General features: G+C 52.7%; 47 protein-coding genes and 1 pseudogene (2 of these 48 cut by a window edge). 25 read left to right on the forward strand and 23 right to left on the reverse strand.

Annotated features, from left to right (window positions below):
• From OGV75_RS05185 to hrpB, 5 genes are all read right to left on the reverse strand, one after another.
• A protein-coding gene (locus tag OGV75_RS05185; protein ID WP_131405610.1) for a fimbria/pilus outer membrane usher protein crosses the window boundary here: on the reverse strand, nucleotides 1–1,759 show its 5' portion. The gene continues 728 nt to the left of window position 1, outside the view; only the first 1,759 of its 2,487 coding nucleotides appear in the window; it begins with the start codon at nucleotides 1,757–1,759; its stop codon lies beyond the left edge, outside the window.
• Between the two features lie 31 nt (nucleotides 1,760–1,790).
• Nucleotides 1,791–2,504 (reverse strand): fimbrial biogenesis chaperone, encoded by a 714-nt coding sequence (locus OGV75_RS05190; protein WP_047358498.1) that lies wholly within the window; start codon nucleotides 2,502–2,504, stop codon nucleotides 1,791–1,793.
• A 51-nt stretch (nucleotides 2,505–2,555) separates the two neighbouring features.
• Nucleotides 2,556–3,098, reverse strand: a complete 543-nt coding sequence (locus tag OGV75_RS05195; RefSeq protein ID WP_047358497.1) for a fimbrial protein — start codon at nucleotides 3,096–3,098, stop codon at nucleotides 2,556–2,558.
• 633 nt (nucleotides 3,099–3,731) lie between these two features.
• Nucleotides 3,732–6,272, reverse strand: coding sequence for a bifunctional glycosyl transferase/transpeptidase (mrcB, locus tag OGV75_RS05200; protein ID WP_016151745.1), 2,541 nt, complete (start codon nucleotides 6,270–6,272; stop codon nucleotides 3,732–3,734).
• Between the two features lie 135 nt (nucleotides 6,273–6,407).
• On the reverse strand, nucleotides 6,408–8,837 hold the full coding sequence (gene hrpB / locus OGV75_RS05205) for an ATP-dependent helicase HrpB (RefSeq protein WP_286480411.1): 2,430 nt from the start codon (nucleotides 8,835–8,837) through the stop codon (nucleotides 6,408–6,410).
• A gap of 73 nt (nucleotides 8,838–8,910) precedes the next feature.
• On the opposite strand from hrpB, the gene thpR reads away from it, so the two are divergent.
• The 9 genes from thpR to panD all read left to right on the forward strand — a co-directional run bounded on the left by thpR (nucleotide 8,911) and on the right by panD (nucleotide 16,071).
• Nucleotides 8,911–9,441 carry an RNA 2',3'-cyclic phosphodiesterase gene (thpR, locus tag OGV75_RS05210; protein ID WP_016155716.1) on the forward strand — a complete coding sequence of 177 codons (531 nt, stop codon included), beginning with the start codon at nucleotides 8,911–8,913 and terminating at the stop codon, nucleotides 9,439–9,441.
• A gap of 15 nt (nucleotides 9,442–9,456) precedes the next feature.
• Nucleotides 9,457–10,161 (forward strand): DNA/RNA nuclease SfsA, encoded by a 705-nt coding sequence (gene sfsA, locus OGV75_RS05215; protein ID WP_115190982.1) that lies wholly within the window; start codon nucleotides 9,457–9,459, stop codon nucleotides 10,159–10,161.
• 177 nt (nucleotides 10,162–10,338) lie between these two features.
• Nucleotides 10,339–10,794: an RNA polymerase-binding protein DksA gene (gene dksA / locus OGV75_RS05220; RefSeq protein ID WP_003018625.1), complete on the forward strand. Its 456-nt coding sequence runs from the start codon at nucleotides 10,339–10,341 to the stop codon at nucleotides 10,792–10,794.
• Nucleotides 10,795–10,864: 70 nt separating this feature from the next.
• Nucleotides 10,865–11,761, forward strand: a complete 897-nt coding sequence (gluQRS, locus tag OGV75_RS05225; protein ID WP_016155714.1) for a tRNA glutamyl-Q(34) synthetase GluQRS — start codon at nucleotides 10,865–10,867, stop codon at nucleotides 11,759–11,761.
• Nucleotides 11,762–11,832: 71 nt separating this feature from the next.
• Nucleotides 11,833–13,227 carry a polynucleotide adenylyltransferase PcnB gene (pcnB, locus tag OGV75_RS05230; protein ID WP_203457720.1) on the forward strand — a complete coding sequence of 465 codons (1,395 nt, stop codon included), beginning with the start codon at nucleotides 11,833–11,835 and terminating at the stop codon, nucleotides 13,225–13,227.
• A complete protein-coding gene (gene folK, locus OGV75_RS05235; RefSeq protein ID WP_016151739.1) occupies nucleotides 13,224–13,703 on the forward strand; it encodes a 2-amino-4-hydroxy-6-hydroxymethyldihydropteridine diphosphokinase in 480 nt (159 codons plus the stop codon). Before pcnB ends, folK begins: the two co-directional genes overlap by 4 nt.
• Before the next feature lie 120 nt (nucleotides 13,704–13,823).
• The gene (panB, locus tag OGV75_RS05240; protein ID WP_003829230.1) at nucleotides 13,824–14,615 is read left to right on the forward strand and encodes a 3-methyl-2-oxobutanoate hydroxymethyltransferase; all 792 of its coding nucleotides are present in this window, start codon (nucleotides 13,824–13,826) and stop codon (nucleotides 14,613–14,615) included.
• A gap of 125 nt (nucleotides 14,616–14,740) precedes the next feature.
• Nucleotides 14,741–15,595: a pantoate--beta-alanine ligase gene (panC, locus tag OGV75_RS05245; RefSeq protein WP_016151737.1), complete on the forward strand. Its 855-nt coding sequence runs from the start codon at nucleotides 14,741–14,743 to the stop codon at nucleotides 15,593–15,595.
• 95 nt (nucleotides 15,596–15,690) lie between these two features.
• A complete protein-coding gene (gene panD, locus OGV75_RS05250) occupies nucleotides 15,691–16,071 on the forward strand; it encodes an aspartate 1-decarboxylase (RefSeq protein WP_000621526.1) in 381 nt (126 codons plus the stop codon).
• Nucleotides 16,072–16,077: 6 nt separating this feature from the next.
• Here the strand turns inward: panD and OGV75_RS05255 are convergent, their stop codons facing one another.
• The 4 genes and pseudogenes from OGV75_RS05255 to OGV75_RS05270 all read right to left on the reverse strand — a co-directional run bounded on the left by OGV75_RS05255 (nucleotide 16,078) and on the right by OGV75_RS05270 (nucleotide 19,605).
• Nucleotides 16,078–17,307 carry a polysaccharide deacetylase family protein gene (locus OGV75_RS05255; RefSeq protein WP_286480412.1) on the reverse strand — a complete coding sequence of 410 codons (1,230 nt, stop codon included), beginning with the start codon at nucleotides 17,305–17,307 and terminating at the stop codon, nucleotides 16,078–16,080.
• Nucleotides 17,308–17,368: 61 nt separating this feature from the next.
• Nucleotides 17,369–17,808, reverse strand: a pseudogene (locus OGV75_RS05260) (PTS sugar transporter subunit IIA).
• 103 nt (nucleotides 17,809–17,911) lie between these two features.
• Complete coding sequence (locus OGV75_RS05265; RefSeq protein ID WP_003829467.1) at nucleotides 17,912–18,682, reverse strand: ABC transporter permease; 771 nt, start codon at nucleotides 18,680–18,682, stop codon at nucleotides 17,912–17,914.
• The gene (locus OGV75_RS05270) at nucleotides 18,679–19,605 is read right to left on the reverse strand and encodes an ABC transporter ATP-binding protein (RefSeq protein WP_046275357.1); all 927 of its coding nucleotides are present in this window, start codon (nucleotides 19,603–19,605) and stop codon (nucleotides 18,679–18,681) included. Before OGV75_RS05270 ends, OGV75_RS05265 begins: the two co-directional genes overlap by 4 nt.
• A 101-nt stretch (nucleotides 19,606–19,706) precedes the next feature.
• Between OGV75_RS05270 and can the strand changes: the two genes are divergently transcribed.
• Nucleotides 19,707–20,396: a carbonate dehydratase gene (gene can, locus OGV75_RS05275; RefSeq protein WP_016151733.1), complete on the forward strand. Its 690-nt coding sequence runs from the start codon at nucleotides 19,707–19,709 to the stop codon at nucleotides 20,394–20,396.
• A gap of 70 nt (nucleotides 20,397–20,466) precedes the next feature.
• On the opposite strand, the gene hpt is transcribed toward can, so the two are convergent.
• Nucleotides 20,467–21,003: a hypoxanthine phosphoribosyltransferase gene (gene hpt / locus OGV75_RS05280; RefSeq protein ID WP_016151732.1), complete on the reverse strand. Its 537-nt coding sequence runs from the start codon at nucleotides 21,001–21,003 to the stop codon at nucleotides 20,467–20,469.
• A gap of 203 nt (nucleotides 21,004–21,206) precedes the next feature.
• Here hpt and OGV75_RS05285 point away from each other — a divergent pair, with 203 nt between their 5' ends.
• Nucleotides 21,207–23,597 (forward strand): glucose/quinate/shikimate family membrane-bound PQQ-dependent dehydrogenase, encoded by a 2,391-nt coding sequence (locus OGV75_RS05285; protein WP_032931273.1) that lies wholly within the window; start codon nucleotides 21,207–21,209, stop codon nucleotides 23,595–23,597.
• A gap of 34 nt (nucleotides 23,598–23,631) precedes the next feature.
• Here the strand turns inward: OGV75_RS05285 and OGV75_RS05290 are convergent, their stop codons facing one another.
• Both OGV75_RS05290 and cueO read right to left on the reverse strand, forming a co-directional pair.
• Nucleotides 23,632–24,153, reverse strand: a complete 522-nt coding sequence (locus tag OGV75_RS05290) for a hypothetical protein (RefSeq protein ID WP_016155709.1) — start codon at nucleotides 24,151–24,153, stop codon at nucleotides 23,632–23,634.
• A 121-nt stretch (nucleotides 24,154–24,274) separates the two neighbouring features.
• The gene (gene cueO, locus OGV75_RS05295; RefSeq protein ID WP_046275358.1) at nucleotides 24,275–25,891 is read right to left on the reverse strand and encodes a multicopper oxidase CueO; all 1,617 of its coding nucleotides are present in this window, start codon (nucleotides 25,889–25,891) and stop codon (nucleotides 24,275–24,277) included.
• A gap of 153 nt (nucleotides 25,892–26,044) precedes the next feature.
• Between cueO and OGV75_RS05300 the strand changes: the two genes are divergently transcribed.
• Nucleotides 26,045–26,392: a YacC family pilotin-like protein gene (locus OGV75_RS05300; protein ID WP_003018667.1), complete on the forward strand. Its 348-nt coding sequence runs from the start codon at nucleotides 26,045–26,047 to the stop codon at nucleotides 26,390–26,392.
• A 27-nt stretch (nucleotides 26,393–26,419) separates the two neighbouring features.
• Here OGV75_RS05300 and OGV75_RS05305 read toward each other — a convergent pair whose 3' ends face one another.
• The gene (locus OGV75_RS05305) at nucleotides 26,420–27,415 is read right to left on the reverse strand and encodes a LacI family DNA-binding transcriptional regulator (protein WP_286480413.1); all 996 of its coding nucleotides are present in this window, start codon (nucleotides 27,413–27,415) and stop codon (nucleotides 26,420–26,422) included.
• A gap of 199 nt (nucleotides 27,416–27,614) precedes the next feature.
• Between OGV75_RS05305 and OGV75_RS05310 the strand changes: the two genes are divergently transcribed.
• On the forward strand, nucleotides 27,615–29,057 hold the full coding sequence (locus tag OGV75_RS05310) for a sugar porter family MFS transporter (RefSeq protein WP_286480455.1): 1,443 nt from the start codon (nucleotides 27,615–27,617) through the stop codon (nucleotides 29,055–29,057).
• A 17-nt stretch (nucleotides 29,058–29,074) separates the two neighbouring features.
• Entirely contained in the window at nucleotides 29,075–31,138 is a 2,064-nt protein-coding gene (locus tag OGV75_RS05315) for a glycoside hydrolase family 36 protein (protein ID WP_200013958.1), read from the forward strand.
• 83 nt (nucleotides 31,139–31,221) lie between these two features.
• Here OGV75_RS05315 and yacL read toward each other — a convergent pair whose 3' ends face one another.
• Together yacL and acnB are read right to left on the reverse strand one after the other, a co-directional pair.
• Nucleotides 31,222–31,584, reverse strand: coding sequence for a protein YacL (gene yacL / locus OGV75_RS05320; RefSeq protein WP_075847966.1), 363 nt, complete (start codon nucleotides 31,582–31,584; stop codon nucleotides 31,222–31,224).
• 174 nt (nucleotides 31,585–31,758) lie between these two features.
• Nucleotides 31,759–34,356 carry a bifunctional aconitate hydratase 2/2-methylisocitrate dehydratase gene (gene acnB, locus OGV75_RS05325; protein WP_016151723.1) on the reverse strand — a complete coding sequence of 866 codons (2,598 nt, stop codon included), beginning with the start codon at nucleotides 34,354–34,356 and terminating at the stop codon, nucleotides 31,759–31,761.
• Nucleotides 34,357–34,803: 447 nt separating this feature from the next.
• On the opposite strand from acnB, the gene OGV75_RS05330 reads away from it, so the two are divergent.
• On the forward strand, nucleotides 34,804–36,405 hold the full coding sequence (locus OGV75_RS05330) for a DUF3300 domain-containing protein (protein ID WP_286480414.1): 1,602 nt from the start codon (nucleotides 34,804–34,806) through the stop codon (nucleotides 36,403–36,405).
• Nucleotides 36,406–36,415: 10 nt separating this feature from the next.
• Complete coding sequence (locus OGV75_RS05335; protein ID WP_181635942.1) at nucleotides 36,416–37,210, forward strand: DUF2950 family protein; 795 nt, start codon at nucleotides 36,416–36,418, stop codon at nucleotides 37,208–37,210.
• Between the two features lie 60 nt (nucleotides 37,211–37,270).
• Here OGV75_RS05335 and traT read toward each other — a convergent pair whose 3' ends face one another.
• From traT to pdhR, 5 genes are all read right to left on the reverse strand, one after another.
• On the reverse strand, nucleotides 37,271–38,002 hold the full coding sequence (gene traT, locus OGV75_RS05340) for a conjugal transfer complement resistance protein TraT (protein WP_043018444.1): 732 nt from the start codon (nucleotides 38,000–38,002) through the stop codon (nucleotides 37,271–37,273).
• A 195-nt stretch (nucleotides 38,003–38,197) separates the two neighbouring features.
• A complete protein-coding gene (gene lpdA, locus OGV75_RS05345) occupies nucleotides 38,198–39,622 on the reverse strand; it encodes a dihydrolipoyl dehydrogenase (RefSeq protein WP_016155701.1) in 1,425 nt (474 codons plus the stop codon).
• A gap of 175 nt (nucleotides 39,623–39,797) precedes the next feature.
• A complete protein-coding gene (gene aceF / locus OGV75_RS05350; protein WP_016151718.1) occupies nucleotides 39,798–41,690 on the reverse strand; it encodes a pyruvate dehydrogenase complex dihydrolipoyllysine-residue acetyltransferase in 1,893 nt (630 codons plus the stop codon).
• 14 nt (nucleotides 41,691–41,704) lie between these two features.
• Complete coding sequence (gene aceE / locus OGV75_RS05355; protein WP_016151717.1) at nucleotides 41,705–44,368, reverse strand: pyruvate dehydrogenase (acetyl-transferring), homodimeric type; 2,664 nt, start codon at nucleotides 44,366–44,368, stop codon at nucleotides 41,705–41,707.
• Between the two features lie 162 nt (nucleotides 44,369–44,530).
• Nucleotides 44,531–45,295, reverse strand: a complete 765-nt coding sequence (gene pdhR, locus OGV75_RS05360) for a pyruvate dehydrogenase complex transcriptional repressor PdhR (protein ID WP_003018699.1) — start codon at nucleotides 45,293–45,295, stop codon at nucleotides 44,531–44,533.
• Between the two features lie 564 nt (nucleotides 45,296–45,859).
• Here pdhR and aroP point away from each other — a divergent pair.
• The 3 genes from aroP (at nucleotide 45,860) to OGV75_RS05375 (ending at nucleotide 49,747) form a co-directional block, all read left to right on the forward strand.
• Nucleotides 45,860–47,233 (forward strand): aromatic amino acid transporter AroP, encoded by a 1,374-nt coding sequence (aroP, locus tag OGV75_RS05365; protein ID WP_085951098.1) that lies wholly within the window; start codon nucleotides 45,860–45,862, stop codon nucleotides 47,231–47,233.
• A 157-nt stretch (nucleotides 47,234–47,390) separates the two neighbouring features.
• Nucleotides 47,391–48,797, forward strand: a complete 1,407-nt coding sequence (locus tag OGV75_RS05370; protein WP_016151715.1) for a glycoside-pentoside-hexuronide (GPH):cation symporter — start codon at nucleotides 47,391–47,393, stop codon at nucleotides 48,795–48,797.
• Complete coding sequence (locus tag OGV75_RS05375) at nucleotides 48,797–49,747, forward strand: glycoside hydrolase family 43 protein (protein ID WP_151222956.1); 951 nt, start codon at nucleotides 48,797–48,799, stop codon at nucleotides 49,745–49,747. The genes OGV75_RS05370 and OGV75_RS05375 overlap by 1 nt, the downstream gene beginning before the upstream one ends.
• A gap of 84 nt (nucleotides 49,748–49,831) precedes the next feature.
• Here OGV75_RS05375 and ampE read toward each other — a convergent pair whose 3' ends face one another.
• Both ampE and ampD read right to left on the reverse strand, forming a co-directional pair.
• Complete coding sequence (gene ampE, locus OGV75_RS05380) at nucleotides 49,832–50,686, reverse strand: beta-lactamase regulator AmpE (protein WP_016155697.1); 855 nt, start codon at nucleotides 50,684–50,686, stop codon at nucleotides 49,832–49,834.
• A complete protein-coding gene (gene ampD, locus OGV75_RS05385; protein ID WP_016151712.1) occupies nucleotides 50,683–51,246 on the reverse strand; it encodes a 1,6-anhydro-N-acetylmuramyl-L-alanine amidase AmpD in 564 nt (187 codons plus the stop codon). The genes ampE and ampD overlap by 4 nt, the downstream gene beginning before the upstream one ends.
• A gap of 87 nt (nucleotides 51,247–51,333) precedes the next feature.
• Here ampD and nadC point away from each other — a divergent pair, with 87 nt between their 5' ends.
• The 4 genes from nadC (at nucleotide 51,334) to hofC (ending at nucleotide 55,495) form a co-directional block, all read left to right on the forward strand.
• Nucleotides 51,334–52,227, forward strand: coding sequence for a carboxylating nicotinate-nucleotide diphosphorylase (gene nadC / locus OGV75_RS05390; protein ID WP_016151711.1), 894 nt, complete (start codon nucleotides 51,334–51,336; stop codon nucleotides 52,225–52,227).
• Between the two features lie 243 nt (nucleotides 52,228–52,470).
• Nucleotides 52,471–52,908 (forward strand): prepilin peptidase-dependent pilin, encoded by a 438-nt coding sequence (gene ppdD / locus OGV75_RS05395; protein ID WP_016151710.1) that lies wholly within the window; start codon nucleotides 52,471–52,473, stop codon nucleotides 52,906–52,908.
• Nucleotides 52,909–52,917: 9 nt separating this feature from the next.
• Nucleotides 52,918–54,303: a type II secretion system protein GspE gene (gspE, locus tag OGV75_RS05400; protein WP_049042547.1), complete on the forward strand. Its 1,386-nt coding sequence runs from the start codon at nucleotides 52,918–52,920 to the stop codon at nucleotides 54,301–54,303.
• A complete protein-coding gene (gene hofC, locus OGV75_RS05405) occupies nucleotides 54,293–55,495 on the forward strand; it encodes a protein transport protein HofC (protein ID WP_200013957.1) in 1,203 nt (400 codons plus the stop codon). The genes gspE and hofC overlap by 11 nt, the downstream gene beginning before the upstream one ends.
• Before the next feature lie 55 nt (nucleotides 55,496–55,550).
• Here the strand turns inward: hofC and OGV75_RS05410 are convergent, their stop codons facing one another.
• A complete protein-coding gene (locus OGV75_RS05410; RefSeq protein WP_200011322.1) occupies nucleotides 55,551–56,594 on the reverse strand; it encodes a GMP reductase in 1,044 nt (347 codons plus the stop codon).
• A gap of 225 nt (nucleotides 56,595–56,819) precedes the next feature.
• Between OGV75_RS05410 and coaE the strand changes: the two genes are divergently transcribed.
• The gene (gene coaE / locus OGV75_RS05415; protein WP_046275369.1) at nucleotides 56,820–57,440 is read left to right on the forward strand and encodes a dephospho-CoA kinase; all 621 of its coding nucleotides are present in this window, start codon (nucleotides 56,820–56,822) and stop codon (nucleotides 57,438–57,440) included.
• Nucleotides 57,440–57,671, forward strand: partial view of a cell division protein ZapD gene (gene zapD / locus OGV75_RS05420; RefSeq protein ID WP_016151705.1) — the 5' portion only. It continues 512 nt past the right edge of the window; the window shows 232 of its 744 coding nt (coding positions 1–232); the start codon lies at nucleotides 57,440–57,442; its stop codon lies off the right edge, out of view. Before coaE ends, zapD begins: the two co-directional genes overlap by 1 nt.

Genomic DNA, 57,671 nt, shown 5'->3' on the forward strand with positions numbered 1-57,671 from the left:
TACCTTTTTTCGAACTGGTCAGATTGTAGGTTCCCCAGGAGTTTGCCAGCCAGCGCGAGAGCGGAACGTTAATCGAAATAGAAACCTGCTGGTCGTTATCGGTCGATGGTGTTTTTGTCAGGCTGTAGTTCAGCGACCAGTTAACGCCCTGCCAGCTGCTGCTGTAACCAAAGCTGATGCTGCGCTCATGGCCTTCCATTTCCCAGTAGTCCTGCTGATAGGCGTTGGCATACACCGATCCCCAGCTATGTAACGACTGTGAAAGGTTTAGCTGTAAGCGACTGCGGCGGTTATAAGCATTGCGATAGCTGTAGATGCTGTCATCGTCGTAGGTATTATTTCGCTGATCGAGAGCCTCCTGAAAGGTATAGAATCCGGAGGTGGAATAACGATAGCTGGCCAGCGTGACCGTGGTATTGGTTAGCGGAAAATCTTTTGCGTACTGCGCGCGCCACGACTGTCCATTCGCATCCGCGCATCCGTTGTCAAACGAGGTTCTCGCCGCCGTCAGATCCGCCGACAGCGAACCAAAATCGCGTAAATCGGCCCCGATACCGACCAGTCCTGCGCGATACATTGACGCGCCCTGCAGACCGCCGTAAGCGGTAATTCCGTAAGGTAAGCCATAAATTGCCGTCGCCTGACCGAATTGCGGCCCCTCGCCATTATTAACATCGCGATATTTCCCAGCTGCCAGGCTGTACTTCAACGCGCCTTCACGTTGCATAATCGGCACCGAGGAACTGGCCTGAATAAAACTGCGCGTTGTACCGTCGGCCTCCGTCACGGTGACTTCCAGATCCGCTCCTGCCGTGACCTGGGTTAAATCACGGATTTCAAACGGGCCAGGCGAGACGTTGGTCTGGTAGATGGTATAACCGTTTTGTTTGATGGTCACTTTGGCATCGCTGTCAGCTATCCCGCGTACCACCGGGGCGAACCCCTGTATTCCACTGGGCAGCATGCTGGCATCGGTCTCCAGCTTAACCCCGGTCATTTGTACACCGTCGAACAGTTCGCCGTTGGTGTAGGTTTGCCCAAGCTGAAGCTGGCTGCGTAGGCTTTTGATATCACGCTCCAGCGTTGTGCTTACAGATTGCCAGCCGCTGTCATCCCCCCAGTTGCTGGAATTGCGCACCCGCCACGGGCCGATGTTCATACCCGAATTGAGGTTTGCCCAGGTGGAGGCGCTGTTATTCGCCCCATTCGACTGCTGACGAGAGCCCGATACATAGTAACTGGTCCACAACGCTGGAATTCCATCGTCCCAAGAGGAGGGTTTGCTTTCGCCCGAAACTTGTTTGTCGCGGTAAATTTGCGGAATACGCAATTGCAGTACCTGAACTTCTGGGCTGAAGTCATAGCGCGCATCCGCAATATACTCACTAATATCGCCCAGCAGCGTATTTTCATTAATATTATTAAATGCCGGAACAGTATCGACTTTGACGCCTAATTCGCGCAGTTCCGCTTTGGTAAATTGCGGAATCAGTTTGCTGTTATCTTTTGAAAGGAGGTAATTTAAATTTCGTTTATCGATACGTTCCTGATCCCAGACAATGGACGTTAAATAGCGTCCGGGAGATAACCCATTATGGCGTAAATAAGCCTCAAGCGCACCGGTATTCTCCAGCGGCGTCCCCGTTTCCAGCGCGTTGAGATTGAAATAATCGTCAGCGCAAACGGAGCCACTCGCCGTCAATATCGCGAATGTCAGCGTATTGAGTGCAAAAAGCCGGACAGTACGATGAGAAGTCATAAATGCCACCCGTAAGAAATCGATAGCTCATTTACAGCGACTGTTTCCACTGTCCGGTTTCTGATCCGTAATCATTAATTGCGGTCCAGACAACGTTACCTTTTACTGCCGATGACAACGGAAAACGCTGCTCAGCAAATGGTGCGACCATCATGGTTAATGCCGAAGGAGTGTTTTGCTCTGATGCTGCTTTAATCTCTGTTCCCGCTACTTTTAGATGTCCGAAGGTGACATAGAATGGGGTGGGATTTTTCACCACTAACTGGTTTTGGCTACGGCTAAACTGTAATGACTGCCAGGCCGTTTTCGCCTCACTTTCCCTCAACGTGGCCGGCCGATAGAACAGCTTTAATTTGCTCTTAATGGCAAATTGCAACGTGTTGTTATCGCGTAATTCTTCAGGGATCGCAGACACAGATTTGATATTCGCCATAAACAGCGATTCGCGGTCCTGTGGCAAAGCAGATTTATTACCGGTATAAACTACGTGCAGCAGCGTCTGGCGATTTTCCTCCAGTTTATAAATCGGTGGTGTGATAATAAATGGCGCTTTACTATCATCAATATTACTGACCCAACTATGCACCAGATAACGTTTATCATTATCTTTATTTTTTAATGTTACCTGCACTTCAGACTGGTTGGCAGGATAAATAATTCGCGTTCCACCAACCACTACGCCAGCATAAGCAATATGAATGCCAGTAGTTAACACCAGGGCTAATGTGGTAATGAGTCGTTTCATTTTTCAATTCCATTGAAATACTGGCCCAGCCTGGGCCAGATTTTATGACAATTAACGATAAATCAGGGTATAGGTTGCTTGCGCGCTATAATCACCGGTAGTCGGAACCATACTGCCAACCTGGATAACTTCAGCTTTATAATTAAACACCACGCTGTCGCCATTGGCCTTGTTCAGCGACACATCAGGATCTGAGCCATCAAATTTTACGTAATTACTGCTGCCTTCCGGCAACATACGCACGCCGAGGTTCGTCGCGGTCCCTGTCGGTTGTAATACTTCCTCGTTATATCCGGCGATACGCGTGCCATCAAATTTGATATTGAGGTTGGCAATCGCGGCATCACATTCCGTCAGCGTGATTGCAACAGATTGTGAATCTCCCACTTGCTTATCTGCGCCAAATGCAGTTTGTGAAAGATTATTAAACGTCACCGTACCATTTGTCGTAGTACCGTTAACATCCACTACGCAGCTATCAGGAATAATCTTTCCGTTAAAGGTTACGGTTCCCGTATCAACGGCTAACGCAGGCATCGCGGCTCCCGCCAATACACTGCTAACAAACAACGAGGTGAGAATTTTTTTGCACATAACGTATTCCTTACATATGTTCACAAAAAAGAAACAGAGGAAAATAAATTTTAACGAAAGGAAATAGAGACTGACTGGAGATACAGATGCAACAACATCACCAAATATATAATATATCTTTATCATCAACCCAAAAACATTCCTTTGCGTGATCTATTATACGATTCATAACTAATAAAAGCGAACCGATATATTAACCCAAGCAGATACAAAATATTTATAATTCCTTTTCTTTCATAAACATAACAACAAAAACAATATTTTCTTAACATTGAATTAAGCAATATTCAATTCATTCATTAAAACAATATAAAACATCACCCCATGAATCCCAAAAATAAGAAATGCGAAAAAAAGCACAAAATTGCGAGTAAAATTAGTCAATACCGAATACATATGAAAAAGTAATATATTGGGTCTATGATTAACAGCCCGGGAGGGGACTGCAAATACCTCAACAGCTTAATATTACTCACAGCAGCGATTCACCACGAAATGAGATCCATAACAAATTAGTGACTATGCGCGAAGACATTCAGAACACAGAGAGAAGGGAAAGGTAATAGCAACGCGAGGGAGAAGCCCCCAACACCGGCCTATGCCGATGCGGGGGAAGAACAGTGAAAACCAAAATCAGTTACTGCCGAACATATCCTTTATCCAGCCAGCGACACCGTCGCTATCTTTCTTTTCCTGCTGCGCCGGTTGTTGCTGCTGCTGTTGAGGCTGCTGCTGCGGCGTTGACTGATCGAACGGATTCCCGGTCGGCTGTTGCATCATTTCACCTTGCTGACACAGCGAATCAGGATCGGTAGTCCATACCGGAAGCGTACGCATCCCCCCGCTACAAACGAAGTTACCGTCGTAGTCCACGCCCATATCCACCACATCTTCCGGCGGCGTCAGCACCAGCGGTGTTGGCGTCTGGTTAGCCAGATAACGCTGATAAATCGACATCGCACCGCTGGCACCGTACAGCTTGGTTGGCTGGTTGTTATCACGGCCCACCCAGGTGATGGTTACCTGGCTGCCGTCGATCCCGGCAAACCAGGTATCCACGTTGTTGTTAGTGGTCCCGGTTTTCCCTGCCAGATGAAGCCCAGGATATTTCGCGCCAAGCTGACGCCCCGTACCACGCTGAACCACCTGTTGCATGGTCCACAGCGTCATATACGCCGCCTGCGCCGGAACGGCACGCTCGGCCTGCGGGAAGCTCTGATACAGCACCGTCCCATCTTCGGCAATCACCGAACGCAGCGCCGACAGCGGCGCGCGGTTCCCGCCGCTGGCGATAGTCTGGAACGCCTGCGCCACTTCGATCGGCGTCAGGTTCAACGCCCCCAGCAGCATGGCTGGAACCGGATTAAGCTGATCTTTCGGCGCGCCCAGCTTCAGCCAGGTATCGGTGACGGCAGGCAGGCCCAGCGCCATCCCCAGATTTACCGTTGGCACGTTCATTGAGCGCGTTAACGCATCCACCAGCATCACTTTTCCGCTTTCGCTATAGCGACGGTCATCGTTCTGCGGCGACCACACCTGGCCGTTAGGCTGGCGCAGCGCAATCGGGGCATCGGCAATCCAGGTATTTAGACGATACAGCTTCGGCTGGCTGAGCGCGGTCAGATAGGTCGCTGGTTTAGCCAAAGAACCAATCGAACGACGTGCCTGCATCGCACGGTTATAACCAGCGAACTGCGGTTCTGCCCCACCAACCATGGCACGCACTTCGCCGCTAAAGCGGTCGACCACCACAATCGCGGTTTCCAGATCGCTTAGCTTACGTTGTTTCTTCAGCACCGGAATACCTTCCACCGCCGCTTTTTCTGCAGCATCCTGCGCCACGGAATCAAAGGTGGTGAAAATCTTCACACCGGAGAGGTCTTTAACTTTATCGCCCAGCTTTGCCTGTAGCTCCTGGCGCACCATCTGCATAAAGGCGGGCTGCGGTGAGATCACCCCACCACGCGGCTGTACGCCTAACGGACGCGCGCTCAGCATGTCATACAGATCCTGGTCGATAATCTGCTGCTGTTGTAGTAAACGCAGCACCAGGTTACGACGCTCCAGTGCCAGCTTCGGGTTACGCCACGGGTTATAGATTGACGCCCCTTTAACCATCCCTACCAGCAGCGCTTGCTGGTCGAGGCTCAGCTCTTCCACCGGACGGCCAAAGTAGTAAAGGCTCGCCAGCGGGAAGCCGCGGATCTCATTGTCACCACTTTGACCGAGATAGACTTCGTTCATGTACAGCTCAAGAATGCGGTCTTTGCTGTAACGCGCATCCATGATCAGCGCCATATAGGCTTCGTTGGCTTTACGCCAATAGGAACGTTCGCTGGACAGGAACAGGTTTTTCACCAGTTGCTGGGTCAGCGTACTGGCCCCTTGTACCGTGCGCCCCGCCGTCAGGTTCGCCAGCACCGCACGGCCAATGGAATAGAGGCTGATACCGTCATGCTCATAGAAGTGACGATCTTCGGTCGCTAGCAGCGTGTCCACCAGCAGATCCGGGAATCCACTGCGCGGGACAAACAGGCGCTGCTCACCGTTAGGCGAAGAGAGCATGGTAATCAGCCGCGGATCGAGACGGAAGAAACCGAACTGGCGGTTGTTATCCATATTCTCGATAGTATCCAGATGGTCGCCATCAAAGGTCAGACGCGCGCGCACCTGCCCTTCTTTACTGTCCGGAAAATCAAACGGACGACGGATCATCTCGATGCTTTTCGCCTGCACGGTGAATTCGCCAGGGCGCGTCATCTTCGTCACCTGACGATACTGCGTAGCCTCCAGCAGTTTCACCATCTCGTTCTTGCCGATCGGCATTTCTGGCTCAAGGTTAACCATACGGCCATATACTGCCGCAGGAAGCTGCCAGACTTTACCATCTATACGGCTGCGGATTTTTTGGTCCAGATAAACGCCGTAAATGGCGATCAGCACCAAAAAAACAATCGACAGTTTTACCAGCAGCCAGAACCAGCCGCGTTTACCACGAGGCTTACGCCCTTTGCCTTTACCCTTACGCGGCATCGGTTCTTCATCCTCATAGTCATCATCATCATAATCGTCGTCATACTCTTCATCTCTGAGTTGACGACGGCTCACCTTTTGTTTCACCGGACGCGAGGGTTTCCCTTTACGTCCAATTGGCTCGCGGTCATTCCCCGCCATGCTTTTTCTCCGCAACATTCAGGCGCAAGGGCCCGATTCTCTGTTCTTCCGTCAGTTAACAGAAGAAGAAATCTCTCAATTTACTGCCGTGTTTATACCGGATGACGGCTTCGCTTTATCCGGCCTACAGTTTCATTACGAATACTTCTTTGTTCGCCGCGTTGGCGCGGTATTCGCCGGATCGTCCGGCCAGACATGTTTGGGATAGCGCCCTTTCATCTCTTTTTGCACCTCACGGTACGATCCCTGCCAGAACGCGCTCAAATCACTCGTTACCTGCAGCGGTCGTTGGGCCGGAGACAGCAGTTCCAGCACCAGCGGCACGCGCCCCTCGGCGATGGTTGGGGTCTTCGCTTCACCAAACATTTCCTGCATCCGAACCGCCAATACCGGAGGGTTATCCTCATGATAGCGAATGGCAATCCGGCTTCCCGTCGGCACAGTGTAATGCGCTGGCAGTTCACTATCCAGACGTTGCAGCATTGACCAATCCAGCAAACCGCGCAACGCCTGACCCACATTTAGCGCTTTTAACGCGCGTAACGAGTGCACACCGCTCATGTGCGGCAGCAGCCAGCTCTCCAGCGTCGCCAGCAGAGAATCCTCATCTACCGCGGGCCAGTTATACTCTGGCAACCAGTTTGCCGCACATTGCAGACGCAGGCGAAACTGCTCGGCTTCCGGCGTCCAGTTGAGCACACTTAGCCCTTTATCGCGAATGCCGTTCAACATCGCCAGATGCAACTCCTCTTCCGAGGGTTTGGCCAGCGCCTGTACTTTTACCGTTAGCTGGCCAATGCGCGACCGACGCAATGCTTTTAACGTTCCCTGAGTTTCATCCCATTCGATGGTGTCAGATTGTTGTAGCAGTTCAGGGCATGCCTGTATCAGCACCTCGATATCCAGCGGCAGAGCCAGCAGAATACGCGCATCCGGCGAAGCGCTGCCCTGCAGTAACAGCGGCGCAATCAGCCATTCATGGCGTCCGGAGGCGTCATCGGCATCCAGCATTGCCCCCATGCCATTCGCCAGTTGATAGCGCCCTTCCTGCCCGCGCCGACGCGCGATCCGATCGGCAAACGCCTGCGCCAGTAATGAGGGGAGCAGCGCGCTGTCCGGCTGTCCGCTGCGAACGTTAAGCCGTTTCAGTAATTGTTGACTGCGCTGCTGCCAGGCGGGCTGATTTCGTGAAAACGCTACAGCCAGATCGGTACTGCCACCGCGCGGCGGCTCTTCCAGAATCGCAGCCAGTTTTGCCGCCGTTGCCACTTCATTGTCATTGTTGGCGCTAACCAGCATAGCCGCTAAACGGGGGTCGTTACCCAACGTCGCCATTTTCTGCCCCGTGGCACTGAGCCTGTCACCCTCAAGCGCCCCCAGCATCTGCAGCAGCCGCTTTGCCGCCTGCAGGTTGATGGCGGGCGGTGTATCCAGCCAGTTCAGTTGCTCAGGGTCGGTGCATCCCCATTGCAGTAACTCCATCAGCAGTCCGGACAGGTCGCTCTGTAAAATCTCCGGTTCTCCCTGTGCCGCCGCTCTTTCCGCCTGCTCTTTGGCAAGTAAATGTAGGCAGATACCGGGTTCCAGACGGCCCGCGCGTCCCGCTCGCTGGGTCATCGAGGCCTGGCTTATGCGTTGGGTAATCAGTCGCGTTAAACCGGTACGCGCATCATAGCGCGCCACGCGCTCCTGGGCGCAGTCCACCACCAGCCGGATGCCTTCGATCGTTAAGCTGGTTTCGGCAATATTGGTCGCCAGCACCACTTTGCGTTTGCCTTGCGGAGCGGGCAAAATCGCCTGACGCTGCTCGGCAAGCGTCAGCGCGCCGTACAGTGGGCACAACAACACATCGCTGCCCACACGCGTTGCCAGTTGCTCCTGCACGCGCTGGATTTCCCCTACACCCGGTAAAAACAGCAGCAGCGACCCGCTTTCATGGCGCAGGAGTTCTGCCGTCGCTATCGCTACCGCTTCAGCAAAACGCAGATGCGCCGCCAACGGCTGATATCGTCGATCAACGGGAAAAGCGCGGCCTTCAGAAACGATCGTCGGCGCATCAGGCAACATCTGCTGCAAACGCCCGTTGTCCAAAGTGGCAGACATGATCAACAGTTTCAGATCGTCACGCAGCCCTTGCTGCACATCCAGCAACAGCGCCAGCGCCAGGTCGGCCTGCAAACTCCGCTCGTGAAATTCGTCGAGGATGATCAGCCCAACGCCCGTCAATTCGGGGTCGCGCTGGATCATGCGCGTCAGAACCCCCTCCGTCACCACCTCAAGGCGGGTCTGCGGCCCTACGCAGCTTTGCGCACGCATGCGATACCCCACGGTCTCGCCAGGCTTTTCATTCAGCAATTCCGCCAACCGCTGCGCCACATTGCGTGCTGCCAGACGCCGCGGCTCCAGCAAAATAATCCGTCCCTTGATACCGCGATGTTCAAGGAGTCGCAACGGCAGCCAGGTTGATTTCCCGGCACCGGTCGGCGCCGTCAGCAAAACCTGCGACGAGGCATCAAGGGCGGTAAGTAGTTCAGGCACTACGGCGGCAACGGGCAACGACGTCACAAATGACTCCAGAGGGTTAACATTCTTCGCGCTGCATTGTAGCATCGCGTTAATTCATAACCGAGTATCCATCATGTCTGAGCCAAAAAGGCTGTTCTTTGCGATTGAATTGCCTGGCGAGGTTCGGGAGCAGTTAATCCACTGGCGGGCCGCGCAGTTCCCCCCTGAAGCGGGTCGTCCCGTCGCCGCCGATAATCTGCATCTGACGCTCGCCTTTTTGGGCGACGTCAGCGCTGAGAAGCAGCATGCGTTAACGCAGCTTGCAGGGCGTATTCGCCAGCCGGGTTTTACGCTCAAACTCGACGATGCCGGGCAATGGCTGCGCTCGCGAGTCGTGTGGTTGGGAATGCGTCAGCCGCCGCGCGGGCTGCTGCAGTTGGCGAACATGTTGCGGGCACAAGCCGCACGCAGTGGGTGCCACCAGAGCCCGCAGCCGTTTCACCCGCATATCACGCTGCTGCGTGACGCCGGTCACGCGGTATCTATCCCTCCGCCAGGGTTTGGCTGGTCGTTTCCGGTAACAGAGTTTGGGCTTTATTCCTCCTCATTCATGCGAGGACGCACGCGTTACACGCAGTTGCAACGCTGGACGCTGACTGAATAATCAAAGGAACTGTTCATGCAATTTTCTCCACCTTTACAACCTGCAACGCTCATTCAACGCTATAAGCGTTTTTTAGCGGATGTGATCACACCGGATGGCACAACGTTAACGCTACACTGCCCCAATACGGGAGCCATGACCGGCTGCGCAACGCCGGGAGATACAGTTTGGTATTCGACATCAGAAAATACTAAACGAAAATATCCACATACCTGGGAATTAACGCAAACCCAATCCGGTGCACTTATTTGTGTTAACACGCTGTGGGCCAATAGATTAACGAAAGAGGCTATTCAGCGTTCGTTAATTTCGGAAGTTTCAGGCTACAGCACCTTGAAAAGTGAAGTAAAATACGGCGCCGAAGGGAGCCGCATCGACTTTTTGTTACAGGCGGATTCCCGACCTGACTGCTATATTGAAGTGAAATCAGTCACGTTGGCGGAAAAAGATCAGGGTTATTTTCCCGATGCCATCACTGAACGAGGTCAGAAACATCTTCGGGAATTGATGAGCGTAGCGGCCGAAGGCAAGCGCGCGGTGATATTTTTCGCGGTGTTGCATTCAGCCATTACACGGTTTTCACCCGCGCGCCATATCGATGCAAAATATGCGCAATTATTAGTTGAAGCACAGCTTAAGGGGGTAGAAATTCTGGTTTATAAAGCGGAACTTTCTGCCCATGGTATGACTCTTAAAGAGCCGTTGCCCATTACCTTGTAATGGTGTAAACATTCGGTTAATTAGTATTCTGGGCGCATGGGCAAATACGCTTTTCCTCACAGGGTTGTCAAGTGTTACGTTTAGATAATTGCTATCCGGAAAAGCATCTGCTATTTATAGCGACCTGATTTTTCCCCCGAACATGGGGATCGATAGTGCGTGTTAAGGAGAAGCAACATGCAAGAAGGGCAAAACCGTAAAACATCGTCCCTGAGTATTCTCGCCATCGCTGGGGTGGAGCCGTACCAGGAGAAACCGGGCGAAGAGTATATGAACGAAGCCCAGCTGTCGCACTTCAGGCGTATTCTTGAGGCATGGCGTAATCAACTTAGGGATGAAGTTGATCGCACCGTATCTCATATGCAAGACGAAGCGGCTAACTTCCCTGATCCGGTGGACCGCGCCGCACAGGAAGAAGAATTCAGCCTTGAGCTGCGTAACCGTGATCGTGAGCGCAAACTGATCAAAAAGATCGAGAAGACGCTGAAGAAAGTAGAAGACGAAGATTTCGGCTACTGCGAATCATGCGGCGTAGAAATTGGTATTCGCCGTCTGGAAGCGCGTCCAACAGCCGATCTGTGCATCGACTGTAAAACGCTGGCAGAAATCCGCGAAAAACAAATGGCAGGTTAATTCCGGTCATTTTTACCACGTTTACTACAGGCGGGAGCTTCTCCCGCCTTATTATTTGTTAGCCCGCAAAATGAGCGATTCACATTATATTGGCCGCTTCGCCCCTTCCCCCTCTGGCGAACTCCATTTTGGTTCACTGATTGCCGCCCTCGGGAGTTACCTGCAGGCCCGTGCTCGTCGCGGAATCTGGCGGGTACGCATTGAAGATATTGACCCCCCTCGTGAAGTTCCCGGTGCTGCAGACACGATTCTGCGTCAGCTGGAACATTACGGGCTGCACTGGGATGGCGATATTTTATGGCAATCCCAGCGTCATGACGCCTACCGCGAGGCGCTGGCCTGGCTGCATCAGCAGGATCTGAGCTATTACTGCACCTGTACGCGCGCGCGTATTCAAAGCGTCGGCGGTATTTACGACGGTCATTGCCGTGAGCTACGCCACGGGCCTGAACAGGCGGCGGTCCGCATTAAGCAACGCCATCCGGTGATGCAGTTTACGGACCAACTGCGCGGTGTGATTCAGGCTGATCCGCGGCTTGCAAAGGAAGATTTTATTATTCACCGTCGCGACGGGCTGTTTGCCTATAACCTCGCGGTGGTGGTAGACGACCACTTCCAGGGCGTGACGGAAATTGTGCGCGGTGCCGATCTTATCGAACCGACGGTACGGCAAATTTCGTTGTATCAACAGTTCGGCTGGCAAGCGCCGGACTATATTCATCTGCCGCTGGCGCTCAACGAACAAGGCGCTAAACTTTCAAAACAAAATCATGCACCTGCACTGCCGCAAGGCGATCCACGCCCGGTGATTGTTGCTGCGCTGCGCTTTCTCGGCCAGCACTCCGATATCCCGTGGCAGGAGATGCGCGTGGATCAGATTCTCACGTTTGCCATTGAAAACTGGAGTCTGACAGCGGTGCCAGAATCGGCGATCGTAAATCCGCCATTCTCAAATGCATCATGCTGAGCTATGATTAGCCGCTATTTTTACACAGCAACACTTGTTCTGATTGAAGTTTGACACTACCGAGGTGCACTATTTTTACCCGAGTCGCTAATTTTTGCCGCAAGGTGCTAAGCCGCGAGGAGCGCGAGGCCGAGCTCGCCGTCGCCCGTCCACATATGACGGTAATCCCGCGTGAGCAGCACTCTATCTCCCGCAAAGATATCAGTGAAAATGCCCTGAAGGTAATGTACAGGCTCAATAAGGCCGGATACGAGGCATGGCTGGTTGGCGGAGGCGTACGCGATCTTTTGCTGGGCAAAAAGCCGAAAGATTTTGATGTCACGACTAACGCCACGCCAGATCAGGTGCGAAAACTGTTTCGTAACTGTCGTCTGGTTGGTCGCCGTTTCCGTCTGGCCCATGTCATGTTTGGCCCGGAAATTATCGAAGTGGCAACTTTCCGTGGTCATCATGAAGGCAGCGAGTCCGATCGCACAACCTCACAGCGCGGACAAAACGGTATGCTGCTGCGCGACAACATCTTCGGTTCCATCGAAGAAGATGCCCAGCGTCGCGACTTCACGATTAACAGCCTGTATTACAGCGTGGCCGATTTCACCGTGCGTGATTACGTTGGTGGCATGCAGGATCTCGAAGAGGGCATCGTTCGCCTGATCGGTAATCCGGAAACGCGCTACCGCGAAGACCCTGTACGTATGCTGCGGGCCGTGCGCTTTGCCGCCAAGCTCGACATGCGTATCAGCCCGGAAACCGCTGAACCAATCCCGCGTCTGGCAACACTGCTTAACGATATTCCCCCCGCACGCCTGTTTGAAGAAGCGCTCAAACTGTTACAGGCGGGCTATGGGTATGAAACCTATAAAAAACTGCGTGAGTACAGCCTGTTCCAGCCGCTGTTCCCCACCATTACGCGCTATTTCACCGAAGACGGTGACAGCCCAATGGAACGCATCATCGCTCAGGTGCTGAAGAATACCGATAACCGCATCCACAATGATATGCGCGTTAACCCGGCGTTCTTGTTCGCCGCCATGTTCTGGTATCCGTTACTGGAAGCTGCGCAGAAAATTGCCCAGGAAAGCGGTCTGGCTTACTACGATGCCTTCGCACTGGCGATGAACGACGTACTGGATGAAGCCTGCCGCTCGCTGGCGATCCCGAAACGTCTGACCTCGCTGACCCGTGATATCTGGCAGTTGCAGCTACGCATGTCTCGACGCCAGGGCAAACGCGCCTGGAAGCTGATGGAGCATCCGAAGTTCCGCGCCGCTTACGATCTGCTGGCCCTGCGTGCCGAAGTGGAAAACAACGCTGAACTGCAGCGTCTGGCGCAGTGGTGGGGAGAATTCCAGGTTTCAGCACCGCCGGAACAAAAAGGCATGCTCAACGAACTCGACGAAGAACCGGAACGCCGTCGTCATCGTCGCCCGCGTAAACGCGCCCCGCGCCGTGAAGGTTCCGCGTGACCATCGCCTATATCGCTCTCGGCAGTAATCTGGCCTCTCCTCTGGAGCAGGTTAATGCTGCCGTAAAAGCGATTGGCGACATTCCCGACAGCCGTATCGTCGCTGTTTCCTCCTTTTACCGCACACCGCCATTAGGCCCACAGGATCAGCCAGATTACCTGAACGCTGCCGTGGCGCTGGAAACCACTCTCGCTCCCGAAGAATTGCTTAATCATACCCAACGCATTGAGCTGCAACAGGGACGCGTACGTAAAGCCGAACGCTGGGGGCCGCGCACTCTGGACCTCGATATTATGCTGTTTGGCGATGAAGTGATTAATACCGAACGTCTGACCGTGCCGCACTACGACATGAAAAACCGTGGTTTTATGCTGTGGCCGCTCGCTGAAATCGCACCTGAGCTTATCTTCCCGGAGGGTATCAGCCTGCATCAGCACCTCACCCATCTTGGTGCAGCAAAACCTGCACACTGGTAAAGTATCCTCTCCCCTTCAGCGTTTACTACTTTAGTGCCAAACGGTTGCTTAAAACAATTGCCCCCCTGAATGTGACTGTTAGAATGCCGATAAATATGACTTTCATCATCAGGAAATGTTATGAAACCCACCACCATTTCACTGCTGCAGAAATGCAAGCAAGAGAAAAAACGCTTCGCGACCATTACCGCCTACGACTACAGCTTCGCTAAGTTATTTGCCGACGAAGGCATTAATGTGATGCTGGTTGGCGACTCGCTGGGCATGACGATTCAGGGGCATGACTCCACCCTACCGGTTACCGTTGAAGATATTGCTTACCACACTCGTGCCGTACGTCGTGGCGCCCCCAACTGTCTGCTGCTCTCCGACCTGCCATTTATGGCTTACGCCACGCCGGAACAAGCATTTGAAAACGCCGCGGTGGTGATGCGGGCGGGCGCTAATATGGTCAAAATTGAAGGCGGCGCCTGGCTGGTGGATACGGTAAAAATGCTCACCGAACGCGCCGTACCGGTTTGCGGTCATCTGGGATTAACACCGCAGTCGGTGAATATTTTCGGCGGCTATAAAATTCAGGGCCGCGGCGACGCCGGGCAGGTATTGCTGGATGACGCGCTGGCCTTAGAAGCCGCTGGCGCTCAGTTGCTGGTGCTGGAGTGCGTGCCGGTTGAGCTGGCGAAGCGCGTCACCGAAGCGCTGTCGATTCCGGTTATCGGTATCGGCGCTGGTAACGTCACCGATGGACAAATCCTCGTCATGCACGATGCCTTTGGCATTACCGGTGGCCACATCCCGAAATTTGCGAAGAATTTCCTCAATGAAGCAGGCGACATGCGCGCCGCAGTGCGGCAGTATATGGCTGAAGTGGAGTCCGGCGTTTATCCGGGCGAAGAACACAGTTTCCACTAATTTTTCAGGCCATATATCGGCCTGAAAAGCGTAGCGCCATCAGGCGGTTCGCTGCATGTTGCCGGATGGCGGCGTAAACGTCTTATCCGGCCTACGGTTCCTCAGGCAACTCAAGGAGTCTTGTCGTGTTAATCATTGAAACCCTGCCGCTGCTGCGCCAGCATATTCGTCGTCTGCGTCAGGAAGGCAAACGCGTCGCTCTGGTTCCCACCATGGGCAACCTGCACGACGGCCATATGAAGCTGGTCGATGAGGCAAAAGCGCGGGCTGATGTGGTGATCGTCAGCATTTTCGTCAACCCGATGCAGTTTGACCGACCGGACGATCTGGTGCGCTATCCGCGCACGCTGCAGGAAGATTGTGAAAAGCTGAACAAGCGTAAAGTCGATTACGTTTTTGCGCCTGCCGTTGAGGAAATCTACCCGCAGGGGCTGGAAGGCCAGACGTTCGTTGAAGTTCCCGGTCTCTCCACCATGCTGGAAGGCGCCAGCCGTCCAGGCCATTTCCGTGGCGTTTCCACTATCGTCAGCAAGCTGTTTAACCTGATCCAGCCTGATATCGCCTGCTTTGGCGAGAAAGATTTCCAGCAGCTCGCACTGATCCGCAAAATGGTGGCGGATCTGGGTTATGACATTGAGATCGTTGGCGTGCCGATTATTCGCGCCAAAGACGGTCTGGCGCTTAGCTCACGTAACGGTTATCTGACCGCAGAGCAGCGAAAAATTGCGCCGGGTCTGCACAAAGTGATGAACGGCATCGCTGAAAAGCTGCTTGCCGGCCATCGTGACCAGGAAGAGATTATTGCCATTGCCGAGCAGGAACTGAATGAAAAAGGCTTCCGTGCCGACGATATTCAGATACGTGATGCCGACACGCTGCTGGAGCTGACGGAAACCAGTAAACGCGCGGTGATTCTGGCCGCCGCCTGGCTGGGTCAGGCACGTCTGATCGATAATCAAAGCGTTACATTAGCCCAGTAGACAGGGGTTAAAAATCAGGCAATACTGCCTGAGAATTTCTCAAAGCAGGCCAGTAGTGCCTGCTTAGCCAAGGTAAACGACAGGGTATAGAAGTTATGATTCGCACCATGCTGCAAGGCAAGCTCCACCGCGTAAAAGTCACGCAGGCGGACCTGCACTACGAAGGCTCCTGCGCCATCGACCAGGATTTCCTCGATGCCTCTGGTATTCTGGAAAACGAAGCTATTGATATCTGGAACGTGACCAACGGTAAACGTTTCTCAACCTATGCGATTGCGGCTGAACGCGGCTCCAGAATCATCTCGGTGAACGGCGCAGCGGCACACTGTGCTGAAGTCGGCGACATTGTGATTATCGCCAGCTTCGTCACCATGTCTGATGAAGAAGCCCGCACCTGGCGTCCGAAAGTGGCCTACTTTGAAGGCGACAACGAAATGAAGCGCACCGCGAAAGCCATTCCGGTACAGGTTGCCTGACAGCCCTTACCCTTGCGGCTGATTACTTATCAGCCGCGACATCATCTCCAGCGAATCCGTTCTTAAAATATAAAGTCTTTTCAATAAGAACGGATTATCCCCCGGTTTAACCTTCCCTCTCACCGTGGTGACCGCCATGTGGAATCCCGCGTCGCCTGCCGCTTTTACTGCGGTGGCGTTATAGCCGCCAAACGGGTAAGAAAGATAAAGAACGTGAGGGTTAAACTGAGACAACGCCCGACGCGAACGGGCAAAATCAAACAGAATATTGTGATAGCTGCGACTCAGCAGGATTGGCCGGTGATTCGCATCAACCCGATGTAAAAAATGGGTATGCGACTGGAAGTCGAACACGTCCCTAATCTCATTCAGTTCCGCGATGCTCATAAACTGCAGTGATTTCGGATCCCACTTCTGCGAGTGGCGCTTGATACGTGAGGAGATAATAAACGCCGTTGCCTTCATGCCGTGCTGCTTCAGAATCGGGTAAGCATAACGACTCACCGACTTCAGACCATCATCAAAAGTCAGCACCACCGCCCGCGCCGGGAGATTCATATTATTGCGAACATAGCCTTCCAGTTGGTACATCGTCAACGTGGTGTAGCCGCGGTCCTGTAGCCAGGCCATCTGGTTGCTGAAGGCGCGTACGGAGGTTGTCGTGGAGGTGTGACGAAAACGGGTATTCTCTTCATCGCGCAGAATATGGTGATAGGTTAACACCGGGATACCGTTGTCTTCCTGCGCATCCAGAGCGCTGATATAGGCCAGTCTGCCGCCAATACGGATCTGGTACCAGGTTTGGTTGAGACGGTCTTTAAGCTTGCTGATAACCGGATAACGCAGATTATCCGCCAGCACGCCAAACGGGGCGCTACCAACATCCGGAGCGTTATAAACCGGCGTATCTTTCCAGGTGATCAGGCTTTGGTTGCTGAGGGGTTTATTGAGATCGCCCAGACCATCGTCGACTTTCTGCCGCCCCTGCACAGGCTCCAGATGCCCTTTATCAATAAACCCGGTACCAAAACCAAAGGTAAATTCGTAATAGTCTGCCGCAATTGGCTCAACGGCGAGGATCTGCCCGGCGCGAATATTTCCTACCGTCACCATCTTGTTGCCAATCTGCGCCCACACGGCGGCTGCTTCGGTGGTTTGCATGTAGCGAGCAGGCAAAGCCGCAGCTATGCTGCCAGAAAACAGGAGCAATAAAACAAGCAGAACGCGCATCACCATATGAGATAACCGAGGCGAGAAACCCCGGCTATTGTAGCAAAAGCGCCATCAATACCAATGATTAATACTCATACAAATCATGCTTCAACACGAAGGGGGGATTTTTCTGTTGTTGATGCCAGAGGCTAGAGACTTCGGGCCCGCCAAGCGCAACGATGCTATCACGAAACGCAGAACTGCTCATCGATTCCCGCGACGAAAGCATTCGCTCAAGCAATGGATAACTGATACCTGAAATCACTTCACACTGGGGATGTTTATGGCTCATTAACGAAGCCACGCGGTAAGGCGCGGCCCCGGCCATATCCGTCAGGAATATCACCCCCTCGCCAGAGTCTGTAGCATGCAGGGCATGGCACATCATGCGACTTAGCATATTCGAGCTAAGCCCACGCCAAAACTCACCGCCTGGCATTGAACCAACGGGCCGTACTTTTTCTCCAGACGATGCAGCATATCCTGTGCCTTATCATCATGACAGGTAATTACCCAACCTAGCATTGCCTACCTCCTTAGCAGGCAAGTAGTTTATCAGGGTGATAAATCCGTAATGGTGATAAGCATCAAAAGTCTTCCTCTCCCAGGCAAGGAGAGGAAGAAAGACTTAGCTGCGCAGGCCGCGTCCGCGCTGAATCAGGTACCAGCACAGCAAATAAAACGCCGCGATAAACACCACCAGCACGCCAAAGGTCGTGACCAGCGGAACATCGTGGATCCCCAGGAAGCCGTAACGGAAACCGCTAATCATGTAGACAATCGGGTTCAGATGCGACAGTCCCTGCCAGAACGGCGGCAACAGCGTTAACGAATAGAAAACGCCGCCCAGATAGGTCAGCGGAGTCAGCACGAAGGTTGGGATCAGGCTGATATCGTCAAAGGTTTTAGCGAAAACCGCGTTCAACAGACCGGCCAGCGAAAACAGCACCGCTGTTAACACCAGCGTAAGCGCCACAAAGACCCAGGAATGCACCTGGAACGGCACAAAGAACAGCGAAATCGCTGTTACCAGGATCCCTACGCACAGGCCACGCGCCACGCCGCCGCCAACAAAGCCGGCGATGATCACGTGCGTCGGTACCGGAGCAACCAGTAACTCTTCAATGTTGCGTTGAAACTTGGCGCTGAAGAATGACGATGCCACGTTAGCGTACGAGTTGGTAATTACCGCCATCATAATCAGCCCTGGCACGATAAACTGCATGTAGCTAAAACCATGCATTTCGCCGATACGCGAGCCGATCAGGTTACCAAAGATAATAAAATAGAGCGTCATAGTAATGACGGGAGGAACCAGAGTCTGGACCCAGATTCGCATAAAGCGGTGGATCTCTTTCGCCCAGATGCTTTTCAGCGCAACCCAATAAAGCTGCATCATGCGCGATCTCCTTGTTTTTCATGCACCAGAGAAACAAACAGTTCTTCCAGTCGGTTCGCTTTGTTTCGCATACTCAATACCTGAATGCCCTGGGCGCTCAGCTGTGAGAACACGCTGTTGACCCCCTGTTCACGCAGGACTTCCACTTCCAGCGTGGAGGTATCCACCAGCCGGTATTGATAGCCCTCCAGTTTTGGCAGCGGGCTTTTCGGCGCCAGATCGAGAATAAAGGTCTCGGATTTCAGCTTAGAGAGCAGGCTCTTCATCGAGGTGTTTTCCACCAGCTCGCCGTGCTGAATAATGCCGATGTTGCGACACAGCATTTCCGCTTCTTCGAGATAGTGAGTGGTCAGAATAATCGTGGTGCCTTTGTCGTTTAAATCCTTTAAAAAACCCCACATTGAACGACGCAGCTCAATGTCGACCCCCGCCGTCGGTTCATCAAGGATGAGTAATTTAGGCTCGTGCATTAGTGCGCGGGCAATCATCAGACGGCGTTTCATCCCGCCGGAGAGCATGCGCGCGCGCTCGTTACGTTTTTCCCATAAATCGAGCTGCTTTAAATATAATTCGCTGCGTTTGACCGCCTCTTTATACTCAACGCCGTAATAACCCGCCTGGTTGACTACGATCTGCTGCACGGTTTCAAACGGGTTAAAGTTAAACTCCTGCGGTACCAGACCAAGCTGGCGTTTCGCATTAACGGTATCTTTTTCAAGATCGTATCCGAAGACGCTCACCCGCCCAGAGGTTTTATTCACCAGCGAGCTGATTATCCCGATGGTGGTGGACTTGCCTGCGCCATTCGGTCCCAAAAGCGCATAAAAATCCCCCGCTTCGACTTGCAAATCTATTCCGCGTAACGCCTGAACGCCACCGGGATAGGTTTTTTTAAGTTGTTGAAGTTCCAGAGCAATGGTCATGGTTTTTTACTTACCTTACATTCTAATGCTTGATATTTGGTTTTAATAAATCAGGAGTTAACCTATATTAGCGCAACGCAATTCAATTGGTTACAGCCTCCATGAAAGACATAGATACACTCATCAGCAACAACGCGCTATGGTCAAAGATGCTGGTAGAAGAGGATCCCGGATTTTTTGAAACGCTGACTCACGCACAAAATCCGCGCTTTTTATGGATTGGATGTTCCGACAGTCGCGTTCCCGCAGAACGTTTAACCGGTCTTGAGCCGGGTGAATTATTTGTTCACCGTAATGTTGCCAATCTGGTTATTCACACCGACCTGAACTGTCTCTCAGTGGTTCAGTATGCGGTGGATGTGCTGGAAGTGGAACATATTATTATTTGCGGCCACTATGGATGTGGTGGCGTACAGGCGGCTATTGAAAATAAAGAACAGGGGCTGATTGATAACTGGTTACTGCATATTCGCGATATCTGGTTTAAACACAGTTCACTGCTGGGCGAAATGCCGCAGGAACGTCGCATTGACACCCTGTGCGAACTGAATGTAATGGAGCAGGTCTACAACTTGGGCCACTCAACCATCATGCGTTCAGCCTGGAAGCGCGGTCAGAAAGTTACCATTCACGGCTGGGCTTACGGTATTCATGATGGCCTGCTGCGCGATCTGGACGTCACCGCCACCAGTCGCGAAACGCTGGAACAGCGCTATCGCCAGGGGCTGTCTAACCTCAGCCAGAAACATACCAATCACAAGCAGATACCAACAAGCGGCAGCGACGCTTAAGTCGCTTTTCGGCCTGCGGGGAAGTATCGTGCAGGCCGAATAAGCAAAGCGCCATCAGGCGCTCCCGACATTACTCGTCCAGCAGTACCACTTTACCAACGTACGGCAGATGGCGATAACGCTGGGCATAGTCAATACCATAGCCGACAACAAACTCATCTGGGATAGAGAATCCGATAAACTCAACCGGAACATCCACTTCACGACGGGTAGGTTTGTCCAGCAGCGTACAAATAGCCAGGGATTTCGGCTCGCGCAGGCTCAGAATCTCACGCACTTTGGACAACGTATTACCGGAGTCGATGATGTCTTCGACAATCAGCACGTCCTTGCCACGAATGTCTTCATCCAGGTCTTTCAGGATTTTAACATCGCGCGTGGTGGACATTCCGCTGCCATAGCTGGAAGCAGTCATGAAATCGACTTCGTGGGAGACATGCACTTCACGGCACAGGTCGGCCATAAACATAAATGAGCCGCGTAACAGACCAACCAGAACCATATCGCTGCCGCTGTCCTTGTAACGTTCGTTAATCTGACGTCCCAGTTCAGCAATACGCGCTTTGATCTCCGCTTCCGGGATCATGACTTCAACAGTATGTTTCATATCTCTAACCATATGATTTAAAAACAAATCACTCAATGCTAACTTTTAATAAGCCAGCATCTAAGCGCAAGGCACGCAGTATACCAGCAAAAGCATTCATACGCGGCATCTGTTGATAAAGTTCATAATGTGACGTTTATCACGCGTTTTAGCTCCTATAATTAACTGCTATTAAAGAAATAACACCTGTGATGGTATTTTTTATGGCAAATAACAACGTACGTTCTCAACGGCTTATCGTGACCCTGAGCGCCCTGTTTGCGGCACTTTGTGGACTATATCTCCTGATTGGTGGAGGCTGGCTGGTCGCCATCGGTGGCTCCTGGTATTACCCGATCGCGGGCCTTGCCATGCTCGGTGTGGCTCTCCTGCTGTGGCGCAGTAACCGATCCGCCCTTTGGCTGTATGCCGCCCTGCTTCTCGCCACCATGATTTGGGGCGTCTGGGAAGTCGGCTTTGATTTCTGGGCGCTGACGCCGCGTAGTGACATCCTGGTCTTCTTTGGTATCTGGCTTATCCTGCCTTTCGTCTGGCATCGCCTGATTATCCCTTCCAGTGGCGCAGTAGCGGCGCTGGTGGTGGCCCTGCTGATTAGCGGCGGTATCCTGACCTGGGCTGGCTTCAACGACCCACAAGAGGTTCACGGCACGCTGAGTGCAGATACCTCTCAGGCCGATGCAATCTCAGCGGTTGCCGACGAGGACTGGCCGGCTTACGGTCGCAATCAGGAAGGTCAACGCTACTCACCGTTAAAACAAATTAACGCTGACAACGTTCATCAGTTGAAAGAAGCCTGGGTATTTCGTACCGGGGATTTAAAACAACCCAACGATCCCGGTGAAATCACCAATGAAGTCACGCCAATAAAAGTGGGGGATACTCTTTATCTGTGTACCGCCCATCAGCGGCTGTTCGCCCTGGATGCGGCCAGCGGGAAAGAGAAGTGGCATTTCGATCCCCAACTCAATACCAATACCAGCTTCCAGCACGTAACCTGTCGCGGCGTTTCTTATCATGAAGCCAGACCGGATACGGCTTCTGCAGAGGTGATGGCCGACTGTCCGCGCCGCATCCTTTTGCCGGTCAATGATGGTCGACTGTTTGCCTTGAATGCCGAGACCGGCAAGCTGTGCGAAACCTTCGCCAATAAAGGTATTTTGAATCTGCAGACCAATATGCCGGATACCTCACCGGGCCTGTACGAACCGACGTCTCCCCCGATAATCACCGATAAAACTATCGTTATTGCCGGGTCGGTAACCGATAACTACTCAACCCGCGAAACATCCGGGGTGATACGTGGTTTTGACGTCAATAACGGCAAGCTTCTGTGGGCGTTTGATCCCGGAGCCAAGGATCCTAATTTCATCCCATCAGATGAACATACCTTCACCTTTAATTCACCCAACTCCTGGGCGCCTGCGGCCTACGACGCGAAGCTGGATCTGGTGTATCTGCCCATGGGCGTTACCACGCCGGATATCTGGGGCGGTAACCGCACACCGGAACAGGAACGTTACGCCAGCGCCATTCTGGCGTTAAATGCCACGACCGGGAAATTGGCCTGGAGCTATCAGACCGTTCACCACGATCTGTGGGATATGGACTTACCGGCGCAACCAACCCTGGCGGATATTAACGTCAATGGAGAGAAAATTCCGGTCATTTATGCCCCGGCAAAAACCGGTAATATCTTTGTGCTCGACCGCCGTAATGGTGAACTGGTGGTGCCTGCCCCGGAAAAACCGGTGCCGCAAGGTGCAGCCAAAGGTGATTATGTCAGCAAAACCCAGCCGTTCTCCGATCTCAGTTTCCGTCCGCAAAAAGATTTAAGTGGTGCGGATATGTGGGGCGCAACCATGTTTGACCAGTTGGTGTGCCGCGTAATGTTCCACCAGCTGCGCTATGAAGGCATTTTTACCCCGCCTTCAGAGCAAGGCACTCTGGTGTTCCCGGGTAACCTCGGCATGTTCGAATGGGGCGGTATTTCCGTTGATCCCAACCGTCAGGTAGCCATTGCCAACCCGATGGCGCTGCCGTTCGTTTCTAAGCTGATCCCACGCGGTCCCGGCAACCCGATGGAGCCGCCGAAAGATGCCAAAGGTACTGGCACGGAGTCCGGTATTCAGCCGCAGTACGGCGTACCGTTCGGCGTAACGCTCAATCCATTCCTTTCACCATTTGGCCTGCCGTGTAAGCAGCCAGCATGGGGCTACATTTCCGCCGTAGATCTGAAAACCAATCAAGTGGTGTGGAAAAAACGCATTGGCACGCCACAGGACAGCATGCCATTCCCAATGCCGGTTCCGGTGCCGTTCAATATGGGGATGCCGATGCTGGGTGGACCTATCTCCACCGCGGGTAACGTGCTGTTTATAGCCGCGACTGCCGATAACTATCTGCGCGCATACAACATGAGCAACGGTGAAAAACTGTGGCAGGGTCGGCTTCCGGCAGGCGGCCAGGCAACGCCGATGACGTATGAAGTTAACGGTAAGCAATATGTGGTGATATCCGCCGGGGGCCACGGCTCATTTGGCACCAAGATGGGCGATTATATTGTGGCATATGCGTTGCCGGACGACGCGAAGTAAAATGGACAACGCCCGCTAATCAGCGGGCGTTTTTTTATTCAAACTTCAGTGACAGTAACGACGCTTTTGCGGCTTCCTGATACTGAGCCACAAGATCTTTGGTCATATTGAAGGAGACCTGCACCGCTTTCTCGTTTTGCGAGGTAATCAGCAGCATATTGAGAATTTCAGTATCCGGCGCTTGAGAACGGAAAGTAATCAGCCACGCTTTATGTCCATCAACCGTGACAGGTTCCGCCTGCGGCTTGAAGTTGGTCAGCATCTTCAGTGTCGCATCCTTTGCCATATCCAACTGAGCGGCAGGCAACGCGTTGCGCCCGGCGGTAATACCTAGAGACGCTTTACCGCGTTCGTCACCGTAAATCACCTGTGGACGGTTTTCAGAAGGGTATTTGATTTTTGCCATTTCGTCCGGCATTGGCGTGAGCGTCTGCGGAATTTCGAGACTTAAATTCAGTTTTGAAATCTGTTGGCGTTCCATCTTCATCGCAGCCTGTGCCGAAACCGCCAGAAGCATAATAAAAGATGCCGTCAGTACTTTTCGCAAAAGGGTCATGAATACCTCGTGATGAGTGAGTAACCTCATCAGTATATGAATGCCTTTACTCGACGATAGAGTAATAATCCGTTTTTGAAATAAACATTTAGCGGATAGCGCCACCGCTATCCGCCGCTGTTTATACGGTAAAACCGAGCATCATCCCGGTATCCTCATGCTCTAACAAATGGCAGTGCGCCATATAGGCATGTTCCTTTGGCGCGTCGTGGTCAAATTTCACCAGCACCTCGCTCACGCCGCCCTCAACCCGCACCGTATCTTTCCATCCCGCGCGGTGCGCAGCAGGTGCTTTGCCATTTTCAGACAGAATACGGAACTGCGTGCCGTGAATGTGGAACGGATGCAGCATCATGTCGCCCTGACCGGAAATCACCCAGCGTTCGTGTTGACCTTTCGCCGCGGCAAACATCGGTTTATTCATATCAAACGCCTGACCATTAATCCGGTTGGCATTATGGAAATCGAATGTTCCATGCTTCATGTTGCCCATGTCACCATGCTGCATATTCCCCATCTCACCGTGGTTCATATTGCCATGCTTCATGTTCCCGTGGCCCATATTGTCATTATTCATATGGCCCATCATCTTGCCATGATCCATACCCGCCATAGCCTGAGCGCCGTACTTCTTCATCAACATTTGCATGCCCATCATGTCGAGCATTGGGTCCATCGATAATTGCAGTTTGCGCACCGTCAGCCCCTCAAGCGATGGCAGCGCCGGCATGGATGTCAGCGTATCCGGCAACGTGCCGGAAGCAGTAATCAGCAGCGGCTGAACGCGCATCACCGGATGCGGCTTATCAAATGGCGCAATCGCCATGCCCATCTGACCCACAGGCAGAGTGACCAGATCAAACGCTTTACCGTCGCTCACATCCACCAGCACTTCAAAGCGTTCGCCCATCAGCATAGGAAGTTCGGTTACTTTTACTGGCTCCGCCAACAGTCCGCCGTCGCTGGCAATAACGTACAAAGGACGATTGTCGCTGGCCGCGATATTCAGTGAGCGTGCGTTACAACCATTTAGCAGACGCAGGCGTAGCCAACCGCGCGGTGCAGCATGCTGAGGATAAATCGCCCCATTGGTCAGCAGCGTATCGCCAAACCAACCGACGGCAGCGGTCATGATGTCCAGTTGATAGTTAACCTGACCATCAGCAGAGAACTGTTTATCCTGAATAATCACCGGCACATCATCAATACCCCACTGCTTAGGCAGCAGCAACTTGCGAATCTCTTCATCTTCAATCAGCACCAGTCCGGCCAGGCCCATCGCCACCTGATGACCGGTCTTCCCATGCTGATGCGGGTGGAACCAGCAGGTTGCCGCGCGCTGATCCGGTGTGAAGGTCACAGAACGTTTCCCACCCGCCGGAATAATACCTTGCGGGCCACCGTCGACTTCACCGGGGATTTCCAGCCCGTGCCAGTGCAACGTCGTCTCTTCGGCAAGCTGGTTATGGATATCCACCGTCACCGATTGCCCTTTGCTCAGCTTGACCGCCGGCCCGAGCAAACTGCCGTTATATCCCCAGGTCGTGGCTGTTTTACCGGCAAAACTCGACTGTCCGGCTTGCACGATCAGCTGCATACGGTTAGAGGCATCTGCGGTTAACAGGTCTGGAATGGGTAATGCGGGACGGTCTGCAGCAAATACGCTCCGGCTCCACAGAGGTAACGCTGACGCGACGCCCAGCGCCACGGAGTACTTTAAAAAGTCACGGCGTTGCATAATCACTTCCTTATATTCAGCAGCTTAAGCAGGCTATCTTTTAAGCATAAGCCTTCCCCTTACGGGAAGGTCAAGTAAACGGCTAATAATAAAGGTCGTCGCTTCGCTCGCAGTGTGCTAACGTTTAAATTCCGTGATGCAGTGGTAGAAGCAATGAAGACGTTTTTCAGAACCGTTTTGTTCGGCAGCCTGATGGCCGTATGCGCAAACAGCTACGCGCTTAGTGAGTCCGAAGCCGAAGATATGGCCGATTTAACGGCAGTTTTTGTTTTTCTGAAAAATGACTGTGGATACCAGAATTTGCCAAATGGGCAGATTCGTCGCGCACTGGTCTTTTTTGCCCAGCAAAACCAGTGGGACCTAAGTAATTACGACACCTTCAATATGAAAGCGTTGGGTGAAGACAGCTACCGCGACCTCAGCGGTATTGGCATCCCAACGGCCAAGAAATGCAAAGCGCTGGCACGTGACTCCCTGAGCCTGTTGGCTTACGTTAAATAGCCGCGCTGCGGAACCAGCAAGCTTCGCTTACTCTTTTACCGGCAACGTCAGCAACACTGATTTTGCTTGGTTTTCCCCTTTAGTGACTCTCAATATCGCCAGCCCCAGTTGCCGCCCAACCTCTTCGAGATCGACGGTAAAGAGACAACTCGACGACACCACTCGCACAGAAAAATCGCTGCTTGCCGTGGCACACAGCATGTTTTTTTCATTGAGTCCGCACTCGGGTAACGAGGCCAGATAGTGACTCGCCCCCGTCAGTAAAAAGTCGTTGATGAAAATAATGAAATCAGGCCGCTCTGGCTGCTGTAGAAATTGCCGCGCGGCCTCTTCACCGGAAGATTCAGCTACGCTGCCAAAGAAAACCAACCCGTCATGGTAATGAATCCCTTGCACCGCCAACGCCTGCAAACAGCCGGTCAAGAACTGACGGCCATGCATACTGTCCGGGCCAAGCGTCGCAATGGCAATACGTTGCGCTCCGCGACGCAGTGCCGCACGCACGCATTGTTTCCCCATCTCCTCATGATGAAAATCGACCCAATTGAAGTTCCCGCCCAGCGAGCGGCTTTGCCCCATCGTCACAAAGGGAAACTTTAGTTCATCAAGCAGAAGGATCCGTTCATCATCAATACGAGTGTCTGTCAGGATAATCGCGTCAGCACGGTTCTGCTCAACAATTTTATGCAGCAGTTGTAGCTCACTTTCGCGATCGGTAGAAATATGGATGACCGGATCGATGGCACTCTCTTTTAAACTAGCCTGCAGCCCCCTGGCGATAGCCATAAAGAACGAGGCGGTATGGATATTGCCATCATCCGCTGCAGGCAGCAGCAGAGCCACGACCCCTGTTTTACCACTACGCAAATAGCGGGCTGATGCATTTGGCCGGTAACCCAGTTTATCCGCCGCTTCCAGTACCTTTTTACGTGTGTGGTTACTAATATCACTTTTATTATTTAGCGCTTTCGAAACCGTCGCTGTCGAAAGATTAAGATACGCCGCTAGCTCTTTTATATTCATATTTATTATGGACTAAATAGCTCTGAACAAGGATATTCCTGCCAATTTAACTGATTAGTTTTTACGTGACAATAAAAAACATTTCGACACGACTTTATTGTGTAGCAACGATCACAATTATGCAGTTACAACCATTGAAATCATTATTTTTCAGATCTAGCATAAAACAATACGAAATCGATTAAGTATTAAAACAAAAATCTCTGAAAATAATCATACAAACAAAGGTACTTATATCATGACATTAGATAGTACGCTTCCAGCTGCGGCCAAAAAACATAAAACGCGCCCCCAAGTCATCTGGATTTGCCTGTTGGCTGCGCTCGCAGGGCTGTTATTTGGCCTGGATATCGGCGTCATTTCCGGCGCACTACCGCTGATCGCTAAAGAGTATCAACTGCTGGATAGCCAGCAGGAGTGGGTGGTCAGTTCAATGATGGTCGGCGCCGCCGTCGCAACTCTGTGTAGCGGTTTTCTGGCCTATCGCCTGGGCCGTAAATACGCTTTATTAATCGCCGCGGCCTCCTTTTGCATAGGAGCGATTATTTGCACCTGCGCAGTTGGCCCAGGGATGCTCATCGTCGGACGGCTGATCCTCGGCGTCGGTCTGGGTGTCGCATCTTATGCGACACCACTCTATCTTTCTGAAATAACGCCAAAAAACATTCGCGGTGCAATGATATCAGCCTATCAATTGATGATTGCGCTAGGCATCTTGCTGGTTTTTCTGACCAATACCGCCTTTAGCTACAGCGGAAACTGGCGCGGTATGCTGCTGGTTGTCGCCATCCCTTCACTGGTCTTTCTGTTCGGGGCGCTATTCCTGCCGCGCAGCCCGCGCTGGCTCATGATGCATGGCCGTGAAGAGGAGGCTCGGATAGTGTTAATCCGCCTGCGTAATAGCCGTGAAGAGGTGGAGAATGAGCTTAGCGAAATTAAAGAACAGCTCAACGTTAAGCAACAAGGCTGGAATTTATTCAAAGAAAACAGGAATTTTCGTCGCAGTGTTAGCCTGGGAATTATTTTGCAAATCATGCAGCAGTTCTCTGGCGTAAATGTGATGATGTATTACGCGCCGCGTATATTCCATGAAATTGGCTTCACTTCAACAGCCGAGCAGATGTGGGGCACGGTTATTGTGGGCTTCGTGATGACGCTCGCCACCTTTATTGCCGTCGGCTTCGTCGATCGCTGGGGGCGAAAACCAATGCTGTACGCTGGTTTTATCACGATGGGTTTCGCTATGAGCATCGTAGGGACGTTGCTGGGCGGTGATGCGTTATCAGCGCTGGAGAAAGGTATCACGGTTACCATGCTGTTGCTGTTTATCGTCGGCTTCTCCATGTCTGCCGGGCCGCTTATCTGGTTATTGTGCTCTGAGATTCAACCGCTGAAAGGCCGAGAATTTGGTATCACCTGCTCTACTTTTACCTGTCACATCGCCGGGATGATTGTCAGTGCAACCTTCCTGTCATTGCTAAATAGTTTAGGTAGCGCCCATACATTTTATTTATATGCGCTACTGAATATTGTCGCCCTCGTGATCATCTATCTTTTTGTGCCTGAAACAAAAAATATTTCACTGGAGCGCATTGAGCAAAACCTGATGGCAGGAAAAAAACTGCGAAATATCGGACAATAATACAAGGGTGCGACAAGATGAGCTTTATAGACTTTAAAGAAGATAACTTTCATATTTCCTTCGAGTTAAATGAAGAACAACAAATTTATATCAGCCAGTTTTTACTTGTCGGAAAGAGTGATGTACAGGGTGCATTCCCTCTTATTCAGGTGCATGTCAGTGGCCATAATCAAAACGATCACCACGCCCGTAAGCATACCGGTAGCGAACCAGGCTCCTCTCTGCGCTATCACGCCCATCGGGAAAGCGAAAATGCGCAGGGGAAAAAACTGGAGATAGATCTACATAGCCCAGCGGTTCACGCTCGCTGGCATCTACAGCATTTTCGTGGGCTACAGGCGGCCCGCGTCTGGTGTGATATCCGTAACGCCAGCGCCGATACTATCGGCCTGGAGTATGTCAGTTCGCTGACGTTGTTCGCCATCGACAGCCTGCCCTGGCAAAAAAATAGCGTCCTGCATCTACCGCATAATAACTGGTACGGCGAAGCACAGTGGAAAAGCGCCACACCACCAGAGCTTGGGCTGGATAAGGTGAATGTCTTCTCCCTTAATCGTATCGCTATCGAAAACACAGGAACCTGGTCCAGTATTGGCTATCTTCCTATGGCGGCATTTGAAGACACGGCGGCAGGAACAACACTGCTCTGGCAAATTGAGCATAACGGTTCGTGGCAATGGGAGATCGGTGATTTCCGTAATCGTCTCTATTTGCAGGCTAGCGGGCCAACGGAAAACGAAAATCACTGGTGGAAACAACTACTACCCGGTGAAACCTTTACCTCCGTGCCTGTTGCCGTAAGCCAGGTACACGGCGGGCTGCAAGAGGCGCTACAAGAGATAACGCGCTATCGTCGACGAATAATGCGCCCTTCACAGGATAATGTGCAGCTACCAGTGATCTTCAATGATTATATGAACTGCCTCTCAGGTGACCCTACAACTGAAAAGTTGCTGCCGTTGATTGATGCAGCCGCAAAGGCTGGCTGCGAATATTTCTGTATTGATTGCGGTTGGTACTCGGACGGTGAATGGTGGGATGGCGTCGGTGAATGGCTGCCTTCATCCGCGCGTTTCCCTGGCGGGATCCACGAACCGCTTGAGTATATTGCCGCCAAAGGGATGAAATCAGGTCTGTGGTTAGAGCTTGAGGTCATGGGCATAGCTTGTCCGCTGGCGCAAAAGCTGCCCGATGAGTGTTTTTTCCAGCGTCATGGCAAACGGGTTATCGACCACCAGCGCTATCAGCTCGATTTCCGCCACCCATTGGTACAAGAACATGCCGAACGGATCATCACGCGCCTGGTCGAGGATTACGGTGTTAGCTATATCAAAATGGATTACAACATCAATGCAGGCAGCGGTACTGACTACCAGGCCGACAGCAGCGGCGATGGCCTGTTGCAACATAACCGTGCCTATCTAGCCTGGCTGCAGAAAACAATGCAACGCTACCCACAACTGGTGATCGAGAACTGCGGCAGCGGTGGTTTACGGATGGATTACGCGATGCTGCAACAGCACAGTATTCAATCCGTTACCGATCAAACCGACTATCGGCTCATGGCGGCTATCGCTGCTGCCGCAGCGTCAGCAGTCACTCCTGAGCAAGCTGCTATCTGGTCTTATCCCCTGCGTGAGGGGGATCGGGAAGAAGTGGTGATGAATATGGTTAACAGCATGCTGCTGCGGGTGCATCAGAGTGGTCATCTGGCGGAGTTGAGTGAAGAACGTTTTGCGCTGGTTCAGGAAGGGATTGCGCTGTATAAAACATTTCGCGAGAAAATTCCGCATCTACAGCCTTTCTGGCCGTTGGGTATGCCCACATTATCCTCACCGTGGTTGGCCTTTGGCCTGCGTAACGAGCATGAGGCGTGGCTCGCGGTATGGCGTATGGACAGCGAACAAGGAGCGATGACCGTCCCTCTCGCGCAACTCGCCACTATCACCTGCGTGTATCCCCAGGCCGAACAGTCGCGCTGCCAGCCTATACTCCAGTCGTCAGGTGCCTGCGTTTTTCTGAACCAAAAGATGACCGCAAGGTTATTTCACCTTACTTTTACCAGTGAATACACCCGATAACGGGCCTGCGAAAAAGTGCTCGGCTATCGGGTGCGCACAGCGCTCACCCGATAGTAATGCGGAGCCGAGTGGCTCCGCGTTGATTAGCGTTGTTGTACAAACTCGCGGTACGCCGCCACGACCTGAAGAAAGTCCTCTACGCCGCAAAGTGAAAAGCTCTCTTCGTCGTAGTAGCTCATCCCCTCTTCCATTTCATCTCCGGAGAATTCCAGCTGATTGGCGCGCACCATCACCTCTTCACCATCCAGCCAGAGCGTGTATTCATGCCCTGCTCGCTGCCAGGAGCGCTCACTGCCCTTCACCGCATGCGCCGCCTGTTCCACTTCATCAAGTAAGGCCAGGTTCTCTTTCACTTCTTCGTTAAACCAGTGCCCCACCACCTCGTGGCCCATGGACATACGCACTTTTACCACTCCGGTAATATCGCGCAGAAATTCGTAATCCATAATGTCTTCCTCTGCTCCTGGCAATGCGCCAATACCGCATTGCGCCTTGCTGTAATTATCGCAGCAGCGCGGCAGAAAAAAAGCGTAGCGGGTATAAGGAATAGAAATAAAAATGCCCGGAGAAGCAGACTTCTCCGGGCATTGATGCGTTTTTACACAAATCGCGTTAGCGTATTACACCGCGGTCTGGAAAATCACACCATCGGCTTTCTCAGTATACTGAGACAACTGGTCGAAGTTCAGATAACGGTAAGTATCCACCGCCGTCTTATCAACCTGCGCCACATAGGTCTGATATTCTTCCGCCGTCGGCAGTTTGCCAATCAGCGCCGCAACCGCCGCCAGCTCCGCAGAAGCCAGGTAGACGTTCGCCCCGGTACCTAAACGGTTCGGGAAGTTACGGGTAGAGGTCGAAACCACCGTTGCGCCGTCAGCCACACGCGCCTGGTTACCCATGCACAGCGAACAGCCTGGGATCTCAATACGCGCACCGCTCTTACCAAACACGCTGTAGTAGCCTTCTTCGGTCAGTTGCGCCGCATCCATACGGGTTGGCGGAGCCACCCACAGACGCGTCGGCAACTGGCCTTTGTGTGCATCCAGCAGTTTACCCGCCGCACGGAAGTGGCCGATGTTGGTCATGCAGGAGCCGATGAAGACTTCATCGATCTTCTCGCCCTGCACGTCAGACAGCAGACGCGCGTCGTCCGGATCGTTCGGTGCACACAGGATTGGCTCTTTGATATCCGCCAGATCGATGTCGATCACCGCCGCGTATTCTGCGTCAGCGTCGGCTTCCAGCAATTGCGGATCCGCCAGCCATTTTTCCATCCCCTGCACACGACGCTCCAGCGTACGGCGATCGCCGTAACCTTCAGCGATCATCCACTTCAGCAGAACGATGTTAGAGTTCAGATACTCAACGATCGGCTCTTTGTTCAGTTTGATGGTACAACCGGCAGCGGAACGTTCAGCGGAGGCATCGGTCAGTTCGAACGCCTGCTCCACTTTCAGATCCGGCAGACCTTCGATTTCTAGGATGCGGCCAGAGAAGATGTTTTTCTTACCTTTCTTCTCAACGGTCAGCAGACCCTGTTTGATCGCGTACAGCGGAATGGCGTGTACCAGATCGCGCAGGGTAATCCCCGGCTGCATTTTGCCTTTGAAACGCACCAGAACGGATTCCGGCATATCCAGCGGCATCACGCCGGTCGCAGCAGCAAACGCCACCAGGCCAGAACCCGCCGGGAAGGAGATACCAATCGGGAAACGAGTATGGGAGTCACCGCCGGTGCCGACGGTATCCGGCAACAGCATGCGGTTCAGCCAGGAGTGGATTACGCCATCCCCCGGACGCAGCGACACACCGCCACGGTTCATGATGAAGTCCGGCAGAGTGTGGTGCGTGGTCACGTCAACCGGCTTCGGATACGCGGCAGTGTGACAGAAGGACTGCATCACCAGGTCAGCAGAGAAGCCCAGGCACGCCAGGTCTTTCAGTTCATCACGGGTCATCGGGCCGGTGGTATCCTGAGAACCCACGGAGGTCATCTTCGGTTCGCAGTACGCGCCCGGACGGATACCTTTCACGCCGCAGGCGCGGCCCACCATTTTCTGCGCCAGAGAGAAGCCGCGGCTGCTTTCCGCCACGTCTTTCGCCTGACGGAATACGTCGCTGTGCGGCAGTCCCAGCGCTTCGCGCGCTTTGGTGGTCAGGCCACGACCGATGATCAGCGGAATACGGCCACCAGCGCGCACTTCGTCGATCAGCACATCAGTTTTCAGCTCAAAGCTTGCCAGCAATTCGCCGGTTTCGTGGTTACGCACTTCTCCTTTGAACGGGTAAACGTCAATCACGTCGCCCATGTTCATGTTCGAGACATCCACTTCGATTGGCAGTGCGCCCGCATCTTCCATGGTATTGAAGAAGATCGGTGCAATTTTGCCGCCGAGACACAGACCGCCGCCGCGCTTGTTCGGTACATGAGGGATATCATCGCCCATGAACCACAGTACGGAGTTGGTTGCAGATTTACGCGAAGAGCCAGTACCAACAACGTCACCCACATAAGCCAGCGGGTAGCCTTTTTTCTGCAGTTCTTCAATCTGTTTGATCGGGCCTACCGCGCCCGGCTGGTCCGGTTCGATACCTTCACGGGCATTTTTCAGCATCGCCAGCGCGTGCAGAGGGATATCCGGGCGAGACCATGCGTCCGGTGCCGGAGAGAGGTCATCGGTGTTAGTTTCACCCGTCACTTTAAACACGGTAACGGTGATTTTTTCAGCCAGAGCTGGACGGTTCAGGAACCATTCGGCATCGGCCCAGGACTGCATTACCTGCTTCGCATATTCGTTGCCCGCTTTGGCTTTTTCTTCTACATCGTAGAAGTTATCGAACATCAGCAGCGTTGAAGAGAGCGCTTTGGCGGCAATCGGCGCCAGTTTTGCGTCGTCAAGCGCGTCGATCAGCGGATGAATGTTGTAACCACCCTGCATGGTGCCCAGCAGTTCAATGGCTTTTTCTGGAGTCACCAGCGGGGAGGTGGTGTCGCCTTTCGCGACGGCAGCGAGAAAACCCGCTTTAACATAAGCGGCTTCATCTACGCCAGGAGGAACGCGGTTGATCAACAGGTCTAACAGGAATTCTTCTTCGCCCACAGGCGGGGTCTTCAGCAGCTCGACAAGTGCGGCCATTTGGGTTGCGTCTAACGGTTTTGGCACAATCCCCTGGGCAGCACGCTCAGCTACGTGCTTACGGTATTCTTCTAGCACGACGATATCTCCTCGCTCTCATTGTCATAATGCGGCGCTTTTGTAGATGGGCGATTCTCTTCACGCTCCTGTGAGACAGTAGTTAGTAGGGTAAATGCCCGGTACCGCGTAAGGCACAATAACAGGATTTTCATTAAGTGTTAATCCGTTTACAAAAAAGCAACATAAAAAATTGGCTGAATCGTTAAGAATGGTGTAGCGACAAGGCGGGGCGTAATTTAGGCTCCCTAAAAACGATGTAAAACGGTTGATTTTCAAGCGCGACATGCTGAATATTCCAGCGATTTTTCAGCCATCAGATATAATTGTGTAATAAATCTTCACACTCTTTTTCCGGACCTGCCGGGTGAATCCCCAATAAAAGTCAAAACTATCTAACACGGGTGAATAATACTCGCGGCAACAGAACGCCTCACGGCACAGCGCTTGTCTCGTTGGAGTCATTTTATGAAGTTGCCCTTTAAGCCACATCTGCTTGTCCTTCTGTGCAGTGCCGGGCTGTTTGCCGCCTCTGGCGTGATGTTCGTTAAAAGTCGCGCAACGGAGCCAGTAGCTCCAGCCCCCGTCACACAGCAACCGTCCGCACCGGCTCCAGCTCCCGTAGCGGCCCCTGCCCCGGCCGATCAACCAGCGCCCACCGCAGCCCCTACGTACACATCGGCACAAATCGATCAGTGGGTTGCGCCTATCGCGCTCTATCCGGATTCACTGCTGTCGCAAATTTTGATGGCCTCAACCTACCCGGCCAACGTCATCCAGGCCGCGCAGTGGTCAAAAGACAATCCCAAAATGCAGGGTGATGCCGCCATTCAGGCCGTTGCCAGCCAACCCTGGGATCCCAGCGTGAAATCGCTGGTGGCGTTTCCACAGCTGATGTCGCTGATGGGTGAAAATCCGCCGTGGGTACAGAGCCTGGGCGATGCATTCCTTGCGCAGCCGAAAGAGGTTATGGATTCCGTTCAACGCCTGCGTGCGCTGGCGCAACAGACCGGAGCGTTGCAATCTACACCGCAGCAGACCGTTACTACCGTGGTCAAAGCTGCACCGGCTAAAACTGTCACCAGCGAGTCAACGACCACAACAGCCACGACCGCCGCCTCAGCAAGCCCAACGGTAATCAAAATTGAATCCGCCGACCCGCAGGTAGTTTACGTTCCCACCTATAACCCAAATACGGTTTACGGTACCTGGCCGAACACCGCCTATCCGCCAACCTATCTACCGCCAACGCCCGGCGAGCAGTTTGGCAACAGCTTCGTTAACGGTTTAGGCTTCAGCCTCGGCGTCGCCACAACTTATGCTATCTTCAGCAATATTGACTGGGATGACGACGATGACTGGGATCACCATCATAACGATGACTGGGATAACCATGGCGGCTATAACCGCAACGGTGATAACAACATCAATATCAACGTAGATAACTTCAATAAAATCAGTGGACAGCGTCTGACGGATGCCAACCGTACCTGGCAGCACAACCCGGCCTATCGCGAAGGGGTTCCGTACCCTAATAGCCAGCTCAATAACCGCTTCCACTCCACTAACACGGCTACGGGCCTAAGCTCAACCCAGCAAAGATCGGTCAACCGTGATAGCCAGCGTCAGGCAGCGTTGAGCCAGATGGAAAAATCAACGGGGAAAACCTTCCCCCAGACGGCGCGTACGGGAACGAAAGACGCCCAGCGTCAGGCATCCAGCCAACAGCTAAAGCAAATTTCCCAGCGTAATAACTACCGTGGTTACGATAGCAAACCGCAAACGGCAAAACGGGCAAACGCTCAGCAACATGAACATCGCCAGGCCGCCACTCAGCGACAAGAGAAACGGGTCACGCAACCAGCGCAGCAACGCAACGTGCAGCAGCGCAATCTTCAACAGCGTACCAGCCAGCCGCGGGCCAATGCGCTGAGCGGCAACGACAGTCGCTCCGCCAGTTGGCAGGCGCAGCAGCAGCGAGGGGCTCAAAGCAGGCAGGTCGCCCGCAACCAGCCATCTCGCCAGCTATCCGGCGACCGTGCTGAACACCGTGAATTCCGTCATCGTTAAGGGAAGCGACATGAAAAATAAACTACTCAGTGGAATGGTGTTATTCATGGTTTCGACCACCGCGATGGCACAGCAATCCTTCAGCACACCAGACCAGGCGACCGATGCCCTGGCAACCGCGATAAGCGAGCAGAATGAAAGCGCGATGAACAACCTGCTCGGGGAAAACTGGCGCGAGTTTCTGCCACCGGAAGGCGTCGATCCTGATGCAGTTGATCGCTTCCTGCGCGACTGGAAGGTCTGCCATAATACCGTCATCGACGGCAATACCGCACACCTGGTGGTCGGGGACAGCGACTGGCAACTGCCGATCCCGGTTGTTAAAACCGCTTCCGGCTGGCAATTTGATATCAAGGAAGCGGCTGAAGAGATCCTGACCCGTGAGATTGGGCGCAACGAACTTGCGGCTATTGAAGCATTACACGCCTATGTAGATGCTCAGCAAAGCTACTTTGCGATGAACCAAAAATACGCGCAAAAGATTGTCAGTTCTGAAGGGAAAAAAGATGGTCTGTACTGGCCTGTTTCGCCCGGCGAAGCGCCAAGCCCGCTTGGCCCGGCCTTTAGTCCGCAGGAGCCTGGCACGGGCTATCACGGCTATCGTTTCCGTATCCTTCCCGATAAAACCAGCGGCTTTGCGATGGTTGCCTGGCCCGTCAGCTACGATCACACTGGTGTTATGAGTTTTATGATTAACGGTGATGATAAAGTCTATCAGGCCGATCTCGGCGTTGATTCACAACAGAAAGCCGAGGCATTAACCGCATATCATCTGGATAAAAACTGGCAGCCCGTAGTGCCCTGAATGCCAGTCAAATAGTGAGTTGGCCGGGGAAGCGCCCCCCTCCGGCCAACTCACGAGAGATTACAGGATGTTAGCGACGGATTTCGCCAGCTGCGCTTCCAGAACCGGTTTCGCTTCTTCGAACTTCAGGTTCACTTTGTTGGCATTAGACACGACGCGGGTCTGGTATTTTGCGCGATCGCCCTGCGCGCTGCTGGTTTGCAGCTTGATACCGGACGTGCCCTGGCGCAGTGCGGCAACGTTATCCGTTGTCACTTTCGCTTTGCTGCGCTCAGAGATTTGCAGGTCAGTGACCATGGTGTAGTTCACGTCTTCTACCATGGCATCCGCGGCCATACCGATCAGCCCCGCCGCCAGGCCAACGCCCAGCGCCGCGCCGGAGGAGTTGCTGTTATAGGCAGTGATGCCCGCTCCCAACGCAGCCCCCACCGCTGCCCCTTCATAGCCGGTCTTCAGGAAGCCCTGAGCTTCACGCAGATCCATTTTGTCCGCTTTCAGTACGTTCGCCTGCACCCAGTAGTAAGCGCTGTCTGGTGAACTGGTCACTTTATAGCCCTTCGCAGACAGGTCGTTTGCCAGCAGGGTTTGCAGGTTGCTCATGTCTTTATCAGAAGTGTTTTTTACTTGAATGTAGACGGTCTTCTCGCTGGAAGGCTCCAGCCAGATGGTTTCACTCATCTGCGTTTTCACTTCGAGGTTACGTTTTTTAACGGCGGTGGTCATCGCGCCACAACCAGTCAGCGTCATTGTCGCGACAACCATGCCAACAACCGCGATTTTTTTTAAAGACATGTTATTTCCTTTTTTCGTGTAATAGAGAATCCAGAGCCTCTTAACCGCGCGGCCAGTAGCCACACAATGGCGAAAAAAGTATCGGCAGTTGCGCAATTTTTTTTAGTGGAAATATCAATAAGATGACTACCAGAACTGGTAGCTTTCAGGCAAAAAAAACGCCTCCGAAGAGGCGTTTTCACAAAAGCGGGAAGATTACTTTTTCTTCGCTTTCGGGTTTGGCAGGTCGGTGATGCTACCTTCGAACACTTCTGCCGCCAGGCCCACAGACTCGTGCAGAGTCGGGTGCGCGTGGATGGTCAGCGCGATGTCTTCAGCATCACAACCCATTTCGATCGCCAGACCGATTTCACCCAGCAGCTCGCCGCCGTTGGTACCGACAATCGCACCACCGATAACACGGTGAGATTCTTTGTCGAAAATCAGTTTAGTCATACCGTCTGCGCAGTCGGAAGCGATAGCACGACCAGAAGCAGCCCACGGGAAGGTGGCGGTCTCAAAGCTGATGCCTTTCTCTTTCGCTTCTTTCTCAGTCAGGCCAACCCATGCAACTTCTGGTTCAGTGTATGCGATGGATGGGATAACTTTCGGATCGAAGTAGTGTTTCTTACCGGCGATAACTTCAGCGGCAACGTGACCTTCGTGAACACCTTTGTGCGCCAGCATCGGCTGACCGACGATATCGCCGATAGCAAAGATGTGCGGCACGTTGGTACGCAGCTGTTTGTCAACGCGGATGAAGCCACGGTCATCAACTTCCACGCCAGCTTTGCCCGCGTCGAGGTTTTTGCCGTTCGGTACACGACCGATAGCCACCAGCACTGCATCGTAACGCTGAGCTTCAGCTGGCGCTTTTTTGCCTTCCATAGAAACGTAGATACCGTCTTCTTTCGCTTCAACGGCGGTTACTTTGGTTTCCAGCATCAGGTTGAATTTCTTGCTGATGCGTTTGGTAAAGACTTTAACCACGTCTTTATCGGCAGCCGGGATAACCTGGTCGAACATTTCAACCACGTCGATCTCTGAACCCAGCGCATGGTACACAGTACCCATTTCCAGACCGATGATACCGCCGCCCATTACCAGCAGGCGCTTAGGAACAGTTTTCAGTTCCAGTGCATCGGTGGAATCCCACACGCGCGGATCTTCATGCGGAATGAATGGCAGTTCGATCGGACGGGAACCCGCCGCGATGATCGCGTTGTCAAAGTTGATCACGGTTTTGCCGTTTTCACCTTCAACTTCCAGGGTGTTTGCCCCGGTAAATTTACCCAGACCGTTAACCACTTTCACTTTACGGCCTTTGGCCATACCCGCCAGACCGCCGGTCAGTTGAGTGATAACTTTTTCTTTCCAGGTACGAATCTTGTCGATATCGGTTTTCGGCTCGCCAAAAACGATACCGTGTTCAGCCAGCGCTTTGGCTTCTTCGATAACTTTTGCTACGTGCAGCAGCGCTTTAGAAGGGATACAGCCGACGTTCAGACAAACACCACCGAGGGTGCTGTAACGTTCTACGATGACGGTCTCCAGACCTAAATCTGCGCAACGGAAGGCAGCAGAGTAACCTGCAGGGCCTGCCCCAAGTACCACGACCTGAGTTTTGATTTCAGTGCTCATCATGACCTCTTAATTTATACCCGTCGTCCACCGGGTCGTTCTATCCGCCCGTATTTTACAAAATTGTTAACAATTTTGAAACAACAAACGGCAACCGATTTGTCTTTCGCACAATAACCTCACTGACTTCATGAGATTACCAGAAAAAAGCCGGCCGTCGGGCCGGCTTTTTCGCTTACATCACCAGGCGGCGAATGTCAGACAGCATGTTGTTGATGATGGTGATAAAGCGCGCACCATCAGCACCGTCGATTACGCGGTGGTCGAAGGAGAGCGAAATCGGCATCATCAGACGCGGCATAAACTCTTTACCGTTCCACACTGGCTCCATAGAGGACTTGGAGACACCGAGGATAGCCACTTCCGGCGCGTTCACAATCGGCGCGAAGTGGGTCGTGCCTAGGCCACCGATGCTGGAGATGGTGAAGCAACCGCCCTGCATTTCGCCAGCGGTCAGCTTGCCATCACGCGCTTTCTTGGAGATGGTGGTCAGTTCACGAGACAGCTCGGTAATGCTCTTCTTGTTCACGTCTTTGAAGACCGGAACAACCAGACCATTCGGCGTATCTACCGCAACACCGATGTTGATGTATTTTTTCAGGGTCAGACGCTGACCGTCTTCAGACAGAGAGCTGTTGAAGCGTGGCATCTGTTCCAGAGCGGCGGCAACGGCTTTCATGATGAAGACCACTGGCGTGAATTTCACATCCAGTTTACGTTTTTCAGCTTCGGCGTTCTGCTGTTTACGGAACGCTTCCAGATCGGTGATATCGGTCTTGTCGAAGTGAGTAACGTGCGGGATCATCACCCAGTTACGGCTCAGGTTAGCACCAGAGATTTTCTGGATACGACCCAGTTCCACTTCTTCGATTTCACCAAACTTGCTGAAGTCCACTTTCGGCCAAGGCAGCATGCCCGGAATACCGCCGCCTGCTGCTGCCGGAGCAGCTTCAGCACGCTTGATAGCGTCTTTCACGTAAGCCTGAACGTCTTCACGCAGGATACGACCTTTACGGCCAGAACCTTTCACTTTCGCCAGGTTTACACCGAACTCGCGCGCCAGGCGACGAATCAGCGGCGTTGCATGAACGTAAGCGTCGTTCTCAGCGAACTCAGATTTACCTTCCGCTTTCGCGGCCGGAGCTGCAGCTGGTTTAGCAGCCTGAGCCGGTGCAGCTGCAGAGGCTGGAGCAGCCGCGGCAGCTGGAGCGGCAGCAGGTGCTGCGCCTTCAACTTCGAAGATCATAATCAGAGAACCGGTTTTGACTTTGTCGCCGGTGCTGATTTTGATTTCTTTCACGGTGCCCGCGAACGGTGCCGGAACTTCCATCGACGCTTTATCGCCTTCAACGGTAATCAGTGACTGCTCAGCGGCAATTTTATCGCCCACTTTAACCATCACTTCAGTGACTTCAACTTCGTCACCGCCGATATCCGGAACGTTAACCTCTTTCGAGCCAGAAGCTGCCGGAGCCGCCGCTGCTGCTGGAGCTGCCGCCTGAGCCGGTGCTGCAGCAGGCGCTGCGCCTGCAACTTCGAAGACCATAATCAGAGAACCGGTAGACACTTTATCGCCCGTGTTGATTTTGATCTCTTTAACGGTGCCCGCGAACGGCGCCGGAACTTCCATCGACGCTTTATCGCCTTCAACGGTGATCAGAGACTGTTCAGCCGCAACGGTGTCGCCCACTTTAACCATAACTTCGGTAACTTCGACTTCGTCACCGCCGATGTCCGGTACGTGTACTTCTTTCGCCGCTGCCGCAGCAGGTGCTGCTGCCGGAGCTGCTTCTTTCTTCTCTTCTGCCGGAGCAGGTGCAGCGGCTGCTGCACCATCGGCGGAATCGAAAATCATGATCAGTTTGCCGGTCTCAGTTTTGTCGCCAACAGAGACTTTGATCTCTTTAACGATACCTGCCTGAGGAGACGGAACTTCCATAGAGGCTTTGTCGCCTTCTACGGTGATCAGCGACTGTTCAGCTTCAACTTTGTCGCCCACTTTGACCAGGATCTCGGTGATTTCAACTTCATCAGCCCCGATGTCCGGTACATTGATTTCGATAGCCATTATTCTTTTACCTCTTACGCCAGACGCGGGTTAACTTTATCTGCATCGATGTTGAATTTGATGATTGCGTCAGCAACCACTTTCTTATCGATTTCGCCACGTTTAGCCAGTTCGCCCAGGGCCGCTACAACCACATAAGAAGCATCAACTTCGAAGTGGTGACGCAGGTTTTCACGGCTGTCAGAGCGACCGAAGCCGTCAGTACCCAGTACGCGATAATCATCAGCCGGTACATAAGTACGAACCTGTTCGGCAAACAGTTTCATATAGTCAGTAGATGCCACTGCCGGAGCGTCGTTCATCACCTGAGCGATGTACGGAACGCGCGGAGTTTCCATCGGGTGCAGCATGTTCCAGCGTTCACAATCCTGGCCATCACGCGCCAGTTCAGTGAAGGAGGTTACGCTGTAAACGTCAGAACCTACACCGTAGTCGTTCGCCAGGATCTGTGCTGCTTCACGCACGTGACGCAGGATAGAACCGGAGCCCAGCAGCTGAACTTTACCTTTCTTACCTTCGAGGGTTTCGAGTTTGTAGATACCTTTACGGATACCTTCCTCGGCACCTGCTGGCATTGCCGGCATGTGGTAGTTTTCGTTCAGCGTGGTGATGTAGTAATAAACGTTCTCTTGTTTCTCACCGTACATACGCTCCAGACCATCGTGCATGATGACCGCAACTTCGTACGCGTAAGACGGATCGTAAGAGATACAGTTCGGGATAGTCAGAGACTGAATATGGCTGTGACCATCTTCGTGCTGCAGACCTTCGCCGTTCAGCGTCGTACGACCAGAAGTTCCCCCTACCAGGAAGCCGCGAGCCTGTTGGTCGCCTGCCTGCCAGCACAGGTCACCGATACGCTGGAACCCGAACATGGAGTAGTAGATGTAGAACGGAATCATCGGCAGATCGTTGGTGCTGTAGGAGGTCGCAGCAGCCAGCCAGGATGCGCCAGCACCCAGTTCGTTGATGCCTTCCTGCAGGATCTGACCTTTCTCGTCTTCTTTATAGTAAGCAACCTGCTCACGGTCCTGCGGGGTGTACTGCTGGCCGTTCGGGCTGTAGATACCGATCTGACGGAACAGACCTTCCATACCGAAAGTACGCGCTTCGTCAGCGATGATCGGAACCAGACGATCTTTGATCGACTTGTTCTTCAGCATCACGTTCAGGGCACGAACGAAAGCGATAGTGGTGGAGATTTCTTTGTTCTGCTCTTCCAGCAGCGCACCGAAGTCTTCCAGAGCAGGCAGTTCCAGCTTCTCGGTGAAGTTCGGCTGACGAGCAGGCAGATAGCCGTGCAGTTTCTGACGCTGAGCGTGCAGATAAGTGTGCTCTTCAGAACCTTCCGGGAAGGTGATGTAAGACAGGTTTTCAACCTGCTCATCGGTCACAGGAACGTTGAAACGGTCGCGGATATAACGCACGCCGTCCATGTTCATTTTCTTCACCTGGTGAGCGATGTTTTTACCTTCGGCGGTGTCACCCATGCCGTAACCTTTGATGGTATGGGCCAGGATTACAGTTGCTTTGCCTTTGGTTTCCTGCGCTTTCTTCAGTGCAGCGTAGACTTTCTTCGGATCGTGACCACCACGGTTCAGAGCCCAAATCTGCTCGTCAGTCCAGTCAGCAACCAGGGCTGCGGTTTCCGGGTATTTACCGAAGAAGTGCTCACGTACGTATGCGCCATCTTTGGATTTAAAGGTCTGGTAGTCGCCGTCAACGGTTTCGTTCATCAGTTGGATCAGTTTACCGCTGGTATCTTTACGCAGCAGCTCATCCCAACGACCGCCCCACATGACTTTGATAACGTTCCAGCCAGCGCCCGCGAAGATGCCTTCCAGTTCGTTGACAATCTTGCCGTTACCGGTGACCGGACCGTCAAGACGCTGCAGGTTACAGTTGATAACAAAGACCAGGTTGTCCAGTTTCTCACGGGTCGCGATGGTGATAGCACCCTTAGATTCTGGCTCATCCATTTCGCCGTCGCCCAGGAAGGCGTAAACGGTTTGTTTAGAGGTATCTTTCAGGCCACGGTGTTCCAGATATTTCAGGAACTTAGCCTGGTAGATTGCACCGATTGGGCCCAGACCCATAGATACGGTCGGGAACTGCCAGAATTCCGGCATCAGTTTCGGGTGCGGGTAGGAAGACAGGCCTTTGCCATGTACTTCCTGACGGAAGTTGTTCATCTGCTCTTCAGTCAGACGACCTTCCAGGAATGCGCGAGCGTAGATGCCCGGAGAGATGTGGCCCTGGAAGTAAACCAGATCGCCGCCATCCTGCTCGTTGCGTGCACGGAAGAAGTGGTTGAAGCAAACATCATACACCGTTGCGGAGGACTGGAAGGATGCCATGTGGCCACCCAGCTCGAGGTCCTTTTTAGACGCGCGCAGTACGGTCATGATGGCGTTCCAGCGGATAGCAGAACGAATACGACGTTCCAGCTCCAGATTGCCCGGGTATTCCGGTTCATCTTCAACGGCAATAGTGTTTACATAATTGCTGGCCCCAGCACCTGCCGCTACTTTCACGCCGCCTTTGCGGGCTTCTGAAAGCAGTTGGTCGATCAGATACTGAGCACGCTCAACACCTTCTTCACGGATGACCGATTCGATCGCCTGTAGCCAGTCGCGAGTTTCGATCGGATCCACGTCATTTGGGAAACGTTCTGACATGGGGGTATTCCTTATCTATCTAATACGTTGAGTTATCTGGAACCTGTCCCATTACGTTCTCACCAGAGAGCGTAATAAGACAGGTTCTGCGTTTAGTTGCCGCGCCTTTCGATAGCGCTTGATTTACAACATCTTCTGGTTAACGTTCTGCCAGAAAAATCACTAATTCTTTCGTTGCTCCAGACGGCGTAAGGCGCGTTCACGACGGCTTTCCTCACGGCTCCTGTCCAGCAGAATCTCTTCGATAAACGCCAGGTGACGGTGAGACGCTTCACGCGCTTCTTCAGGCTTTCCGGCGATAATTGCTTCAAAGATGCGGGTACGGTGACTGCTCACCAGCGGCAGCATCTCGCGACGCGCATACAGCAATTCGAAGTTTTGCCGAACGTTCTGGGCCAGCATCGGCTCCATACACCTTAGCAAATGGAGCAGCACCACATTATGTGCCGCTTCGGTGACAGCAATTTGATACTGGAGTACCGCGTCAGATTCGCCGTCAAGATCGCCGGACTGTTGAGCAAGCTCGATCGCATGGTGGAGTTCACGGATACGCGTTTTGTCTTCATCCGTGCTGCGCAGTGCAGCGTAATAGGCTGCAATACCTTCCAGCGCATGGCGCGTCTCAAGCAGGTCAAACTGGGATTCAGGATGGTCGGAGAGCAGCTCTACCAGTGGGTCGCTAAAGCTCTGCCACAGGCTGCTCTGAACAAAAGTGCCACCGCCCTGACGACGAAGCAGTAACCCCTTCGCTTCAAGGCGTTGGATCGCCTCGCGTAAGGAGGGGCGGGAGACGTCGAACTGTTTTGCCAGCTCGCGTTCCGGTGGGAGTTTTTCTCCGGGGCGAAGTGTCCCCTCAAGAATTAAAAACTCCAGCTGCTGCTCAATCACATCGGAGAGTTTTGGTTGGCGGATTTTGCTGTAGGCCATGATTTCCTGTCTTAAGCCATTTGCCCGGAGTCAATTGGTCTTACCAATTTCATGTTCTTGACGCTAAAGTAACAAAGTATTCACCTTCTGTCCATACAGGTTTTGATTGAAATCAGTAAAGGGGGCATATTTTAACAACATTACAGAAATAACGTTTCAAACATGTAACTATGTACAAATGTTAAATTTACCCACCACGGGGTAGTTTTAACGGAATTGAAACGAAAAAATATCTCATCTGAACCGATTCACCTGATTATTTATCGACACATTAGCCATAATTAGTGAATAAAAATTCAAAATGGAAATTTTGTGGTAGATAAACTCGCATTTACAAATGGTTTCTTTTTATTCAACTCGTCATCTTGCCCGCATAAAGCAGGTGCATTCGCGCTCGCATATCATTATTCTGATCAAGACAAAAGCATTGAGGCAACATTTTATCTAAAGCATCTGTAAACAAATAAATACAACAAACGGAATTGCAAACTTACACACGCATTGCTGCGTAGTTCAAAAAATAAGTACTCGAAATATGAAGAGTAAAACCACACACGAGGTTTAATGATGGAAAGTCAACAGCATGGCGATCAGCTCAAGCGCGGTCTTAAGAACCGCCATATACAGCTAATCGCGCTGGGTGGCGCGATTGGTACCGGGTTATTTCTCGGTAGCGCATCCGTTATCCAGTCTGCAGGACCGGGTATTATTCTGGGTTACGCAATTGCCGGCTTTATCGCCTTTTTGATTATGCGTCAGTTAGGTGAAATGGTAGTTGAAGAACCGGTTGCAGGCTCCTTTAGCCACTTTGCTTATAAATACTGGGGCGGTTTTGCGGGCTTCTCTTCTGGCTGGAACTATTGGGTACTGTACGTCCTGGTTGCCATGGCTGAACTGACTGCCGTAGGTAAATACATCCAGTTCTGGTATCCGGATATCCCCACCTGGGTTTCTGCTGCAGCCTTCTTCGTGCTGATCAACGCCATCAACCTGACCAACGTGAAAGTGTTTGGGGAAATGGAGTTCTGGTTCGCCATTATCAAAGTCATTGCCGTGGTTGCGATGATTCTGTTCGGCGGCTGGTTGCTGTTTAGCGGCAACGGCGGCCCGCAGGCCAGCGTCAGTAACCTGTGGAGCCAGGGGGGCTTCCTGCCGCACGGCTTCACCGGTCTGGTGATGATGATGGCTATTATTATGTTCTCTTTTGGTGGGCTGGAGCTGGTCGGGATCACCGCAGCTGAAGCCGATAACCCGGAGCAAAGCATTCCCAAAGCAACCAACCAGGTTATCTACCGTATCCTGATTTTCTATGTAGGTTCGCTGGCTGTTCTGCTTTCCCTGATGCCGTGGACGCGCGTCACGGCTGATACCAGCCCGTTTGTCCTTATTTTCCACGAGCTGGGCGACACCTTTGTTGCCAATGCTCTGAACATCGTAGTGCTGACCGCTGCCCTTTCTGTCTATAACAGCTGCGTATACTGCAACAGCCGTATGCTGTTCGGTCTGGCACAGCAGGGCAACGCGCCAAAAGCGCTGATGAACGTCGACAAACGCGGCGTACCGGTGAACACCATTCTGGTCTCCGCGCTGGTTACGGCTCTGTGTGTACTGATCAACTATCTGGCACCGGAATCCGCCTTTGGCCTGCTGATGGCGCTGGTGGTTTCCGCACTGGTGATCAACTGGGCAATGATTAGCCTGGCGCACATGAAGTTCCGCAAAGCCAAACAGCAGCAAGGCGTTACCACCCGTTTCCCGGCGCTGCTCTATCCGCTTGGTAACTGGGTATGTCTGATTTTCATGGCTGCAGTGCTGGTGATTATGCTGATGACGCCGGGCATGGCGATTTCGGTGTACTTAATCCCGGTATGGATTGCCATTCTTGGCATCGGCTATTTGTGCAAACAGAAAACCGCCAAAGTAGCTAAAGCGCATTAATTCTCCCTCCCCCACCTGCATCAGGTGGGGGTTGTTACCTGCCTCACACTTTCCCACTCACGACTGTTTCGTCCATATCACTGGCGTTATCCTGCAACGCAAAAACACCTCTGCCAGACAATAATTATCTCCATATCTTATTAATGGAGTGCAGTTGATGGAAACCAGTAAGCTCACGGTGAAAGAAAAGATCGGCTATGGAATGGGCGACGCCGGATGCAACATCATCTTTGGCGCCATCATGTTGTTTGTTAACTATTTTTACACAGATATTTTTGGTCTGGCACCGGCCCTGGTCGGCGTGTTACTGCTCTCAGTACGCGTTATAGATGCCGTTACCGACCCTATTATGGGCGCGATGGCCGACCGCACCCGCAGCAAATATGGTCGATTTCGTCCATGGCTTTTGTGGATGGCTTTCCCATACGCATTATTTAGCGTACTCATGTTTACCACCCCTGAGTGGACATATAACAGCAAAGTAATCTATGCGTTCGTCACCTACTTCCTGCTCTCTATCACCTATACGGCGATCAACATCCCTTACTGCTCGCTCGGCAGCGTCATCACTAACGATCCAAAGGAACGTGTCGCCTGCCAGTCATATCGCTTTGTGTTGGTAGGAATTGCAACCCTGCTGCTCTCCCTCACCTTGCTGCCAATGGCGGACTGGTTTGGCGGGGAAGATAAAGCTAAAGGCTATCAGATGGCGATGGCAGTGCTGGCCTTCATCGGCATGTGTATGTTCCTGTTTTGCTTTGCAACCGTCCGTGAGCGCGTACGTCCTGCCGTCCCGACTAACGACGATTTAAAAGCCGACCTGAAAGACGTATGGAAGAACGATCAGTGGGTAAAAATCCTGCTGTTAACCCTGTGCAACGTCTGTCCGGGCTTTATTCGCATGGCTGCCACCATGTACTACGTAACCTGGGTTATGCAGCAAAGCACGCAGTTCGCAACGCTGTTTATCAGCCTTGGCGTTGTGGGCATGATGATCGGCAGCATGCTGGCGAAGGTGCTGACCGATCGCTGGTGCAAACTGAAAGTCTTCTTCTGGACCAATATCATCCTGGCGATTTTCTCCGGCGCGTTTTACTTCTTCGATCCTAAAGCCACCATGATGATTATGGTGCTTTACTTCCTGCTCAACATTCTGCATCAGATCCCATCCCCACTGCACTGGTCGCTGATGGCGGATGTCGATGATTACGGCGAGTGGAAAACCGGTAAACGTATCACCGGAATCAGCTTCTCCGGCAACCTGTTCTTCCTGAAACTGGGCCTGGCGATTGCCGGAGCGATGGTTGGTTTCCTGCTCTCCTGGTACGGCTACGACGCAGGGGCGAAAGCGCAAAGCGACTCCGCCATTAACGGTATTATGCTGCTGTTTACCATCATACCGGGTGTAGGCTACCTGATTACCGCAGGCGTAGTTCGTCTGCTGAAAGTTGACCGCGAGTTTATGCAACAAATCCAGACAGATTTAGAAAAGCGCCGCGCCAACTACCGTGAACTGAATGAGTACCACGATATAAAAACGACTGAAAACGTAAGGAAAGCCTAATGAATCAGTGGCCAAACCCCTTTATTGAACAGCGTGCCGACCCGTTTATTTTACGTGACGGTAGCCACTACTATTTCATTGCTTCAGTACCCGAATACGATCGCCTGGAGATCCGCCGGGCGGACTCGCTGGAAGGGTTACGCACCGCCGTCCCGGTTGTCGTCTGGCGCAAACCAGAAAACGGCCCCATGAGCCAGTTGATCTGGGCACCTGAGATCCATCATCTGGCAGGCAAGTGGTACATCTATTTTGCCGCCGCCCACACACAGGCGCTCGACAAGCTGGGGATGTTCCAGCACCGTATGTTTGCGCTCGAATGTGCAGACGCCGATCCGCTGACCGGCCAATGGACAGAGAAAGGGCAGATTAAAACGCAGTTTGATACCTTCGCGCTCGATGCCACCACCTTTAACCATCAGGGAAAACAGTGGTATCTGTGGGCGCAGAAATCCCCCGATATCGCCGGAAACTCCAATATCTATCTCGCCGAACTGGAAAATCCATGGACGATTAAAGGCGAGCCGGTAATGCTCAGTCATCCAGAGTATGACTGGGAATGCCGGGGTTTTTGGGTCAACGAAGGCCCGGCCGTCATGGTTCACGGCGATAAGCTGTTTATCAGCTATTCCGCCAGCGCCACCGATGAGAACTACTGTATGGGATTATTGTGGATTGATCTCAATGCCGATCCGCTCAACCCGCAGAACTGGCACAAATCGCCGCACCCGGTCTTTACCACCAGCTACGAAAACCGCCAATACGGGCCGGGGCACAACAGCTTTACGCAAACGCCGGAAGGTGAAGATGTGCTGGTGTACCACGCGAGAAATTACACTGAAATCGAGGGCGATCCGCTGTACGACCCAAACCGCCACACTCGTCTGAAGCTGGTGCGCTGGAACGAAAACGGGATGCCAGATTTTGGCATCCCACCTGCTGATACGCTTTGAAAGATTGGCCCGCAAGCACAAAGCGACCGGGCCAATTTTTTTCCTCGACGGATAAGCGCAGCGCCATCCACCAATAATAATGGCTTAAATTAATGTTCCATAAATGGTCAACACGGCAATGACCACCACCACCACAAACGAGGTCTTCTTCGCCATCGAAACCGCGGCTTTTGGCGTTGCGACTTTATCGGTATGTGGTTCACGCGCTAAAGAAAACTGCGCAAGGCGAGTAAGCACCTGATATTGCGAAGTATGCAGATCCGCCAGCGACGCAAACCAGGCAGGCAACGCCTTCTCGCCGTGCCCCAGCAGCGCATAGACGACACCCGCCAGGCGCACCGGGATCCAGTCCAGCACGTGCAGGATCGCATCGATACCTGATTGCAAACGCTGGTGTGGCGTCTGATAGCGCGCCAGCCAGGACTGCCAGGCACGTAGAAAGGCATAACCCACCAGCGTCACCGGTCCCCACGGGCCACCGACAATCAGCCAGAATAACGGCGCCAGATAAAAGCGAAAGTTGTTCCATAACAGCGCGTTCTGCAGTTCGCGCAAGAACTCACGCTCATCGCACTCAGGCGGAATCCCATGAATCAGGGTCAGCTCGCTGGCCATCGCTTCACGGGCGTGAGCGTCATCGCGAGCAGCCGCGTTCAGATAGGCATGATAATGAAGACGCGTCTTGCCAGCGCCGATGCACAGCAAACCAATTAAGATCCACGCCACCAGCAAAGGCACGTTAAACAACAGGCCTTGAAGTGCGCGCAGCAGCAGGAACGTCACCCCCATCGCAATAAGGGCCATGCCTACCGTACGCATCATCGAAAAATGCTTCACCCGGCGGAAAAAAGCTTCAACCCGGTGATCAAGCTGCCAGTGCTCACCCAGCTTAAACAGGCGTTCAACAATCAACACCAGTAATGTTGTAAACAGCGTCATGTCATCTCCTTGTGCGACGAGGGGGTGACCAGGGCGCGAAACCTTGCCCAGTCAAAAGAGGGCCCGGGATCGGTCTTACGCTCGGGCGCAATATTGCAATGTCCTGTCATGTTGTTGGCAATGGCCGGATAACGCGTAATCAGGGCATTCGTCACGGCTGCCAGTTGCTGATACTGCGCATCGGTATAAGCCAGCGTATCCGTCCCTTCCAGCTCAATACCAATTGAGAAATCATTACAGCGTTCGCGGCCTTGATAGTTCGACACGCCAGCATGCCAGGCGCGTTTATCAAAGGGGACATACTGCACGATTTCACCGTCACGGCGAATTAAACAATGTGCCGAAACGCGCAAATGGGCGATCCCGGCAAAATAAGGATGGGCATTGGGATCAATCGTGCCCGTAAACAGCGCATCGATCCACGGGCCGCCAAACTCGCCAGGCGGCAGGCTGATATTATGCACCACCAGCAGAGAAGGGTTTTCGTCATCCGGGCGGCAATCGTAATGAGGAGAGGGAACGCGTCGCGCCTCTGCCAGCCAGCCCTCGTCTAACAACATGCAGAATCTCCTTATTGGTGGTGCTCATATCAGGTTCAGGGTAGCATGTTTCCACCTTATGATTCGTTAGCAATTTGGAGTTTTATCATGCCGCCTCGCCGCTATAACCCTGACTACCGACGTGACGCGCTGTTGGAACGCATAAATCTGGATATCCCTGCCGCTGTAGCTCAGGCGCTGCGTGAAGATTTAGGCGGAGAAGTTGATGCCAATAACGATATCACCGCACAGCTTTTACCCGCGGAGATGCGCTCCCACGCCACCGTGATCACCCGCGAAGATGGCGTTTTTTGTGGAAAACGTTGGGTGGAAGAGGTCTTTATTCAACTGGCTGGCGATGATGTCAACATCACCTGGCATGTCGAAGATGGCGACAGCATTAAGGCCAATCAGCCGCTATTTGAACTGGACGGCCCTTCCCGCGTGCTGCTCACCGGCGAACGTACCGCGCTTAATTTTGTACAGACGCTTTCGGGTGTGGCGAGCGAGGTGCGTAAATATGTCGACCTGCTGGCGGGAACAAAAACCCAACTGCTGGATACACGTAAAACTCTGCCGGGGCTGCGTACCGCGCTGAAATACGCCGTATTATGCGGCGGCGGCGCGAATCATCGTCTGGGCCTTTCTGACGCTTTCCTGATTAAAGAAAACCACATTATTGCTTCAGGTTCGGTACGTCAGGCCGTTGAAAAAGCCTTCTGGCTGCACCCGGATGTGCCGGTTGAAGTCGAAGTAGAAAGCCTGGATGAACTGGACGACGCGCTGAAAGCAGGGGCCGACATCATCATGCTCGATAACTTCGAAACTGACCAAATGCGGGAAGCGGTAAAACGCACCAACGGCCAGGCGCGTCTGGAAGTGTCGGGTAACGTCACTCATGAAACTCTGCGCGAATTTGCCGAAACTGGCGTGGATTTCATATCTGTTGGCGCGCTGACCAAGCATGTTCGCGCGCTCGATCTCTCTATGCGTTTTCGCTAATTACTGATGGTGTAGCCCGATAGTACTTTCACTTATCGGGCCCATCACGTCGGTTTTTTCTATCGGCCGGATAAGCGTTTACGCCGCCATACGGCTGTTTCTTGGAGCCTCTTCGCAAATACGGTGTCTGACTCTGTAATTTCATAAAAATCCTCGGAACCCGCCTTCCCGTTCTGTTTTTTGCCTCTCGCCGTGACCCCGAGCGTTTGCCAAAGTAGCGCCAGCTAACTCAAGGAGCGAACGATGGACAAGCAACGAGGCTTCACACTTATCGAACTCATGGTGGTCATTGGCATTATTGCCATCCTTAGCGCCATCGGTATTCCGGCTTATCAAAACTATCTGCGCAAAGCCGCGTTAACAGACATGCTGCAAACCTTTGTTCCCTATCGCACGGCGGTTGAGCTCTGTGCGCTGGAGCATGGCGGAACAACAACCTGTGATGCCGGAACGAATGGCATCCCTTCTCCAGCCACCACCCGTTATGTCTCCGCCATGAGCGTTGAAAAAGGAGTGGTCAGCCTCAGCGGACAAGAAAGCCTGAACGGGTTAAGCATCACCATGACGCCGGGTTGGGACAATGCCAACGGTATTACCGGCTGGAGCCGTAACTGCGTTATCCAGAATGACAGCGCATTGCAACAGGCCTGTGAAGACGTTTTCCGTTTCGATATTAATTAAGGAAAAGAGATGAATACCACCCAACTTACGGCGCTGTGCCAACGTCATCAGGGAATATTACTGGATGCAGACAATGAAGTGGTGCACATCGCCGTCGTGGACGCTCCATCCCACGAATTGCTGGACGCACTGCATTTTGCCACCACCCGACGTATCGACATCGTCTGCTGGACGCGTCAACAAATGGAAGGCCACACGCATACGCCACAGAAAATGCTCCCGGCAGTGGTCACGAAAAGCAGCGCCAGCGCAGCAGATTTGCTGAATCAGACGTTTCAATCCGCGCTGGTGCAACGGGCTTCTGATATTCATTTTGAACCAGCGGAAAATCACTATCGAATCAGATTACGTGTGGATGGCGTACTGCATGCTTTACCGGACGTCACGACCGAGATGGGTATCGCCATCACTGCCAGACTAAAAGTTTTAGGCAGTCTGGATATTGCCGAGCACCGACTTGCGCAAGACGGCCAATTTACCGTTGAAATTTCAGGAGAGCCGGTCTCGTTTCGCATCGCCACCCTGCCCTGTCGCTTTGGCGAAAAAGTGGTGCTACGGCTACTGCATCAGGTCGATCAAGCGCTGGAAATCACCGCGCTGGGAATGCAGGACGCGCAGCTGGCAGCATTTTCACAAGCGTTGCAGCAGCCTCAGGGGCTGATTCTGGTCACCGGACCGACCGGAAGCGGTAAAACGGTCACGCTGTATAGTGCGCTGCAGACCCGAAACACTCAGGACGTTAACCTCTGTAGCGTGGAAGATCCAGTCGAGATCCCGATCGCAGGTCTTAACCAAACACAAATTCATCCACGTGCCGGCCTCACTTTTCAGGGAGTATTGCGCGCGCTGCTGCGTCAGGATCCCGACATTATCATGGTGGGTGAAATCCGTGATGGCGAAACGGCTGAAATAGCCCTTAAAGCCGCACAAACCGGTCATCTGGTTCTATCAACACTGCATACCAATTCCACCACAGAAACACTAATACGCTTGCAGCAAATGGGGGTTGCACGCTGGATGATCGCCTCCGCGCTGACGCTCGTCATTGCGCAGCGGTTGGTGAGAAAATTGTGTCCCCATTGCCGACAACGTCTGGAAACGCCGATCATGCTCCCGGAAGCGATCTGGCCTACGCCACTGCCTCGTTGGCAGGCTCCGGGCTGCCAACATTGCTATCACGGATTTTATGGCCGTACGGCATTGTTTGAAGTTCTCCCCGTGACACCTGCATTGCGCCAGAGCATCGCCAACGGTACGTCCGTAGACGGAGTGGAATCGAATGCTCAGCAACTGGGGATGAGCACGCTCTTCGAAAATGGTTGCAAGGCCGTCGAACAAGGGTTAACAACATTTGAAGAGTTGGTACGCGTACTGGGCATGCCCCATGTCAGCTAAACTGCTTTGGCGCTGGCAAGGTATTAGCAACGAAGGTAATCCACTGGAAGGCGTACTTTGGGCCGATACCCGCCCCTCATTGATGCTTGCTCTCGAGCAACGGCATATCACGCCGCTGCGCATTAATCGTATGCGTGTCAAAGCCTCACACTGGAGCCGTGAAAAAAGCGCTGAAACCATACATCAACTGGCGACGTTGCTGAAAGCAGGGCTAACACTCTCGGCAAGTTTAGCTTTGCTGGCTGAACAGCATCCCAGCAGCCAATGGCAAGCGCTACTGCGCACGCTGGCTCACGATATGGAACAGGGTATTTCTCTCTCCACCTCGCTATCTCAGTGGCAACACGTTTTTCCGCCTCTTTATCAGGCAATGATCCGTACCGGAGAGCTTACGGGTAAGCTGGACGACTGCTGCTTTGAACTCGCCCGCCAGCAGAAGAATCAACAGCAACTGGCGGATAAAGTTAAAAAAGCTCTACGCTATCCGATTTTCATTATCACGATGGCGGTGATGGTGGTGTTCGCGATGCTGCAGTTTGTACTCCCTGAGTTTGCCGCCATTTACCAGTCGTTTAACACCCCGCTACCGGCACTCACTCAGTGGATTATTGCCATCGCGCATTTTAGCAGCCAATGGGGATGGCTGGCGGGAGCATTCAGCCTGGTAGCGGGTGCGGCATATCACCTGATGAAGCAGCAGCCATACTGGCTCACTCTGCGCCAGAAATTGCTGCTCGGCTTCCCGGTCATAGGACCGATGGTGAGAGGGCAAAAACTCACGCAGATCTTCACTGTTCTGGCGTTAACGCAAAATGCAGGTATTCCTTTTCTGCAAGGCCTTGAGAGCGTCACTGAAACGTTGGCCAACCCTTTCTGGTCGCAACGCTTAGCGCAGGTACATCACGACATCAGCGCCGGACAACCGGTCTGGTTAGCGCTAAAAAATTGCGGTGAATTCAGCCCATTGTGCATACAGTTGGTCAGAACAGGTGAGGCTTCCGGCTCGCTGGATACAATGCTGCGTAATCTCGCCCATCACCACGGCGAGAAAACATTGTCTCAGGCAGAGAATCTGGCTGCGCTACTAGAGCCTGCGTTGCTGGTCATTACGGGGCTGATAATCGGTACGCTGGTCGTTGCGATGTATTTGCCGATTTTTCATTTAGGAGATGCGATGAGCGGGGTGGGATAAATTCAAATGCCGGATGGCGCACAGCTTATCCGGCATGTCATAGTACTACCTGTTCTTACAGGCTATTGAAAACGCGGTTTTCTTGTTCCTGTACACGAATAAACGTTGTACGTTTGGTCAGTTCTTTCAGGCGAGATGCACCGACATAGGTACAGGCAGAACGCAGGCCGCCAAGGATATCGCGTGCAGTGTTATCAACCGGGCCACGCAGAGGCAACTTAACTGTTTTACCTTCCGCAGCGCGGTATTGTGCAACACCACCAACGTGACGCGTCATGGCTGATTCAGAGCTCATGCCGTAGAACAGCATGAATTTCTCACCGTTCTCTTCAACAATTTTGCCGCCGCTTTCTTCATGACCGGCCAACATACCGCCGAGCATAACGAAGTCCGCGCCACCGCCGAACGCTTTTGCCACGTCACCCGGCATTGTGCAGCCGCCATCACTGACAATCATGCCGCCCAGACCGTGAGCTGCATCGGCACATTCAATAACCGCAGAAAGCTGTGGGTAGCCAACGCCGGTTTTTACACGTGTGGTACATACAGAACCCGGGCCAATGCCGACTTTAACAATGTCCGCGCCGGAAAGTACCAGCTCTTCACACATTTCTCCAGTAACCACATTGCCCGCACAAATTGTTTTTGTCGGCCATGCTTCACGCGCTTTCGACACAAACTGAACAAAATGCTCTGAGTAGCCATTTGCCACATCAATGCAGATAAAGTTCAGCGCCGGGTTGAGCGCCAGAATCTGTTTGGTTTTTTCGAAATCTGCGTTAGAGGTGCCGGTTGAAACCATTACATGTTTGAGCACATCAGCAGAGCTCTCTGCGATGAAAGCAGCCCAGTCTTCAACAGAATAGTGTTTGTGTACCGCAGTCAGGATGTCGAAGGATGCCAGCGCCGTTGCCATGGCAAACGTCCCGACAGTGTCCATGTTCGCGGCAATAATGGGTACGCCGGACCAGGTCTGACCTGAGTGCTTAAAGGTAAATTGACGTTCCAGCTCAACATCGGAACGGCTTTTGAGAGTAGAACGCTTAGGGCGGATAAGAACGTCTTTGAAACCTAACTTCAGATCTTCTTCGATACGCATGTGCGGATTCCTGGGGTTAATGGCGAAAAATCGAAACTCACAACTCCAGTGACGCTATCATACGCACTAATCAATGCCGCGCAAGACTGCGAAATTCTCTTTTTTTACGCTACAATCCCATAAATTTACCTGGCGAATAGTAGGTTAATCCTGCAGCAACCTCGCCGTCGCACGCTTAACTTTTAACTGTTTGATAATCAAACTTAAACTCCAGGATCTGCATCTATGAGGTATACGGTAGCCTTAACCGGTGGCATTGGCAGTGGTAAAAGTACCGTTGCAAATGCGTTCGCAGACCTCGGAATAAACGTCATTGATGCAGATATTATTGCGCGCCAGGTGGTTGAACCCGGTACCCCAGCCCTTAAGGCGATCGAAGAACATTTTGGTACCGAAGTTATAGCTACCGACGGATCGTTGCAGCGACGCATTTTACGCGAACGCATTTTTTCCAGTCCTGAGGAGAAAAGCTGGCTGAATGCCCTGCTCCATCCGCTTATTCAGCAGGAAACGCAGCGCCAGTTTCAGCAAGCAACCTCCCCTTATCTGTTGTGGGTTGTACCTTTGCTGGTGGAAAATTCGCTGTATAAAAAAGCCAACCGCGTACTCGTGGTGGATGTTACTCCCGAGACACAGCTCAGACGCACTATGCAGCGCGATGACGTCACGCGTGAGCATGTTGAACAAATTCTTGCTGCCCAGGCAACGCGCGAAGCGCGTCTGGCCGTGGCAGACGATGTTATTGATAATAATGGCGCACCGGAGGCCATCGCCTCGGATGTCGCCCGCCTGCACGCGCTCTATCTGCAATGCGCGTTGCAGTTTGTCTCACAGGAAAAACCGTAATGCACACCCAGGTCCTTTTTGAACACCCTCTCAATGAGAAGATGCGTACATGGCTGCGCATTGAGTTTTTAATCCAACAGCTCTCCGTTAATGTACCCATAGCGGACCATGCAGGCGCACTGCATTTTTTCCGCAACATCGGGGACTTACTGGATGTATTTGAACGCGGCGAAGTCCGTACCGAACTCCTCAAAGAGCTGGAAAGACAACAGCGTAAACTCCAGGCCTGGG

The sequence above is a fragment of the Citrobacter sp. Cb028 genome, from assembly GCF_030336705.1.
GTDB classification, from domain to species: domain Bacteria; phylum Pseudomonadota; class Gammaproteobacteria; order Enterobacterales; family Enterobacteriaceae; genus Citrobacter; species Citrobacter braakii.

What these genes read in the sequence shown, in the direction of transcription:
- OGV75_RS05255 (WP_286480412.1), bottom strand. Translation starts at nt 17,307, where the DNA reads ATGGTGATGCGCGTTCTGCTTGTTTTATTGCTCCTGTTTTCTGGCAGC.
- OGV75_RS05270 (WP_046275357.1), bottom strand. Translation starts at nt 19,605, where the DNA reads ATGACCATTGCTCTGGAACTTCAACAACTTAAAAAAACCTATCCCGGT.
- can (WP_016151733.1), top strand. Translation starts at nt 19,707, where the DNA reads ATGAAAGACATAGATACACTCATCAGCAACAACGCGCTATGGTCAAAG.
- OGV75_RS05195 (WP_047358497.1), bottom strand. Translation starts at nt 3,098, where the DNA reads ATGTGCAAAAAAATTCTCACCTCGTTGTTTGTTAGCAGTGTATTGGCG.
- OGV75_RS05305 (WP_286480413.1), bottom strand. Translation starts at nt 27,415, where the DNA reads ATGAATATAAAAGAGCTAGCGGCGTATCTTAATCTTTCGACAGCGACG.
- cueO (WP_046275358.1), bottom strand. Translation starts at nt 25,891, where the DNA reads ATGCAACGCCGTGACTTTTTAAAGTACTCCGTGGCGCTGGGCGTCGCG.
- gluQRS (WP_016155714.1), top strand. Translation starts at nt 10,865, where the DNA reads ATGAGCGATTCACATTATATTGGCCGCTTCGCCCCTTCCCCCTCTGGC.
- ampE (WP_016155697.1), bottom strand. Translation starts at nt 50,686, where the DNA reads ATGACGCTGTTTACAACATTACTGGTGTTGATTGTTGAACGCCTGTTT.
- OGV75_RS05330 (WP_286480414.1), top strand. Translation starts at nt 34,804, where the DNA reads ATGAAGTTGCCCTTTAAGCCACATCTGCTTGTCCTTCTGTGCAGTGCC.
- OGV75_RS05265 (WP_003829467.1), bottom strand. Translation starts at nt 18,682, where the DNA reads ATGATGCAGCTTTATTGGGTTGCGCTGAAAAGCATCTGGGCGAAAGAG.
- OGV75_RS05300 (WP_003018667.1), top strand. Translation starts at nt 26,045, where the DNA reads ATGAAGACGTTTTTCAGAACCGTTTTGTTCGGCAGCCTGATGGCCGTA.
- OGV75_RS05315 (WP_200013958.1), top strand. Translation starts at nt 29,075, where the DNA reads ATGAGCTTTATAGACTTTAAAGAAGATAACTTTCATATTTCCTTCGAG.
- panB (WP_003829230.1), top strand. Translation starts at nt 13,824, where the DNA reads ATGAAACCCACCACCATTTCACTGCTGCAGAAATGCAAGCAAGAGAAA.
- nadC (WP_016151711.1), top strand. Translation starts at nt 51,334, where the DNA reads ATGCCGCCTCGCCGCTATAACCCTGACTACCGACGTGACGCGCTGTTG.
- OGV75_RS05410 (WP_200011322.1), bottom strand. Translation starts at nt 56,594, where the DNA reads ATGCGTATCGAAGAAGATCTGAAGTTAGGTTTCAAAGACGTTCTTATC.
- gspE (WP_049042547.1), top strand. Translation starts at nt 52,918, where the DNA reads ATGAATACCACCCAACTTACGGCGCTGTGCCAACGTCATCAGGGAATA.
- aceE (WP_016151717.1), bottom strand. Translation starts at nt 44,368, where the DNA reads ATGTCAGAACGTTTCCCAAATGACGTGGATCCGATCGAAACTCGCGAC.
- OGV75_RS05375 (WP_151222956.1), top strand. Translation starts at nt 48,797, where the DNA reads ATGAATCAGTGGCCAAACCCCTTTATTGAACAGCGTGCCGACCCGTTT.
- OGV75_RS05290 (WP_016155709.1), bottom strand. Translation starts at nt 24,153, where the DNA reads ATGACCCTTTTGCGAAAAGTACTGACGGCATCTTTTATTATGCTTCTG.
- aceF (WP_016151718.1), bottom strand. Translation starts at nt 41,690, where the DNA reads ATGGCTATCGAAATCAATGTACCGGACATCGGGGCTGATGAAGTTGAA.
- OGV75_RS05370 (WP_016151715.1), top strand. Translation starts at nt 47,391, where the DNA reads ATGGAAACCAGTAAGCTCACGGTGAAAGAAAAGATCGGCTATGGAATG.
- OGV75_RS05285 (WP_032931273.1), top strand. Translation starts at nt 21,207, where the DNA reads ATGGCAAATAACAACGTACGTTCTCAACGGCTTATCGTGACCCTGAGC.
- yacL (WP_075847966.1), bottom strand. Translation starts at nt 31,584, where the DNA reads ATGGATTACGAATTTCTGCGCGATATTACCGGAGTGGTAAAAGTGCGT.
- dksA (WP_003018625.1), top strand. Translation starts at nt 10,339, where the DNA reads ATGCAAGAAGGGCAAAACCGTAAAACATCGTCCCTGAGTATTCTCGCC.
- pdhR (WP_003018699.1), bottom strand. Translation starts at nt 45,295, where the DNA reads ATGGCCTACAGCAAAATCCGCCAACCAAAACTCTCCGATGTGATTGAG.
- lpdA (WP_016155701.1), bottom strand. Translation starts at nt 39,622, where the DNA reads ATGAGCACTGAAATCAAAACTCAGGTCGTGGTACTTGGGGCAGGCCCT.
- panD (WP_000621526.1), top strand. Translation starts at nt 15,691, where the DNA reads ATGATTCGCACCATGCTGCAAGGCAAGCTCCACCGCGTAAAAGTCACG.
- thpR (WP_016155716.1), top strand. Translation starts at nt 8,911, where the DNA reads ATGTCTGAGCCAAAAAGGCTGTTCTTTGCGATTGAATTGCCTGGCGAG.
- traT (WP_043018444.1), bottom strand. Translation starts at nt 38,002, where the DNA reads ATGTCTTTAAAAAAAATCGCGGTTGTTGGCATGGTTGTCGCGACAATG.
- OGV75_RS05190 (WP_047358498.1), bottom strand. Translation starts at nt 2,504, where the DNA reads ATGAAACGACTCATTACCACATTAGCCCTGGTGTTAACTACTGGCATT.
- ppdD (WP_016151710.1), top strand. Translation starts at nt 52,471, where the DNA reads ATGGACAAGCAACGAGGCTTCACACTTATCGAACTCATGGTGGTCATT.
- mrcB (WP_016151745.1), bottom strand. Translation starts at nt 6,272, where the DNA reads ATGGCGGGGAATGACCGCGAGCCAATTGGACGTAAAGGGAAACCCTCG.
- ampD (WP_016151712.1), bottom strand. Translation starts at nt 51,246, where the DNA reads ATGTTGTTAGACGAGGGCTGGCTGGCAGAGGCGCGACGCGTTCCCTCT.
- hpt (WP_016151732.1), bottom strand. Translation starts at nt 21,003, where the DNA reads ATGAAACATACTGTTGAAGTCATGATCCCGGAAGCGGAGATCAAAGCG.
- hofC (WP_200013957.1), top strand. Translation starts at nt 54,293, where the DNA reads ATGTCAGCTAAACTGCTTTGGCGCTGGCAAGGTATTAGCAACGAAGGT.
- sfsA (WP_115190982.1), top strand. Translation starts at nt 9,457, where the DNA reads ATGCAATTTTCTCCACCTTTACAACCTGCAACGCTCATTCAACGCTAT.
- OGV75_RS05335 (WP_181635942.1), top strand. Translation starts at nt 36,416, where the DNA reads ATGAAAAATAAACTACTCAGTGGAATGGTGTTATTCATGGTTTCGACC.
- coaE (WP_046275369.1), top strand. Translation starts at nt 56,820, where the DNA reads ATGAGGTATACGGTAGCCTTAACCGGTGGCATTGGCAGTGGTAAAAGT.
- aroP (WP_085951098.1), top strand. Translation starts at nt 45,860, where the DNA reads ATGATGGAAAGTCAACAGCATGGCGATCAGCTCAAGCGCGGTCTTAAG.